Source organism: Candidatus Obscuribacterales bacterium, from assembly GCA_019744775.1.
Classification (GTDB): Bacteria; Cyanobacteriota; Vampirovibrionia; order Obscuribacterales; family Obscuribacteraceae; genus SBAT01.
The window spans coordinates 1-40,803 of record JAIETZ010000012.1 but is presented as its reverse complement, the minus strand read 5'-3'; the positions used below and the strand labels follow the sequence as shown (position 1 = coordinate 40,803).

The 40,803-nt window shown below is 46.2% G+C and carries 37 protein-coding genes; 22 read left to right on the top strand and 15 right to left on the bottom strand.

Translation table 11 applies throughout. From position 1 onward, the window contains the following. From K2Y22_16910 to K2Y22_16900, 3 genes are all read left to right on the top strand, one after another. Nucleotides 1-689, top strand: a 689-nt coding sequence (locus K2Y22_16910) for a hypothetical protein (protein ID MBX9880142.1), incomplete at its 5' end; no start/stop codon positions are given. Between the two features lie 35 nt (nt 690-724). Next, nucleotides 725-1,801, top strand: coding sequence for a glycoside hydrolase family 5 protein (locus tag K2Y22_16905; protein ID MBX9880141.1), 1,077 nt, complete (start codon nt 725-727; stop codon nt 1,799-1,801). A 21-nt stretch (nt 1,802-1,822) separates the two neighbouring features. After that, the gene (locus tag K2Y22_16900) at nt 1,823-3,415 is read left to right on the top strand and encodes a Tad domain-containing protein (protein ID MBX9880140.1); all 1,593 of its coding nucleotides are present in this window, start codon (nt 1,823-1,825) and stop codon (nt 3,413-3,415) included. 3 nt (nt 3,416-3,418) lie between these two features. On the opposite strand, the gene K2Y22_16895 is transcribed toward K2Y22_16900, so the two are convergent. Continuing rightward, nucleotides 3,419-5,890, bottom strand: a complete 2,472-nt coding sequence (locus K2Y22_16895) for a hypothetical protein (GenBank protein MBX9880139.1) — start codon at nt 5,888-5,890, stop codon at nt 3,419-3,421. A gap of 200 nt (nt 5,891-6,090) precedes the next feature. Here K2Y22_16895 and K2Y22_16890 point away from each other — a divergent pair, with 200 nt between their 5' ends. Then, complete coding sequence (locus K2Y22_16890; protein MBX9880138.1) at nt 6,091-7,176, top strand: hypothetical protein; 1,086 nt, start codon at nt 6,091-6,093, stop codon at nt 7,174-7,176. 4 nt (nt 7,177-7,180) lie between these two features. Here K2Y22_16890 and K2Y22_16885 read toward each other — a convergent pair whose 3' ends face one another. After that, entirely contained in the window at nt 7,181-8,437 is a 1,257-nt protein-coding gene (locus K2Y22_16885) for a DUF445 family protein (GenBank protein MBX9880137.1), read from the bottom strand. Nucleotides 8,438-8,537: 100 nt separating this feature from the next. Between K2Y22_16885 and K2Y22_16880 the strand changes: the two genes are divergently transcribed. The 10 genes from K2Y22_16880 to K2Y22_16835 all read left to right on the top strand — a co-directional run bounded on the left by K2Y22_16880 (nt 8,538) and on the right by K2Y22_16835 (nt 18,334). Next, complete coding sequence (locus K2Y22_16880; protein ID MBX9880136.1) at nt 8,538-9,422, top strand: tetratricopeptide repeat protein; 885 nt, start codon at nt 8,538-8,540, stop codon at nt 9,420-9,422. Nucleotides 9,423-9,514: 92 nt separating this feature from the next. Next, entirely contained in the window at nt 9,515-10,318 is an 804-nt protein-coding gene (locus K2Y22_16875) for a tetratricopeptide repeat protein (GenBank protein MBX9880135.1), read from the top strand. Nucleotides 10,319-10,645: 327 nt separating this feature from the next. Further along, the gene (ftsZ, locus tag K2Y22_16870; GenBank protein ID MBX9880134.1) at nt 10,646-11,758 is read left to right on the top strand and encodes a cell division protein FtsZ; all 1,113 of its coding nucleotides are present in this window, start codon (nt 10,646-10,648) and stop codon (nt 11,756-11,758) included. Between the two features lie 14 nt (nt 11,759-11,772). After that, nucleotides 11,773-12,873: an S-methyl-5-thioribose-1-phosphate isomerase gene (gene mtnA, locus K2Y22_16865; protein ID MBX9880133.1), complete on the top strand. Its 1,101-nt coding sequence runs from the start codon at nt 11,773-11,775 to the stop codon at nt 12,871-12,873. Nucleotides 12,874-12,973: 100 nt separating this feature from the next. After that, nucleotides 12,974-13,714 carry a hypothetical protein gene (locus tag K2Y22_16860; GenBank protein ID MBX9880132.1) on the top strand — a complete coding sequence of 247 codons (741 nt, stop codon included), beginning with the start codon at nt 12,974-12,976 and terminating at the stop codon, nt 13,712-13,714. A gap of 32 nt (nt 13,715-13,746) precedes the next feature. Beyond that, nucleotides 13,747-14,406: a hypothetical protein gene (locus K2Y22_16855; GenBank protein MBX9880131.1), complete on the top strand. Its 660-nt coding sequence runs from the start codon at nt 13,747-13,749 to the stop codon at nt 14,404-14,406. A gap of 77 nt (nt 14,407-14,483) precedes the next feature. Then, nucleotides 14,484-15,551: a hypothetical protein gene (locus K2Y22_16850; protein ID MBX9880130.1), complete on the top strand. Its 1,068-nt coding sequence runs from the start codon at nt 14,484-14,486 to the stop codon at nt 15,549-15,551. Nucleotides 15,552-15,904: 353 nt separating this feature from the next. After that, nucleotides 15,905-16,330 (top strand): adenosylmethionine decarboxylase, encoded by a 426-nt coding sequence (speD, locus tag K2Y22_16845; protein ID MBX9880129.1) that lies wholly within the window; start codon nt 15,905-15,907, stop codon nt 16,328-16,330. 15 nt (nt 16,331-16,345) lie between these two features. Next, entirely contained in the window at nt 16,346-17,269 is a 924-nt protein-coding gene (gene speB / locus K2Y22_16840; GenBank protein MBX9880128.1) for an agmatinase, read from the top strand. 42 nt (nt 17,270-17,311) lie between these two features. Then, nucleotides 17,312-18,334, top strand: a complete 1,023-nt coding sequence (locus K2Y22_16835) for a deoxyhypusine synthase family protein (GenBank protein MBX9880127.1) — start codon at nt 17,312-17,314, stop codon at nt 18,332-18,334. A gap of 85 nt (nt 18,335-18,419) precedes the next feature. On the opposite strand, the gene K2Y22_16830 is transcribed toward K2Y22_16835, so the two are convergent. From K2Y22_16830 to K2Y22_16800, 7 genes are all read right to left on the bottom strand, one after another. Then, nucleotides 18,420-18,920, bottom strand: coding sequence for a hypothetical protein (locus tag K2Y22_16830; protein ID MBX9880126.1), 501 nt, complete (start codon nt 18,918-18,920; stop codon nt 18,420-18,422). Nucleotides 18,921-19,125: 205 nt separating this feature from the next. Further along, nucleotides 19,126-19,890, bottom strand: coding sequence for a ribonuclease HII (locus K2Y22_16825; protein ID MBX9880125.1), 765 nt, complete (start codon nt 19,888-19,890; stop codon nt 19,126-19,128). Beyond that, on the bottom strand, nt 19,883-20,713 hold the full coding sequence (ylqF, locus tag K2Y22_16820; protein MBX9880124.1) for a ribosome biogenesis GTPase YlqF: 831 nt from the start codon (nt 20,711-20,713) through the stop codon (nt 19,883-19,885). The genes K2Y22_16825 and ylqF overlap by 8 nt, the downstream gene beginning before the upstream one ends. A gap of 26 nt (nt 20,714-20,739) precedes the next feature. After that, complete coding sequence (gene rplS / locus K2Y22_16815) at nt 20,740-21,126, bottom strand: 50S ribosomal protein L19 (protein MBX9880123.1); 387 nt, start codon at nt 21,124-21,126, stop codon at nt 20,740-20,742. Between the two features lie 147 nt (nt 21,127-21,273). After that, complete coding sequence (locus K2Y22_16810; protein MBX9880122.1) at nt 21,274-22,317, bottom strand: 2-oxoacid:ferredoxin oxidoreductase subunit beta; 1,044 nt, start codon at nt 22,315-22,317, stop codon at nt 21,274-21,276. A 30-nt stretch (nt 22,318-22,347) separates the two neighbouring features. Further along, nucleotides 22,348-24,168: a 2-oxoacid:acceptor oxidoreductase subunit alpha gene (locus K2Y22_16805; protein ID MBX9880121.1), complete on the bottom strand. Its 1,821-nt coding sequence runs from the start codon at nt 24,166-24,168 to the stop codon at nt 22,348-22,350. Nucleotides 24,169-24,302: 134 nt separating this feature from the next. Beyond that, nucleotides 24,303-25,331, bottom strand: a complete 1,029-nt coding sequence (locus K2Y22_16800; GenBank protein MBX9880120.1) for a GNAT family N-acetyltransferase — start codon at nt 25,329-25,331, stop codon at nt 24,303-24,305. Between the two features lie 22 nt (nt 25,332-25,353). Here K2Y22_16800 and guaD point away from each other — a divergent pair, with 22 nt between their 5' ends. The 6 genes from guaD to K2Y22_16770 all read left to right on the top strand — a co-directional run bounded on the left by guaD (nt 25,354) and on the right by K2Y22_16770 (nt 30,763). After that, complete coding sequence (gene guaD, locus K2Y22_16795; protein MBX9880119.1) at nt 25,354-26,739, top strand: guanine deaminase; 1,386 nt, start codon at nt 25,354-25,356, stop codon at nt 26,737-26,739. Between the two features lie 15 nt (nt 26,740-26,754). Further along, nucleotides 26,755-27,303: a hypoxanthine phosphoribosyltransferase gene (gene hpt, locus K2Y22_16790; GenBank protein ID MBX9880118.1), complete on the top strand. Its 549-nt coding sequence runs from the start codon at nt 26,755-26,757 to the stop codon at nt 27,301-27,303. 69 nt (nt 27,304-27,372) lie between these two features. Further along, nucleotides 27,373-28,077, top strand: coding sequence for a hypothetical protein (locus K2Y22_16785; GenBank protein MBX9880117.1), 705 nt, complete (start codon nt 27,373-27,375; stop codon nt 28,075-28,077). Between the two features lie 107 nt (nt 28,078-28,184). Continuing rightward, a complete protein-coding gene (locus K2Y22_16780) occupies nt 28,185-28,985 on the top strand; it encodes a hypothetical protein (GenBank protein MBX9880116.1) in 801 nt (266 codons plus the stop codon). Nucleotides 28,986-29,244: 259 nt separating this feature from the next. Then, a complete protein-coding gene (locus K2Y22_16775) occupies nt 29,245-30,129 on the top strand; it encodes a VWA domain-containing protein (GenBank protein ID MBX9880115.1) in 885 nt (294 codons plus the stop codon). 1 nt (nt 30,130) lies between these two features. Further along, nucleotides 30,131-30,763: a hypothetical protein gene (locus K2Y22_16770; GenBank protein ID MBX9880114.1), complete on the top strand. Its 633-nt coding sequence runs from the start codon at nt 30,131-30,133 to the stop codon at nt 30,761-30,763. A gap of 3 nt (nt 30,764-30,766) precedes the next feature. Here the strand turns inward: K2Y22_16770 and K2Y22_16765 are convergent, their stop codons facing one another. After that, nucleotides 30,767-31,462: a VIT1/CCC1 transporter family protein gene (locus K2Y22_16765; protein ID MBX9880113.1), complete on the bottom strand. Its 696-nt coding sequence runs from the start codon at nt 31,460-31,462 to the stop codon at nt 30,767-30,769. Between the two features lie 163 nt (nt 31,463-31,625). On the opposite strand from K2Y22_16765, the gene K2Y22_16760 reads away from it, so the two are divergent. After that, nucleotides 31,626-33,128: an NCS1 family nucleobase:cation symporter-1 gene (locus K2Y22_16760; GenBank protein MBX9880112.1), complete on the top strand. Its 1,503-nt coding sequence runs from the start codon at nt 31,626-31,628 to the stop codon at nt 33,126-33,128. A 36-nt stretch (nt 33,129-33,164) separates the two neighbouring features. Here K2Y22_16760 and K2Y22_16755 read toward each other — a convergent pair whose 3' ends face one another. The 5 genes from K2Y22_16755 to K2Y22_16735 form a co-directional block, all read right to left on the bottom strand. After that, on the bottom strand, nt 33,165-33,545 hold the full coding sequence (locus K2Y22_16755; protein MBX9880111.1) for a hypothetical protein: 381 nt from the start codon (nt 33,543-33,545) through the stop codon (nt 33,165-33,167). Nucleotides 33,546-33,629: 84 nt separating this feature from the next. Continuing rightward, nucleotides 33,630-36,770, bottom strand: a complete 3,141-nt coding sequence (locus K2Y22_16750; GenBank protein MBX9880110.1) for an error-prone DNA polymerase — start codon at nt 36,768-36,770, stop codon at nt 33,630-33,632. Continuing rightward, nucleotides 36,763-38,328, bottom strand: a complete 1,566-nt coding sequence (locus K2Y22_16745; protein MBX9880109.1) for a DNA polymerase Y family protein — start codon at nt 38,326-38,328, stop codon at nt 36,763-36,765. Before K2Y22_16745 ends, K2Y22_16750 begins: the two co-directional genes overlap by 8 nt. Further along, nucleotides 38,267-39,067, bottom strand: coding sequence for a hypothetical protein (locus K2Y22_16740; protein MBX9880108.1), 801 nt, complete (start codon nt 39,065-39,067; stop codon nt 38,267-38,269). Before K2Y22_16740 ends, K2Y22_16745 begins: the two co-directional genes overlap by 62 nt. A gap of 2 nt (nt 39,068-39,069) precedes the next feature. Further along, nucleotides 39,070-40,203: a PDDEXK nuclease domain-containing protein gene (locus K2Y22_16735; GenBank protein ID MBX9880107.1), complete on the bottom strand. Its 1,134-nt coding sequence runs from the start codon at nt 40,201-40,203 to the stop codon at nt 39,070-39,072. Between the two features lie 345 nt (nt 40,204-40,548). Between K2Y22_16735 and K2Y22_16730 the strand changes: the two genes are divergently transcribed. Next, on the top strand, nt 40,549-40,803 hold a 255-nt coding region (locus K2Y22_16730; protein MBX9880106.1), incomplete at its 3' end, for a winged helix-turn-helix domain-containing protein.

Sequence of the window (40,803 nt, the reverse complement as noted above, 5' to 3'; positions counted from 1 at the left end):
CACCACCCCCTTCTTCTGATGGTCCCGCCCAAGATGGACATGCCCAAGAGGGACATGCCCAAGAGGGTCATGCCCAAGAGGGACATGCCCAAGAGGGACATGCCCAAGAGGGACATGCCCAAGAAGGACATGCCCAAGAAGGACATGCTCAAGAAGGACATGCCCAAGAGGGACATGCCCAAGAGGGACATGCCCAAGAGGGACATGCTCAAGAAGGACATGCCCAGGAAGGACATGCCCAGGAAGGACATGCTCAAGACTCTTCCTCTGGTGCTGTGCCGGCATCGACTCCTTCTAGCTCTACGTCAGTTCCAAGTCCGGCTCCTGCAACATCGCCATCTGGCAACTCTGGATCATCGGGTAATTCCGGATCCGGAACTGCCAATGGAGGAGGCGGAGGTGGAGGTGGAAGATCTGGTTCCAAGCCAGGTTTAGGAGGAGGTTCAGGATCTGGATCGAGTTCTGCGGCTCCTGCTCCACGCTCAATTCCCTCACCTGCACCAAGTCCGAAACCTGCTGCGGTTCCACGACCGATAGTTGTTCCAAAACCAGTACCTCAACCGGTACCGCCGAAGCCGGCCAAAACTTATACCGAACCAACTAAAACTTCACCTCTTATTACATCTACTGCATCTGGCAAGACATCACCCCAAACATCTTCACGGACGACGGCGCCCGGTCGTAAGTAATTCCAAACTTAGTCTTATCGATGGAGGACCTGCCCATGGTTAGTCAATCGATTGCTTGGCTTCGCCAGGCGGAAATACGCCCAACCCATAACCGATTTATTGTCATAACTCTGATATCCCTTATTTTTTCTCTAGTTATTCTATTTATTTTGGTCAATCAAGCTCATGCCGCACCTATGAAATACCAAGGTGTGAATATATCAGGATCCGAATGGGCAAGTCATCGAATTCCTGGACGATTCGATTACGACTATATTTTTCCAATTCCTTCGGAGATCGATTACTTTGCAAATAAAGGAATGAATATTATTCGTGTTCCATTTTTATGGGAACGAATGCAACCTACTGCTTATGGACCTCTTGATGCTACATATGCTGGTCGATATGATGCTGTTGTCGTTAAGGCGACATCACGAAATTTAGCTGTCATTGTCGACATCCATAATTTTGGAAAATATAACGGTCTGCTTGTTGGCACTTCAGGTGGACATCCTAATGCCGTATTTGCTGATATTTGGACGAAGTTGGCAACACGTTACAAGAGCTACCCCAATGTAATTTTCGGAATTATGACGGAACCAGTAGGTAAAAAACTTACAGCAACTACCTGGTTGGCTTCAGCTCAGGCCGCCATAAATGCAATTCGTGCTACAGGCGCGACCAACATGATACTAGTCCCCGGAGCCTATTGGGGAAGTGCCAATGAATTTGTAGAACTAAATGCGTCTCAAATGATCAAGATAACTGATCCGATGAACAATGTTTGTTACGACGTTCACCAATATCTTGACTATAACGGTTCCGGTACTCACAGAGATGCTTTGCCGCCGGCAGATGCCGTAGCCACACTGAGTGGATTCACAAGTTGGTTACGTGCTAATAACAAACGAGCAATGCTTACTGAGTTTGGTGTAGTTGCGGAGTCGGGACCTTTGGCTTCGCTGGCTGCAATGATTCAGTATATGCACGCAAATAGTGCCCAGTGGGTTGGCTATACCTATTGGTCGGCCGGTCCGTGGTGGTCAGATTACATGTTTGGTGTTGAACCAAGAAAAGGTAAGGACAGACCTCAATTAACGACACTAGTGAATAACCTGACGCCATCCCCGTAAGCGTCACGAAAAGAGAGCAAGATGAATAGGACACCACAGCGTAATCAATTAGGAGGCATAGTCATAGCTGTCTTCGTTACCTGCTGCCTATTCCTTGCTCTCTTCATTTTTGTTGGACAGTTTGGCGTCTATCTCGCAGAAAAAAAACGTGCTCAAGATGTTGTTGATGCTGCCGGATTGGCTGCTGCCAATGAGTTTTCCAGGATAATTATTAATGATGCCAACTTTGGTTATGTATCGCTGAGTAATTATCCGCCTATAGGCAAGGCAACGTTTGCCCCTGATGGTGAACCGTTGCCTGTCTTAGGTATCAACACTTTAATTGGTACTATTCGACTTGGCGCAGTTGTTGCTCGCGAGCTAAATAATCCGACGATGAAATATTTAGCGGACAATGACAGGTCGGCATTACAGTTGACGATTGAACAGTTGAATGATGCTTTGGAAGAGTCGCTCACAAGTTCGCATGGTCCAAGTCAGCATGACATTAATGGGGAAGTAGTTGATCCCTGTGATGCTGTTACGAAGTATTTGAATGCTCATTTGCCGGCTGATATGGAAGTTGTTTCCGTAAAGCTATCTAATGGTTGGTTAGCCAACGGAGGCACCACAACCATTCCTGTGCCTAAGCCGGAAAAAATAGCACAGGTGTCTTTTGGCGATTCGCTTGATGGCAAATATAAGGCGTTCGTTGATGTTGCCGTTGATGAGAATTCTTTTTCTTTTGCCGGTGTGGGTCCTCATTCGACGTTAGTGAATGCATCTGAATTTAAAGAGCCAGATACCGAGCACATAAGTTCAATCGTAAAACTCGATTGTGTAATTGGGTTGAAGAAAAAACCGCTTTTAGCCTACGGAGCTGATATGTGCTCCAAATTTAATTGTGTTGTGTGCTGTCAGCCTTATACACAAGCTGATACATCGACCAACGGTGCTATGACGGTTCGTTTTTCAGGAGGGCCTGTACGGGGACTTGAAGCTTGGAGCGATTTTTTGAATAGTTCTAATTTTCAAGACCATCAAGTAACCGCCTACGAAATAGTTGGCGGTGATTATCCTATCGATTGGAATTCGCGTATGAAACCAGTCCAATCGCAAGAGCCGGAAGGCACGTCACAACAATTCGCAGCCAATCTCTATTATTGGTTGAGAAACGGACATGTGCGAGCGCAGCTCGATTCCATTTTGTCTATGATCAATGAACCATTTAAAAATGGACCAGCTCAAGTATATGTCTATCAATTTGCCGATGGTGGAGCAATTTCTAGAAACATAATTTTAGGCAAGCCTTTTCCAACAGGAATTATCTCTGACAATCAAGTGTCTTCCGTTGCTGACACAAGTGTCGAAGGTGGAGTATCACCTGTAATTATCTTTAGGAACAACGTGCGAAATCTTGGTACGCAATATGGCGGCAAACATTGTGGACAGCCATTGGCAGGTTATCCTCTAAATTGGCAAGCATTGCATGAGGTAGGCAACGAGCAAGCATTAGGAACTCGCTTTGGACTCAGAAGTTCCTATGCCAGTGGACTTGCATTGGATATAGAAATTGGCGGCACGAAAAAGGAAGATCCTTACGCTATTCGTCGCCCACCACCACGAGAGATTTAGATATTAGGCCAACAAATAAATGTCTGCATGTACTTGTAGTTCGTGATCCGACGGGAGCCAAATGATTTGTCCGGGATCTAGTTTTATGGCAACTTTCTTACCATCCTGTATTCTGGAAGCAATATTCGCCTGGTTGATGGTAAGAATCAAATTGGCAAAACGTGCATCGCCTAGCTCAGCTTCAGCGATGGAGTCAATTGTGTCGCCTTCCTGGACAATGTATTTTTTGCGCCTATGCGATAACTTGTCGTCGTCAGCAGTTTCATCCTTGCTGTCGTCGCCGATTGCACTTGCAACACCTTGTCCGATGGCGCCTGTTCCGGTGATCAGAACATCGTCGGGACTAAGAATATTTGAGCCGGTTAGCGGTGTAAGTGCTTTACCGCCAGGTTTAACATCGGCTTGATCTGCTTTGTCGATGAAGTCGAGCAGGTCATTGAATGCCTTGCTTCCTGGTTGAATCTTGCCGGTGTCAGCTGTGTTGCCTGGACCTTTACCAGTCTGGATATCTTTTTTGTCATCTGCATCTTGTTTTTTGCCAGGCTTGTCACCAGCATCTGGGCTCGTTCCGTCAGCTTTGGTTGCCGATGTGGATCCATCGGCTCTAACTTGAGTGTCTGGATGCTTGCCTGGTTGATTGCCGGACATAATCACACGTTCACCACTGGTAGGTTGTCCGAGTGGGTTAAGAGGAGAATTCGTTCCGGGAATTTCCTGACCTGGTTTAATCGATGCACCGGGATGATGTGTGGAATCGAGACTTCTTGGATCTGATAGACGACCTTCAGATATTTTGGCGTCTGCGAATTTGACATCGCCTGTTTTTGCATCAACTGTTTTTATGTCGGGAGTCTTCACATCAGGAGTCTTGCTGTCCGATTTTGAATCAATTGACTTCGACTCTGTTGATTTCGTGGCAGATGCTCCAGTAGCAGTTCCTGAGACATTCGTTTTTGCATCTGGGGATTTGGCGTCGATAACCGAGTCTTTGGTGGGGGCATCTTTGCCCGGTTGACTTAAAACTTTGCCCGAGACAAACGATTCTGATAGCGGATGTGCTTTTTCAGGCGCGCTATCACGAGCTAGAGATGACTGAGAACTCGGTGCTTTTTGCTGAGGAATTATGGGTTTTGCCGACTCTTCCACCGGAGCAGCGCCGCCAAATTTCGGATAATTTAAGGCAGCGATTTGCATATCCTTGTCTTTGGATTCTTTGGCCAATTCACGATTTGTTTCTTTAAACGGCAGAGAGTAGTCTGCGCTTGCAGCATTAGCTGTTAAATGAGTTCGTTCTACATTCTGGTTTGGGGCTAATATATTTTGCTTGAAGGCTGGAGATGTAGATTCTTGTGCAACCAGGGATGGCTTAGCCTCTGGCTGTCGAGCTTCAGTTGCTGCTTGGAGCAGTGGCGCTGATGGATTTAGCGCGATTTGTTCTTTGCTTGCAATCGGCTTCTCTGCTGTTGGCAAAACTGATTGAGCCGCATCTCGCGCAGGTGTTCGATCCGGTTGTGGTTGTCCGAGACTGGCAATAAGTGCCTTGTCCGCTGGCGCCGAATTAGTTGCCTGCATTTTCGCTGGTGCTTCAGTGTTTTGAAGTGCTGGTTGTGCAAATGGTGTTGGTGGAGTCTGAACAATCACGGGTGCATCTGATACTGGTTTGTTCGACTTGAAAGGACCCAGATTGTTATCTAATGACCTTGTCGCCACCATCGGTTCCTGTGTACTACCAGCAAATAGGCTCGATGGTGTCGCTGCGTTCTGCACGGCAATATCTTTTTGTGGCGGTGCGCTGGCGACAATAGGTTTCTGTATTTCCGTGTGCGTTTGTGGCGCTTTCTCAAAGGAGCTAACTTCTCGATTGAAGGCAACAGCAGAAGATGTACCTGCCGATTGATTCTCAGAGGGCGAGGATAGAGCTAGGTGTGTATTCAAATTGCTTGATGAACGTCCTGAAGGTTCAGGCGCCGCGTCCAGAACCATCGTTTGAAAACTCGGTTTATTCTCACTCACCCAGTTTGTAGGAGCCTGACTGACAGAAACCTCCGGTTGTTGTTCGGTGGTTTTGATCAAGTTGTCTTGCAGAGCGAGAGGTATTGTGGGCTTTATAGGCGGCAGGGTCGCGATTAGCTGCGCGTCTGCATTGGCCGTCAAAGTTGACAGTTCTGGGACGGTCGCCTGAGTGCTTGTTGTATTGTCAATTGCTGCTTTGGGAGCTAGCGAAGCGATAAGGGGTGTGTAGTCTTGGACTTGACCCGACAGTGAGTCAGTCGTTTGTACTGGTTGTCCGGTACCCTTCTTGGGAAACTTACGAACGTCAGGCTGTCCTTCTTGACGCAGTCGAATGACCTCGTCTTGTAGGGCAGTGACGGTACCTTCGGTTGTTAATGGTGCTAATTTATCGGACGCTTCGATGGGCTGTGACAGGTTGAGCTTTTCTGGCAAGTCACTTTCGTTGGCGATTCGTTCGTTCACGTAGGTTTTTTTTTACATGGTTATCTAGGAGCCTTATACCCAGAAAGGCTCATGTAGCTTGGCTTTGTGACATTTTTATCAGCTTGAGCGATTATTTGCAGGTACGTGGAAATCACCCTGTGCGGCGGGTTTCCCCAATAGATTGTTAGATGGCTAATTCGTAATATCAAACCAGGAAATCACACAAGGGGTGAAGGCAAATGGATAGATTAGTAACAGAAGCAACTGGCTCGTTAGATACAAAATTGGCTGAACTGAGCCGTGTGTTGACTGACGCGACACTTGAGCAATCGTCTAAAGTTCAAAATGACGACCATATGCGACAGGACTTGGAAGGTATTCGCAAAGCACTTCGCGGCGACTATCAGCAAGCCGCAAGAATTCTTGCTGCTGAAAGTCAGATAAATTCCAGCTCTGATGTCCGGCAATGTAATAACGGTGTTGTGGCTTTGGCCAACACAATGTACGCCGTTAGTTTGATCAAATTGGATGATCAGGTGATGCTTGCACAAGCTGAAAGTCTTTTGAAATCGGAACGCATGCGTGACATAGCCGGCAAAAACAACCAAATACACGTGCAGGATTTAAATAAGCGTGCTTTACGTGTTGCCTTGCTCAAACAAGGGAAACATGATGAGGTTAAATACATTGACGCTGTAGAGGAAGTAGCAAAAGTTGCTACGATTCACGGACTCTCTTCAAAGTGGTTAAAGGAAGTCATTGAAGACAAATCTGGTCAAATAGCTCAAGCCGGTCATGATATGGCGAAAAAGCAAGAAGAGATGTTGAAAACATCCGACGCTAATCGACGTCAGCATTTAATGCAAGAACAAACCAATCTTTGCTATTCCAGCAATGCCGACAAAATAATACTGGAACAGACTCGCGGAATTTTGGCTGCATTGAATAGAGAAAATGCTGTAGCTGAGCAGCACTTTAAAGCTGCTTTCAATGTCATTGACCAAGATGATACGTTGAGAATTCCAGGACGTCGTGACAATTCAGTTGTGCATCATGTTGATCCGGAATACACACAAATAGCAAGTACGCTGTATGCATTCAGTCTTCTGGAGCAAAAGAAATTTGCCGAAGCTGAACAGCGCTTTGCGAAAGAAATTCAACGTGACCAAAACGGATCAAATAGCAGCGATTCCACAGTGAAGCGCTTGAATCAATTGGGTCTTGAGTTTGTGCAAATGAAATTACGCGGTCAAAGAACTGCTAAATTGCCGTTCCAGACGAAAGTGATAGAAATGGCTCCGGCTCCGCGCGCAGCAATACGCTAGGGTCTTAGGGAAAAGCTACGTTTACGGCAACTTGGACAAGTCCTAGCCAGCCGCCAATGAAGCCGCCGAGAATAGCCAGCCACTTAAGCTCTTGTTTGCAAATGCGCTTTATTAGTTGCTCTAATTGTTGAGGCGTAAATAAGTCAATTTTTCTGGCAATTAGCGTATACATTCCCAAAGCCGGAATGGCCTTTTCCAAAAGTTCACCAAGTTCGCGATCTAAGTAAGCATAAGCAATTGCTGCAGTATTTTTCTTGGCACGTTCAAGCCATTCCGTTGGAATTGATTCCGGATTGAAGCCGATGATTGCCGAGCGAACGGTGCCCATAGCCTCTTCTTCAATTTGTTTGACCGCATTTAAAATGTCATCGCGATGATCAAGCAAAAAGCTTTCAACGATTCTTACGGTACTTGCCTTTAATTCCGATATCTGTTGCAATGGCAAAGAGCGCAAATCAAAGTTTGCTATTTGAATAGCTAGTTGATCTCTTATGCCGAAGCGTCTTGTTAACTCACTAATGACTCGATGAGCTTCATCCGGTTCCTTCTCTAGGAAATTCCGCCATTCATAGCAGACTCTTTTAACGCCAATGATTTTTGCTAGTATGCGATAAGGACCCGATGTATGAGCTTGAATGGATTCATCAATTGCGCTTATGTTTTGTGGGCTCAACAAGGCAATTGTAATTTTGCGCAAGCGCTCTGGTGTGGCAATAGTCTCAAGAAGCTTATTGCTAATTTCATTGGCTTGATCCAAGGATATGCGCGTTGAAAGAATTACCTGATCGAAAATCTTTTCTGTAATGACGGCAACTCGACGCTCTTTGCCTTCTTCCAGTCCTTTGATAATTGAAACAACCAAGTGTTGCAATAAAGCAGGTGAAAGTTCTGCTAAATCAGTTGCCAGTCTATGCAGTTTAGTTGTATCGCGAAACTCTTTCAAGATTGCATTGAAGAAAATGTCAACGGCTTTGTATATATTGGCTTCTGTAACCAGAGTCTCCGCTTGCTCTTTAATGTCTTCGGTCGTTAAGAGCGTGTCCGTAATGGTGCCGGCTACCGATGTGGCAAGGATGTTGCGACGTTTAGGAAAAATGCCTGGCGTACATGGAACAGGTATTTTGGTGCCTGGGAAATACCACTGTTCATACGGACGGAATAACGCCCATATGGCCATCTCTGTAGCGACCCAGCCGTGGAATGCGTAAAAGGCCGGCGGAAATACGAATTTGAAAAATATAGAGGCTGCTGCAATTTCCACTTTGCCGTCCCCCTTAAGTTGTCGGCAGCATAATCTTAACTTGTAAATTCAATTTTTTGTGTGCGTGTAACGCCAGTGTCTGTATAATGTCGCTGTGAGTATGAAACGAATTAACCTCTTACTAGTCTTAAGCAGTGTAGCCGCCTTTTTAAGTGCGCAGCTCTTATTGCCCAATCAACAAGCGTTTGCTTTGTTTAGTGGTGACAAACATCTACAAACAGGGAAGGCATATCTTGATGAGCAAGCATATTCGTTAGCGTTGCAAGAACTAACAATTGCCGTAAAAGAGGACCCGGGTAATGTTATTGCTCACTGCATGAAAGCCTCTGCCCTGGCTGGTCTTGGTCAAGATGACGCGGCAATGCAAGAATTTATTGAAGCTTTGAAGTTGGATAACAAGAACGTTGAAGTCCATCGTGAACTCGGACTCTTTTATGTGAGAAGAGGCAGTTGGGAAGAAGCTGCACAACAGTTTCGTGCAGTTCTCGATGCTAATTCCGAGGATTTGATGGCGCATGGTAATTTAGGTCTTTGCTATATGCAGGTGCAGCAATACAGAAGTGCACTAGAGCATTTTCAATTGGTAGCCAAAAGAGATCCAATAAATATAGAAGCGCATCTCAATCTGGGCACAGTCTATGAGCTTAATGAGCAGTACGACGAAGCAGCTTTGGAATACAGGCGTACGATTGAACTTAATCCTAGACACTTCATGGCATATGTCGGCTTAGGCAAGTGCTTGTTGCGTCAAGGTGATGCTAAATCTGTAATTGCTTTGCAGAAGCGTGCAATTGAGATGTTTCCAAAGAATTACTGGTCGTACTTAGTTTTAGGTGCTGCCTATGAACAATTGGGTGACACTGAAAAATCTGAAGCCGCCTACCGTAGCGCCATCAAGATAAATCCGAAAGATCCCGGCTGCCGCATGATTTTGGATCGCATGCTCAAAAAGAACGTGGCTGCCAAGACAGGCGTGGACTTTTAGTTATTCATATCTAAAATGGAACTATTCCGCATACAATGGATGTCCAAAGCGCTATTAATGGATACCTAATCTATATATATAGGAGATATGTTTTGATTCAATTGCTATTGATTGCCGCGCTGGTGATTTTCTCTTGCCAACCATCGTTAGCCAGCCAGGAGTCCGAAGACATCCAACGCATGGTTACTCGCTATAAATTAGCCGTCGAGGCTAATCCGCAAAGCCTGCAAAACAGGCTGGAGTTGGGCGATGCGTACATAATGTCCGGCAATGCCAATGGAGCAATTGAGCAATTCCGTCAGGCTATAAAGCTTAGCGGCACGAGCGGAGAAGCTTATTGCGGACTGGCACGTGCGCAATTGAGAGGAAGAGACATTGACGGCGCTATGGAGACATTGCGCAAAGGCATGAAAGCCTGCCCGACAAGTTCAGAAGTACCAAGAAGATTGGGACAGTTGCTGGCACGAAAGCAGGATTTTGCCCAAGCTGCAAAAGTCTTTCAGCAGGCAATTAAGGTAAATCCCAATGACGGAGCAGCCCATCGTGATTTAGGCGCAGCTTTAGGTCTCAATGGCGATTTGGACGGGCAAATTCGCGAAGAGCGCAAAGCATTAGAGATAAGCGCCAATGATGCAGACGCCTGTTATTACCTGGGAAGCGCCTTAGTGACTAAAGGGCAAACGGACGAAGCTAAGCGTATCCTGGAGAAGTGCGTCAAGATTGATACGAGAAATGCCGAGGCATTGAGCCTTTTAGGTGCTATTGAGGCAGCCGGCGGCAATTTCCAGGCGGCAATTTCCCGGGAGCAAATGGCTATGAAGCTTGCCCCTAATAACCCGGAAGGCAAAACCAGGCTGGAAAAATATAAGGCCGGTTTAAGCAAAAAGGCTCACTAAAAAATCCGACACTGCTTCTTTTAAGTTTCCTTACGAAAATCTCAGAGGATTTTTGGCGGGACCCAGGAAATTCCGAAAAGCGGCAGTCAAGGGCATGGCAACTGGTTTTGCCACCTTATCCGACACCCGACAACCTGTGAAAAGCTTAAGCCTATGGGGGCTTTACTGGCTTGCAAATAGGAGCTTGAGGCAATACGATTATCGAGTTCACAGGACATGGACTGGCGTACTAACGTCTTATTTACTGTGTCTTATGTGTATTAGTTCTAAGTAGTGTATTCTCGAACGAGAGATTTTTTCGCCGATACTTCAATGAGGTTCATTCCCGTGGCTGACCGTAACGATAAATCGAGAACAGATAGTAAAGCTAACATCAAAGTAGTTGGTGTTGGTGGTGCTGGTTCCAACGCCGTCAATCGTATGATTGCCGCCGGCGTAAATGGAATTGAGTTCTGGACCTGCAACACAGATGCACAGGCTCTAGAGCTGGCAGCCGCTAAGAACAGACTGCAGATTGGTGGTAAGCTGACTCGTGGTCTTGGTGCTGGTGGCAATCCAACAGTTGGACAAAAGGCTGCTGAAGAAAGCCGTGAAGAAATCGCTGCCGCTCTTGAAGGTGCCGATATGGTTTTCATCGCCGCTGGTATGGGTGGTGGAACAGGAACCGGTGCTGCTCCAGTAGTCGCTGAAATTGCTCGCGAACTGGGCGCTCTGACAGTAGGTGTGGTGACAAGACCTTTCTTGTTTGAAGGTAAGCGCCGCATGAATCAAGCCGAAGGCGGCATTCAAGAAATTAAGAATCGTGTTGACACATTGATTGTCATCCCAAACCAGCGCTTGCTGGAAGTTGTTGATCACAGAGCTTCAATGCAAGAAGCATTCATGGAAGCTGATCGTGTGTTGATGCAAGGTGTACAAGGTATCTCTGACATCATCACAGTACCTGGTTTGGTTAACGTTGACTTTGCCGACGTTAAGGCAATCATGTCACAAGCTGGTTCTGCTCTTATGGGTGTCGGTCGCGCAACAGGCGAAGGCAGAGCTGTGGAAGCTGCTCGCAATGCCATCAACAGCCCATTGCTCGAAACAACCATCGATGGTGCAGCTGGTGTTATCTTCTCCGTCACCGGCGGACCGGATCTCACATTGCATGAAGTTCAAGAAGCAGCCAATGTCATTTACGAAGCAGTATCTGATGATGCCAACATCATCTTCGGTTCTGTTATCGATGACAAATTGCATGGCGAAGTGCTCATCACTGTCATTGCCACAGGCTTTGATATGGCTATGCAACCGCAAGCAAGAGCAGCTGCTCGCACTCAAGCCAGCACTTTGAGCGCTCCGGCTCCTCAAAGACAACCTGCCGGCGGCGAGTTCAAGAAAATAGCCTCCGACATTCTGGACATTCCGGAATTCTTGAGAGCAAGACAAGGTAAGTAATAAGGACGGACTCAATGTCCTTTGATGCGACTTACAAAAAGGGATCAGGCGAAAGCCTGGTCCCTTCTGTTATGCCTATTCGCGTTGTCGATGGGCGGATAGTGCTGCTTGACCAGCGCAAAATTCCTGAGGCGGTTGAAGATTTCGATGCTACAGCGCTTCAGGACATGTGTTTTGCCATCAAGGATATGGTTGTGCGCGGAGCGCCTTCAATTGGCGTTGCCGGGGCTCTAGGGCTTGCCTGGGAGGCTAAGCGCCTGGCTGAAGCAAGCGTGGGACATGAACGATTTTTGGCAAGTGTTGCCGAAGCAAGAAATACTCTTGAAAAAACAAGGCCGACAGCTGTTAATTTGCGATGGGGACTAGAACGCATTCATCGATTTGCCGAAGAGAAAGACGCAAGTGTCGGGACTATTGCCGATAAGATGTGTGCAGATGCTGAAGGCATGATCGTTGAGCATTTCAATATCAATAAGCGCTTAAGTGATTTCGGTGCACAGCTTGTCGGCAAAAAAGCAGGAGTGCTGACTCATTGCAACGCGGGATCACTAGCTACTTGCGGTTGGGGCACCGCTTTGGGTGTTATTCTTTCTGCGCGTTTAAATGGCTCTGACTTGACTGTTTATACTGCCGAAACAAGACCCAGGCAACAGGGCTTGCGTCTTACTGCGTGGGAATTATTGCAAGATGGTTTCGAGCCAATAATAGTCACTGATTCAATGGTCGGACACTTGATGTCTGAGGGAAAAATTGATCTGGTTGTAGTAGGAGCAGACCGAATTGCCACCAATGGTGATACCGCAAATAAAATTGGTACTTATAATCTTGCGGTACTGGCAAATTATCACAAAATCCCTTTCTATGTTGCAGCGCCTTTGTCAACAATTGATCCACTTATTGCAAGTGGAGTTGAGATACCAATTGAAGAACGTGAAGCTGACGAAGTTATTCAGCTTCATGGGCAATTGATGGCACCACGAGGTGCCAAGGTTTACAACCCGGCATTTGATGTGACTCCGGCTAATCTAATTTCTGCAATCATTACCGAGGCCGGAGTACTAAGGAGTTTCTATCAGCAGTCAATTAAAGAAGCGCTGCGCGAGTTGGTTGGCTGAATAGATAAAGTCAGTAACGGAAGTTAACTTTTAATTGTTTCCCCGACTGACTTATGGCATATTCGGAGTAATCTAGGCGATGGTCGGTATTGGGAAACGTATGAAGTTCAAGGCACTCTTCAGTCTTGCATTTATATCTGCAATAATTGGCTTTCAGCTGCAATCTGTCGCTCAGGATGCTCCGCAGGTGCAGTGCGGCATTGCCGATATAAATGTGGACAGTCAGTCCACGGTCGATGGCGGGCAAATAGTCGGCAAGTTGCTTGATAAGGTTCAAGGCTTGACCGATTATCAATATGATTGTTCGCAGGTGAGTTGGCGTACAGGTAAGCCCAAAGAGGCGGCTGCAAGGTTTTACTTTAAAAAGCCGGGTATGGTGCGCATTGAAGTTGTTTCTCAGGATTTTCGCAATGGCTCAATAATTGTCAGACAAGCCGATGGCACCATTAAAGCTGCAGGCGGCGGACTGTTGCATGCCATGCAAATGACGCTCGATGAAAATTCACGTATGCTGCGTCTACCTAGCGGTACTAGTGCTGTTAAGTCTGATTTTGCATCATTGATTTCAGACTTGCAGTCAAAACTGGCAAGTGGAGCTGTCTGCAAGGTGACTAAGGCACCTGTTGCAGCAACTACCTTGCACGGAGATGATTCAGTTGTAGTAATTGATGTCTTTGAAGGTCCGGATAAGAATGTGCGTACAGAGAGACTTTTAGTCAATCCGCACTCGTTCATACCTGTTGAGTGGGCGTATTTTAACAACGGCAAAATTTTGAGTACTGTTGCTTTTAAGAATTTAGTGACTAATAAAGGTGTGAGTGACAGCACTTTCAAGCTGTGACCAAGGAGAACGATATGTTTGGTGTCGGAAAAATGAAAGCTAAAAAAGGGTCAGCGTTTGCAATTGCTGCATTAATCGCCATCATTGCTTCCAGCAATACTTCTGCCTACGCGGACAAGGTGACCGATGCTAAGGAGACAGGAGAATATGTCGTGACGATGGGCGACATAAGAGATGTGGGACTTTGTCTCAAGCAGATACAGCAACAGGCCGTATTCATTTTCTTGGAAGCCACCCGTAAAGAATTACCGATCAACTCACCTGGTCGGATTATCGAACCAAAGACGCTGACAACTGAAGGGCTGAATTTTAAGGAAGACTACTTGCCGGCAAGACGTGAATGGCTGGTATTTTTCATTGGTTCGATGGAACCTCTCATTCGTCTCATGGGTAACGATGTGAAAGATGTTGAGAATGGTTTGTATGCCGTTTCCGTACCGAATATAAGCAAAGCTCAGTTTGATAGACGTTGGAAAGAATGGTCCGACACGGTTACAAATTTAAATATGGCACTAGATAAGATCAACGACTCGTTGGCTAATGAGACAGGCAACAACCAACTTGTTGCTAGTCAGGCAGTAGCTATTTATAACGATGCTCAAAAGTTGGAGCATTTGAGAATGCTGGTGCATCACTTAATGCAAGCGCATCATCACAAGTCAGCATCGGGCACTGCCAAGCCCTCAACCTAAATAGAATTTGAATTTAAGGGAACTTTTGGGCGACGGTAGCGTCATAGCTACTGTTGCCCTTGGCGTGGGTTTGGGAAATGGCTATTAATAAGGCACTCAATTTAATTGTTACTTTGGCATGTGTGGCTATCGCTGTGCCTTCTTGGTCGGCTGATGGGACAATGGCGTCCACCTATCAATCACCGACTAGAATTCAACGGCAGCCATATCAAGGTGGCGTAAGCCGAACAGGACTTAGAGCGCCTGTCTATGACAACGAGTATGTTCCACAGACGCAACGCGGACGCATGGACTCGGGTATTCGAGATCAGGGCTCGTTGGATAGTGGCGTCAGCGACCACGGATCTCTTAATTCAGGTGTCTATGACACGGCTCCGCTTGGTGGAGGTGTCTTCAATCGTGGACCAAGCAACTTTGGTGCCACTGTCGATATCGGTGGCACGCCGATGACTACGACAAGTCAGTTGCAGCTTTTATCAACGCGCAATGTGGCAATACTGGTTGATAGATCAACTTCCATGCATGAGAAAGATTGTCCGGGACATATCAGTCGTTGGCGCTGGATTCAAGACCAGGCAGAATTATTCTCCGAACAAACAGCCGGTGTTTTGAATGAGCGATTCACTTTGGGACTCTTTTCTCACAGCTATGATATATACCCTAATGTGAGTCTTGGACAGATGCGTCAGCTCTTCGAGCGAACGCACTTGAAGATAGGCACTCACCCGGAAGGTGCGTTGCGCGAAATTTTCGATGCTTACTTCAGAGGAGCAATGGGATCGAAACCCCTGGCAATTGCTATTGTCAGCGATGGTGAACCCAATGATCCGGAAAAGGTAGCCGACGTAATTAAACAGGCAACTTGGCAGATGAGGAGCCCAGATCAAATTGCCATCACATTTTTGCAGGTCGGTCACGACGGCGGAGACAATCTGCGTGAGTTTGATCAGCAATTACGCAGGCAGGGCGCAAAGTACGATATCGTCGACTGCAAGAGTTTCTACGAGCTGCAGAGACTTGGCTTACTTGGAGCACTTGTTGCTTCCATCAAGGAACACATGCCGGCCGTTGCTAAAACAGCTCCACCAAAAGCCAAATCCAAACCAAAGATTCCGGCGGTTAGACCAGCAATGCGGCATAGGTAAGTGCAATTACAATTGAATATATATTCAATTTACTGCGGGAACATTGCCTGAGCATGCTCGTCCAAGTGGTTGTTTCGAATGTAACGATTTTGGGTAAAGGGTTGATCGTGTTCGAAAAGTCTGTACAATAACGCGCTTGTATTCATTGAGCGCAAAGGAGGATCTTCACCAACACAAAAACGCCCAACTTTCAGGAAGGCAATTGTCCAAAACTGATTAAAAAGGTAAGCGTTTCGTGTACCCCGCAAGATTGAGTGTTCATCAGTGTTTCAGCACTGTGAGCGTTTGAATCTTGATCCTTGGTAATTACAACTTTCGACTGGCTTGGCGACAAGCGAGAGGGGGAAAGAAACATGTTTGGACCACACTTGATATTGGAAGCTTACGGATGCCCAACAGAACTTTTGGCAGACGTCAGCCGCATAAGTCAAATACTTGACGATTACCCTGAGCAATTACAGATGACGAAGATAATGCCTCCGTATGTCTTTAAGTATCAGGGAACAGTTCCGGAAGATTGGGGTGTAAGTGGCGTGGTGATGATCGCCGAGTCGCACATCTCTATTCATACCTTTGCCGAGAAGGGCTTTGTAGTTCTCGATATCTTTTCCTGCAAGGAATTTGATGTCGAAGCTGCCATTGAGAAGTTTGCCGGCGTATTCAAGCCGCAAAGCTATGAAAAGCGTCTCTTGCAGCGTGGCTATCACTTCCCGAAGGACATGAACAAAGTCACAAAGATTATCGATAAAGACCGCGTTCGCTTCGCCCACGCGCAGTAACTTCTCGGAGGGGAAATGAACTATTTTGGTTTAGAGGCCGAATACGCCTCGCAAGATAACGCCGCCGTGGCTATCGTGCCCGTGCCGTATGAGCTGACAACAAGCTACGGCAAAGGTACGGAGCTGGGACCGCAAGCAATTCTTACTGCCAGCCAGCAAGTGGAGTTGTTTGACGATGAACTCTGGAATGAACCGTACAAGGTGGGCATTGAGACTTTGGCGCCTATTAAGCCGGCTGCTGTCAATGCCTCGACGGAAAAACCATTTGAGGAGCTGCGCACCGTAGTTGCACAAGTTCTTCAGAAGGGTCAGTTTCCAATAGTTCTCGGCGGCGAGCATGCCCTCAGTCTAGGGCCTGTGAAAGCCTGCATCGAGCGTTATCCAAATCTCTCTATATTGCAGATTGACGCTCATGCAGACTGTCGCAAGTCCTATGAGGGCAATCCCTACAGCCACGCCTCTGTCACCTACCAGATGCATAAGATTCTGCCGTCTGGAGCAATCACGCAGGTGGGCATTCGCAATGTAAGCGCAGAAGAAGTCCAATGGTTTAAGGAAGAAAAGCCGCAAATCGAAATCTTCTTCGCGCACAAGCAAAGTGAATGGGATTTTGCCAAAATAGTGGACACGCTGACAGATGATGTCTATCTGACGATCGATGTGGATGGGCTTGATTCTGGAATCATGCCATCAACCGGTACACCGGAGCCAGGTGGCATGAGTTGGCAGCAACTCACAGAACTCATTCGAGTTTTGTGTGCAAAGAAAAACGTGGTGGCGGCCGACATTGTAGAACTTTCGCCAATTGAAGGGCTTCATGCTCCTGATTTTCTGGTGGCGAAATTGCTTTACAAACTCGTCGGATACAGATTTGCCGACAAATTGAAATTGATGGAATCGGATTTTGTAGGGGCGCATTGCATGCGCCCGAATAAGTAACAAAAGACACTGGTGTAGCCAGAGATAAGGAGGTGCAGGAAAATGACAACAACAGCAAAGGTGGCTGAGAAAACGGCTATGCCGAAAGTAAATAGCAACTGGTCGGCAGTAAAAGGATTTATCAAAGACCATTTCCGGCACTTCAATGCTGCCGCAGTTATTGAAGCAGCCGATGGCTATGTCGCTCACTTAGACAATGGCGGCAAGATGTTTATGACTTTAGCTGGAGCCATGAGTACAGCTGAATTGGGCTTGTCTCTCGCTGAGATGATTCGCCAGGGTAAGGTGCACGGTATTTGTTGTACGGGAGCCAATTTGGAAGAAGACATCTTCAACTTGGTTGCTCACGACTATTATGCGCGCGTGCCCAATTATCGTGATCTCTCGCCTGAGGAAGAAACAGCTTTGCGCGACAAGGGAATGAATCGTGTCACTGATACCTGCATTCCGGAAGACAAAGCCATAAGAGCAATTGAAAAACAAGTTCTTTCGCTCTGGCAAAAAGCCGATAAAGAAGGAAAGAGTTATTTTCCATACGAGTACATGTATCAGTTGATTGAAGGTGGACTTATTGAGCACGCCTTTCAAATCAATCCGGAGCATTCATGGTTAATTGCTGCCTGCGAGCGTAAGCTGCCAATTTACACTCCAGGTTGGGAAGACTCCACATTAGGAAATATCTTCATAGCGCACGTTATGAAGGGTGATATCTCTTCGTATTCAGTAGTGAAATCCGGACTTGAGCAAATGGCGCATCTTGTTGATTGGTACAAGGAAAATAGCGTTGATTCGTCAATTGGCTTCTTCCAGATTGGCGGCGGTATTGCCGGAGATTTTCCAATCTGTGCCGTTCCACTTATTCGACAAGACCTGGGAATCGACTGTAAATTCTGGGGCTACTTCTGCCAGATTTCCGACAGTACAACTTCCTATGGCTCGTATAGCGGCGCTGTGCCAAATGAAAAGATCACTTGGCACAAGCTCGAGGCAGATACCCCACGTTTTGTAATTGAATCGGACGCAACAATAGTTGCGCCTCTTATCTTTGCCTACGTTCTGGGCTAGTGCCACGACTAGGCAATTTTCATGACGAAACGATAAAAAGAGGGCGATGGTGATATCGCCCTCTTTATCCTATGGAATAACTGGATTACTTGCTGGTCTTTGCAGAAGCTTTTGCAGTATTTGTTTTCTTGGTTGTCTTAGCAGACTTGCCGGTTGATTTAGTTGCTTTTGCTTTGCTGCTTTTTGCTGTCGTAGTTTTGATTCTCGGCAGATTTACATGTTGCAATTTCTTCTCCAGCTGATCAAGGCGGTCGTTAATTTGTTGACTAACGTTTTGAACGTTGAGAACACTTGCCAGAGCCTTCATAGAATCAGCCACCACTTCCATCGGCTCGATGCCTGCACCTTTGCCGCCTGTTTCTTTTTCCAGACGCTCAATCACCCACATGCGGGCGAGTACGCCTGCGCCGGTGCGTTTTTGTGCGGCGACACGATTAAGCAGTTCCAGCTTGTCGGCATCGAGGCGAAATTGAACGCTGCCATCTTTGCCTTGAATGGAAATATCTTCCGATGCATTTTTCTTGTCCACTGAGATTTCCTCTTCTTGTCCGAGAAATTTTACGATGGTTCCTGATATTGCTGACATATTGTACTCCTCATTGGTGGATGTAGATATTTTGGAGACTTATTTGATTTTGTAGGGCGCATTGCATGCGCCCGTTTGCCTTGTGTCACCATGTAAGACAGTGTAATACTCTGGCATACAAGTGTCAAGAAAAGGGATGCCTTTTATCGCTTGGCGTCCCCGGAAAGAGGGCGCCAGATTGGCTTAGCGGAATGTATCTAAATGATCACTCAAGTCCCATGCTGAAGCTTTTGCGGTGCCACGGGGTCAGTCCGAATTCCTTAATGGCTTGCCGATGTTTGGGCGCGCCATATCCTTTATTGCTTTCCCATCCGTAGTGCGGAAATTCTTTGGCAAGTTCGTCCATGAGATTGTCTCTGTGAACTTTGGCAAGAATTGAAGCCGCGGCAATTGATGCTGATTGGCTGTCGCCTTTTACGACAGTCACCTGACTGTCTTTTAGTTGGGGAACGTATTTGTTGCCGTCAATGAGAAGAAGCGCAGGAGTAGGAATTGAAAGAGCCAGGCGCGCTCTTTTCATAGCCAGCAAGCTGGCTTGCAGTATGTTTATAGTGTCTATCTCTTCAACGGTTGCTTCAGCAATTGCGTAGACAGCGATGGATTTGATTATCTCTGCAAGTCGAACACGCTCGTTGTGCGGTACTGCTTTTGAATCATTGAGAGTCGACAATTCTTTTGCCAGGTCACTTTCCGGATCAATTGGCGGCAGACTGACGGCAGCCGCCACAACGGGTCCTGCCAGCGGACCCCGACCTACCTCGTCTAATCCGATTACTTGCAAGGTGGCTGTGCCACCAGCCGATAGCAACGGCATTGGGTTTTCCTGTCTTCTTGCCCACAGAGGAGTTTGTTTCATCGGCCAAATAAATTTGCTTGGATGCGGTGCTCCATAGAAAAATTTGTATACCTGTGCATCAAATTCCAGCAATTTGCCAATATTCTCAAGACTTGCTGCTTTGATTTTACCCATGGTGCTTGTCTCCGGCTGGAGGTATATCGAGTATTATTCTGCCGAGGCGTCCTGCACGTAGGTCATTGAGCAAAATGCCTGCTGCTCGATAAGTGTCTGGTCTCGAGCCTGATGTAAGACATGATCTTATAGTGGCAAGTGCTGTTAAATTGCCTGCACCATTAGCGAATGCTTCGCCATAGGCCTTTTCCAGAATGTTTGGATAATTGGAATGAAGAGTTTGAATGCTTTCTTCGGCAGTTTCTTCAATGTCATAGTGACTGTCCGGCACAAGATTGAGCATTGCCAATTTGCTTGCCACATCTTTGCTCAAGGCAGTGATAGGCAAAATTCCAGGTGTGTCCAGTAGCTCTAGTTGCGGATGTACGCGCACCCACTGCGGACCTTTGGTTATTCCAGGCTTGTTGCCCGTATGAGCTTTTTTCTTGCCGATTATCCAATTGATGAGACTTGATTTGCCGACGTTGGGCATGCCGACGACGCAGGCGCGAATTGGTCTCGGCAAGAGTCCCTTTTTGATGCGAGCGTCTTGCTTATCCTTGGTGAGTTTGACTGCCTGGTCGATGAGTTTATTGCGACCGCCCATTGTTTTTAGATCGACTGGGACAACGAGACTAAAAGTTTTGCCGAGCTCATTTGCCCAGTTCTTCAATCGGACAGGATCAGCCAAGTCTTCTTTTGCCATTACGAGAATGCGTGGTTTGTTGCCGAAGATTTTGGTTGTTTGTGGGTGCGCGCTGGAAATAGGAACGCGAGCGTCCCGCACCTCAAAAATAAGATCAACCCATTTGAGTTGATCTTGTAATTTTTTGAACGAAGGCATGCGCCGCCGCCTCTATAGAGTCAAATTTAGGCTTCTGCAGCTTGTGGAGCTTCGACTTCACGAGCAACGCCGAGGCGCTCTTTGATACGTGTTGCTTTACCAGTGCGCTTACGCAAGTAGTAGAGCTTAGCGCGGCGAACATGACCACGGCGTTGAACCGTAATCTTTTCTACGCGGGGTGAGTGGACTGGGAATACACGCTCAATGCCAATTCCTTGGAACACACGGCGAACGGTGATTGTCTCACCAGTGCCGGCTCCGCGGTGCTTGATGATGACACCTTCGTAGCCCTGAGTACGTTCTTTGCCGCCCTCTTTGATTTTGACGAATACTTTGACCGTGTCGCCCACGTCGAACTTGGGCAAGTTGGTCTTCAGTACTGGGGCTTCAATTTCTTTTAGTATCTGATTCATATTTCTAGGTCCTACGGGTCCTGGTGCCTTTGTGTATATAAAGCGAATGGGTATTTTAACATGCCAAGGCTAGCGAAGTTATTACCAAAGCGCTACGTAACGGGTTTCCTTAAGGAGCTTATTATAAAATCTTGCTCAGAAAGCGCTCTACATCAAGGAAGCCATAATCTCGATGAGGGCATCTTTGCCCGGACGAAGCTCTGCTTGAGTGAGACTTGCCAAAGGCTTATCCACTGTATGGAGCATCTCGGTCAAAGAGGTCTTCTTCTCGTCAATATATAGAAGGCCGGTCAGGAATTGTTTGTCCTGATTGGCTTTATATATTGTCGTCATGGCTTGGAAACGATCTGTTGGATCGTAGTCCTGATGAAGTTTTTTCAGCACAATGTGCGAACCATCGTGCATTTTTACATCAATTGTTGAGCCCGGCTCATAGTCGGCAGCGATTTGCTCGTAGAAAGGAATATAGCCAATTTCATGCAAAGGCATCTCCGTTTCTTTTGCGCGCTTGTAGCTCTTTGTTGATGATTCGTGGTTATTGAATGTGACGCATGGGCTAATCACATCAAGAATGGCTGTGCCGTTGTGCGACAAGGCAGCTTTGAGGAGCGTGACTAGTTGTTTGGGATCGCCTGCAAAGGAACGGGCAACAAAGCTGCAACCAAGTTCCAGTGCTAAACCGCAAAGATCAATTGGTGGGAATTCGTTTACGTCGCCACCCTTGGACTTCGTGCCGATATCGGCTGTGGCGGAGAATTGTCCTTTGGTTAAACCATATACGCCGTTGTTCTCCACTATGTAGACCAATGGTACGTTGCGACGGACGATATGGCAGAACTGTCCTAGTCCGATTGAGGCTGTGTCTCCATCTCCACTTACTGCCATTAATGTAAGTTCTTTGTTGGCAGCTGAGGCACCCGTTGCAATTGAGGGCATGCGTCCATGTACTGCGTTGAAGCCGTGTGAGCGGCTCAAGAAGTAGGCAGGAGTCTTGCTGGAACAACCAATACCGGAAAGCTTAGCTACTTTATGCGGTTCGAGCGCCAATTCGTAAGCTGCTTTGATTATCTGGCTTGTGATAGCGTCGTGACCGCAACCATCGCAGAGTGTCGAGGGCGAGCCTTTGTAGTCGGCTTGTGTCAGTCCGAGTCTATTTGTTGCTGGGGCTTTTGCTGCTGTTGATTCAACCATTTCGAATTACCTCTAAATCTGTGAAGTGCCTTATCTTTCTTCGGCCATTATGGCGTCAGTGATGAATCTGGCATCAATAGGCAGTCCATCGTAGTGCAACACTGACTTGAGTTTGGTTGCGTATTCAGGCAATTCCATTGTGATCAGTTCACGAAGTTGCGCGTCTCTGTTTTGCTCAACCACATAGATGCGATCGTAGCTTTCCACAAACTTTCGCAAGTCCTCGGTAAACGGAATTGCTTTCAGCCTGAAATAGCTTGTGCTGATGTTTGCTACTTTCAGCTGATCACGACTTTCCATAATTGCCGGGTTGGATGAACCAAAGGCGATTAAGCCTATTTTGGCGTCCTTCTCCGTAATTATTTCCGGCTTCGGAACATATTTACGAGCAGTGTCGTATTTCTTGTTCAACCTGTTCATCAGATTTTCGTAGTCATCCGGACGCTCGGTGTATTGAGCCTTCTCGTTGTGACCACTGCCTCTGGTGAAATAGGCAGCAATAGGGCTATTGGTTCCCGGCAATGTGCGGTATGGAATTCCGTCGCCATCGACGTCCTTGTAGCGGGCAAATTCACCAAGTTTGTTCAATTGTTCAGCGGTAAGCACTTTGCCGCGGTCTAGATCTTTAGTTGGATAAGGGAATGGGTTAGCCATCCAGTTGTTCATGCCGATATCGAGATCGCTTAAGACAAATACCGGCGTTTGGAAGCGCTCGGACAAATCAAAAGCGTCCATAGCCATTTGATAGCATTCTTCCACTGAACCGGGCAGAAGAACGATGTGCTTGGTGTCGCCATGCGAGAGTTGGTAGGCGCTAAACAAATCAGCTTGCGCTGTACGTGTTGGCATACCGGTAGACGGACCGACGCGTTGTACATCGAATATTACTGCTGGGATTTCAGCGAAATAACCGAGTCCGACAAATTCAGACATCAAGGAAATTCCAGGACCTGATGTGGTGGTCATTGAGCGAGTACCTGCCCAACCGGCTCCCAGAGCCATGCCTATTGCTGCGAGTTCATCCTCAGCTTGAATAACGGCAAAAGTTGCTTTGCCGTCTTTATCTTTTCTGTATTGCTCCAAGTACTCTTCCAATGATTCAGCCAAGCTGGAAGATGGCGTAATCGGGTACCAGGTAACAACCGAAACTCCGGCAAACACACAACCGATAGCGGCGGCGGCATTGCCGTCGATGATAATCTTGCCCTTGGTCAAATTCAAGCGCTCAACTACATAAGGGTCAGCTTTCTTGATGTTTTCTTTTGCCCATTCTCTGCCCTTATTAACGGCAGTTACGTTGAGATCAATGGCTTTTTGTTTGCCTTCAAATTGGCGGGCGATTGCTATTTCTACTTCCTTGAAATCGAGATTGATGAGCTCGCCGACAACACCAACGTAAATCATGTTGGTTAAAAGCTTTCTGAGTTTTATTTGGTCAGTGGCTTGAGCAGCCAATTCCGTGAATGGAACTTGGTAGTGGTGAACGTCGGAACGGATGGCGTCTAGCTTTAGTTCAACAGGGCTTACGCAAACGGCACCTGTCGGCAGACTCTTCACGTCTTCAAAAGCTGTCTGCGGGTTCATCGCAACGAGAATATCTACTTCTTTCTTTCTTGCAATATAGCCGTTCTTATTGACGCGAATGGTAAACCAGGTTGGCAGACCGGCGATGTTCGATGGAAACAGGTTCTTGCCGGATACGGGGATGCCCATCTGGAAGATGGAGCGCATCAACACGTTGTTTGAGGATTGGCTGCCTGAGCCGTTAATTGTGGCGACGTGGATAGAAAAGTCGTTTACGATGCGGCTCTTGTCCAATGTTTTTTCACTCTCGGGAGCTAAACTTGTCACGTTTAAATACCTTGGGACGGATTTATAGATTCCATAGTTTAGCAACTGACTTAAGCTAATAAGTCTAAATACAAGATTCAATAAGAATTAAGCACCCACAGAAGTGGGTTATCAAGCCGTGTTGCCAATAGCCTCTAGAAGTGATCCAGCTCCAGAAGCGGGCAAGGTTGCGCATCGAGCCAGTTTTCAACGGCGGGGTTAAGCGGCAAAAGCATCGGTGCTGCCCAATCCCTGTCAACCAGTTGAGCGCACTTTTGTTGACCGGCTGAACCTTCAAAACCGCGAATCTTTATGAGTCCGTTTTTACTGGCGTAGGCAACAACTTGAGACCAAATTTGAGCTTCGTCCCCCACTATTTCCAAAACGCGCAGAGCCTTAGAAGAATTTTCGATGAGCGCATAAGATGTGAATCCATTGGTCGCATTGTCGAGGGTCAAAAGCTGCACGCCAGGCCATTCGCTGGCGGCAAATGTGTGAAAAAACTGTTCTCTGGCAATTTTGTATCGCCAGAAAAGCTCACTTCGCTGACAGCCGAATTGTCGACGAGAAAGGAATCGATTATAGCTACGGGATAGTGAAGGAATATGTTCTTCTTGCAGGGGCGTGACTTGCGCGCCAAAAGTAGAATCAGTTTCAGGAGTGGATTCAAAGTTATAGGATCCAAGTTCGATGAAACCAAGATGTGTATAGAAAACCGGTCCAATATCGCTGTAAAGCAACAGCCCATCCATGTTTTCTTGGCGAGCCAATTCAATAACACGTTGTATAAGTGTGCCGGCAAAACCCTGTTGACGATGTTCTGCCATCGTATATACAGCGCCGATCCCACCTAATTGGAAGTCTTTGCCTTTGTGGGATATACAAATGGAATAAAGCTTTAGGCTGGCAACGATTGTCGAACCTGACCTCAAGAGAAAATAACGTACATGCTTTTTGCCCCAGGGGTGTGTCAATTGGTGCTGCACCAGTTGTATGAACTTGTCGCGACGAAGACCGCCGGACCAGATTGTGCGCGTTTGTCTAACTATTTTCAGAATGTCCTGGTTGTTTGCTTGCTCTAGTTGCAATGTGGTCATGATGAGTGTTTTCAAATCTTCGTGATGGCGATAAAACGAGACTACACTAATTTGCTTGGTTCGTGATGCCCTTGTTACAATGTCCATCTCAATTCTTTTTGGACGACCTGTGACCAAGACCAGTGCCAGGGGTAAAAATGCTTTTCGTGGTAAGAAATTTACCGCGTACTTAGCTCATATCATTAGTCCGAAGAATGCTTCTGCATTGACGAACATTCCACATGGTGCGTTGGTCGTTGATGAAGAAGGAAAAATTGTTGAAGTCGGTGAATGGACCAAACTCAAACGCAACTACGATGGAATGGTGCGCGTGGTTGACTATGGGCAAAAGATAATTACTCCAGGTTTTGTTGATTTGCATTTGCACTTGCCGCAAATTACGCAGACTGCAAGAACTGGTAAGACTTTACTTGGATGGCTCGATAGCTATGTGTTTCCAGCTGAGGCGCGTTTTGCCGACAAGCGTCACGCACGCAAAATTGCTAACTGGTTTTTTGATGAACTAGCTCGTAACGGCACGACCTTAGCCAATGTTTTCACGACAGTCCATAAAGATGCAACTGATATTGCATTTGAGATTGCAGCCGCTAAGGGTCATCGTGTAATCATGGGCAAGGTGCTGATGGACAAGAATTCACCAAAAGCACTTACTGAAGATACTGAGACTTCACTCAAAGAAGCTGAAGAATTATGCAAGCGTTGGCACGGCTACGACAACAATCGCCTCATCTATGCTTTCATTCCGCGTTTTGCCATTACTGCCAGCAAGGAATTACTTTCAGGTTGTGGCAAACTGTGGAAAAAATACAAGGGTACTTATTTACACACTCACCTTGCCGAAACCAAAGACGAATGCGCCTTTGTCAAAAAACAATATCCATCGTCTCGTAGCTATGTAGATGTCTATGCCAACCATAATCTCACCGGCAAAAACAGTATATTTGCTCACTCAATATATTTGGACGATAAAGATCTTAGAGCCTTGAAGGAAAGTCAATCATCACTTGCGCATTGTGCCAGTGCCAATTTCTTTTTGAAGAGCGGATTTTTCCCTTTCAGTCGTATCAAGAAAGCCGGAATTAGATTCGGACTTGGCTCTGATGTTGCCGGCGGTCCGCAAATGTCTTTGTTCTCTGTTATGAAAGATACCGCGTACATGCAGATGGATCTCTGGATATCACCTAGAGAATTATTCTATTTGGGTACATTGGGCGGCGCCAAGGCAGCTAATTTAGACAAAGTTGTCGGCAGCCTCGAAGAAGGCAAAGAAGCGGATTTTGTTGTTATTGATCCGACACGTAGAACAGGTGTACCTAACGATATGTTGGGTCACAACGTAGACGAAATTTTGTCCACGCTTATATACTTAGGCGACGATCGCATGATTGTCTCAACCTTCGTGCGTGGTCGCAAAATTTTCGATGCAGATAAGACAACTTCGACAGACAAGACTTTGCGTAGTACTAAATCAGCCGGCAAATTGAAGCTGGCATAAACAAGGGGGCATATCGTGGGACAAGCCAAAATAGACACACTTTATTCGCAAGAGCAAATTCAAGCTCGAATAAAGGAGCTTGCCGCTGAGATAAGCAAAGACTATCAAGACAAGGAAAAGCCCGTTGTTATAGGCGTTATGAAAGGAGCCATAGTTTTTTTGGCTGATCTCATTCGCCATATCAAGACTCCCGAGCCACTGCAAATTGAGTTCGTCCGTCTATCCAGTTATGGTGCTGCAACTGAAAGCTCCGGCGTTGTGCAGACCCCTTATCTTGAGTTGCCCAATATTTCGCACCGTCATATTCTCGTTGTGGAAGATATCGTTGACTCAGGTCGCACGGCGAAGTTTTTCATGGAGTATCTGCAGGGACAATTTGCGCCTAAGAGTTTAAGACTGGCTGCATTTTTGGATAAGCCATCTCGTCGTGTTGTGCCGGTTGATGTCGATTATGTCGGCTTCAGTATTGATGACTTGTTTGTTGTAGGCTACGGTCTCGATTACGCTGAAAACTACCGTGAGCTGCCTTTCTTGGGCATCATGAAGAACGGCGCAGAGAGCTAGGCTTCAAACTTTTCCATTTGTTTGATTTGATGAAGTGTCCTATAAACCCTTAGGATTCTGAACCAGTGCGTGGCACAATTGAATAGAGATTCTACTTTGCCTGGAGGCAAGCTAATGGTTATTTGGCAATTCCGGTTTTTTCTTTCGGCGGCTGCTTTAGTTGCAGTCTTGGGTTGTGCCCAATTTGCTCTAGCTGACGAAGCTGCTCCTCCAGCAACTGCCGAGTCGACAACTGACAGCAACAAAATGCTGAAAGGCGGAGTGCGGGGAGCCGTGCTCATCATGGAAGACGGCTTGCAGAAAATGGGCGAGTCTACTTCAGAAATTCAAAAATCAACTCAGATGATGATGACGGAAGTGACACGCAAGCAGACACAAACAATTCGTTCACCCAATGTACTGCCGGGTGGCGTCGTCATTCAACCTTTTCCTGGTCCATCAGGCACGATTCAATTTGGTGATCTGCCGCCACGTAAAAAGAAAATGGATTATTTAATGAGTCAATTAGAGTATCACTTTAAACTTCTATCTAATGAAGTTGATGCTTTAATGATCCCTGAAGAGAAGTTTCCTTCAATTGCTAATGAATGGAATCAGATAGTTGCACTTAAAAAAGAAATTGGCGACAACTTCGACCAATTGCGCGGATTAACCGCAGGCAAATCCTACGATAACGGCAAAATAGGCAAGCAGGCGCTGTTAATCTACGACAAGACCAACGCCATGGACAGGCTGCGCCGGCAGGTCATCAGGACCGTGGCGACCAACAATTAATCTAAAACGGGGCGGGATTTACGTAGCCTTGCGGTTTTCCCCACTGTTGCGGTGGGGCGTGGCAACCTATGATGAGCCAGAAGGCACCCCAAGGAAACCCCCTGACCATGGACATTAAACTAAAACTCGCTGAAGAGCTCATTGAACATAACCCTGCATTAGCAAAAGCAGGAGCCAAAATGCTTGAAGAATCCGGCATTCTGGGTGGCGCCTTGAAGTTGGTTACGAAAGAAGCTGAGAAGCTTGCCGGTAACGTCGAGGTTAGAAAGGTTCTTTCGACAATTACTCATATCTTTGAAAATGAGATTCCTTTTGAGTCTCACTTTGTAAAAGGGAATTTTGCTAAGTCTATAACTGTTTGTCCGCGAAAGTTTTACACGATTGAGAATCCGAGCGGTATAACTCAACTCAAGAATCTAAGTTCCGGCGGTAGTGGTATGGGAATGGAAGTCTTAAAGCATAAAGCTGCGCCACATGCCCTTGTGGAACAGTATCCGCATTTGGCTGAAAAAGGTGTTCCCAATTGGTTTGAAGGCAGTGATGATTGGCTGTATTACCAAGCCAACAAGAATTTCCCAACAAAGGTAGTGTTGAATGATGCAGGCAAGTTGCATGCAATTGAGTACCAGGATGAAGTGATGGCAATTGCTGGTCCGTTCAAGGGACTCACTGGAAAACGATTTGAAATTAGTGAGTTGACTGACGGCACTAAGATGTCGAAAATGCATTTTCTCGGTGGACGCCATCTCAATGGGCATCATGATGAATATGAATATCTATCCGGCACGTCGAAAATTCAGTGTCGTGATTTTGCCGGTGCGGGCAAGAGACTAGATGTCAATGAGAAAATCCCTGAAGACATTCAAGGATTTGAGCACTGGGTCGCTCGCGATTATTGGAAGTTCTAGATATACATAAAAGCTGGGGCTATGCCGCGCCGGCTTGGACGGCGCAGCAATGACTCCCAGCAGGACCCGAGACTTGAAAGCTTGGCATGCCTCTCCCCGACGTTTGGCAAGTTGTGCTTTAGTTGTCTGAGTTCTACTTACTAATACGTTTTAAAAGCCAAAAAGTTCAATTTGCGAGATTAAATCGTAGGTCCACCATAGGCCAGCCTTGACTTCGCCAACATAATGTTCAAATCAAATTCCTCTGTGGAATCGGGCTATGACCGAATTCAAATTTGGCGACAAAACAACAGTAGTACGTATTAACATGCCGGAGAATGAGGCTTTTGCTCGCGCTGTTCTTGAGGAAACCTATCGCAATTACACTGGACAATCAGGACGGGTAGTAACTGGCGAGCAGTTAACTAGAGATCCAAAAGCAGTCGGTACGCCTAAGTTAATTGAAGTTATTGCCGACACATCAGGTTCAATGAATTCAGACTTGAATGGCGAAAATAAAATAGACATCGCCAAATTGTTGCTATTGAATGCTGCTAATCGCATTCTTGATTTGCCGGTTGCGGCAAGAACAGCAATCATGTTTCGTATTTTAGGTAACACGAGTCATCTGACGCCGCATTGTCGTGAAACAGAATTGATTCTTGGGCCCGGACGACTGAAGGATATTGAGCAGTACAAAGCCTATGTAGACAAAGTCCTTTCATTGAAGGCCGGTGGTCCAACGCCGCTGACATGGACTCTAATGGAAGCTGACCATGATTTATTCATGCGTTATGGCGCCTACAAATGCACTCGCGACATTATTTTAGTTAGCGATGGAGCAGAGACCTCATGCATGAATCATCCTGAGCAACCAGCTCAAGTAATGCGTCAGAAGGGGGTAGATATTCACGTTACTGCAATCGGTCTTCGAAACGATCAGGAAGGGACTACTCAATTAAGTGGTGTCGCGAGTCCCGGCAAATTCAACGATACAGAGATGCTAGCCGAAGCGACTAAAGGAGCTCCATATGTCGGACCCAATCCAGCAAGCGAGTTTGTCAAAGGAAAATATGTATTCCCATCTCCGGGACAGAAGTATGGTGAGTTGAAAGCGACGACGAGTCTTGACGGCAAAGTGCTGTTGCCGAAAAGGGGGAACTAGCATGTCTGATGAAACTGACAAGTTCATGTTCAAGGTCGAGTCTTCAGGTATTGAGAATGCGGAATTAGTTGCCCAAGCATATCAACCTAGTTCGAAGAGGCTTAACGGTACCATCACTAAGACTGATCATGTGGGCATGCAAGGTCAAGCGCAATTGGATACTTCAAAGTCAGGCAAATATTTCGAAGGACAAAAGGCCTATGTATTTCTTTTGGATGCTGACGGAAACGGTTTCCCCGATCAAATGACTGGACCATATTCCCTCATATACACATTGCCGGAGTCAACTCAAGCTGGACCTGTTCATTCCAGAGTTGGATTTATGAATCCTGCTGCTACTCTTGCAGAAGGTAAGAGTGAGACTGCGCCTAAAGATGAGCATCGCGTCAAGAAATTTCACTTCGAGGGCACCATTACAATTCCAAATGTGAAAGTAACTCAAGGCTCCTTGGCTGGAGAGACATTTACAGTGCAGTTCGATGAACCCAATTTTGAATTTCCATTTATTGAAGAAGGTCCGTCAGACACCAGACTTCATAAGGTTACGGAGCAATGGGTGCCCGCCAGAATTGTTCCGAAGGAAAAGTCTCCCATCGATCCAATGAGCGATGGTTATCTATTTGTCGACGAGTAAGTCTTAGGAGATTGCTCGCGCAATTCCAAATGCTGCTGCTGCCGCAATGCCGCCAGTGAAGACAGTTTGCAGGGCGCTGCGCAATGGCTTTGTGCCGGTGAAGCGTCCTTTGACGAAGCCGAAAATGAACAATGCTACAAGGGTAAAACAAGCAGAGATAATCAAGGCTGTTTGCGAGTTGGAAATTAGCATATAAGGCAATAGCGGAATGAGTCCGCCGGCAATATAGGCTCCGGCAATTGTTGCAGCGCTATTTCTTGCTCTAGCTGGCTCTGGTTTTTCAATACCTAACTCGAAGCGCATCATGAAGTTGACCCAGTCTTTAGGGCGTGTTTGAAAAGCGGCAATAATGGGGGCTATTTGTTCTTCTGTAAGCCCGTATTCGCGGAAAATCTCTCTGACTTCGTGTCTTTCAGCCTCAGGCTTTTCTACGACTTCGCGTTGTTCGCGTTTGAGTTCGCTCTCGTAGTGCTCGGCATCGCTTTTGGCTGCTAGATAACCACCTAGACCCATCGCTATCGAGCCAGCGGCAATTTCAGCCATACCGGCAGTCACAATAATCCCTGTTGTGGCAATGGCACCTGTTAGACCTGCCGCCAGAGCAAAAGGGACTGTTAGACCGTCTGCCATGCCGATGACGATATCTCGGACAGTCTGACTGGCTGTAAAGTGACGCTCTATGTGGTGGGTTTGTGGCACGATTTACCCCTTATTCAGCTGAGGTTATAGCACGGCGAAAGCCCCAATAAAATGCCCATGGCAACGCAATATAAGAGGCATATCAAGAAGAACATCTTGGAAATCGGCTAGAATCGCCAAATTGAACAAATTGGAGGGCGGGCTAATTATGCAAGGGGGTTCTGTGATAAGTAAGGCAGCCGATACAAGTGCTGATGTGAAGTCTCATTCAGATGGCCGCATTGAGCTTCTCAATCCAGAGACTTTGCACGCGAGCGCTCTCTACAATGAAGACTTAGCACCAGTTCCGGTAGCGAAGCGCAACTGGACGACATACAACTATGCCGCTCTCTGGATTGGCATGTGTGCAAGTATTCCAGCTTATATGTTGGCCTCAGGTCTTATTGCTTCGGGCATGAATTGGTGGCAAGCAATTCTCACTATTTCATTAGGCAACGTTATTGTTCTTATCCCCATTCTTCTTAACTCGCATCCAGGTACCAAGTACGGCATTCCATTTCCAGTCTTTGCACGTGCAAGTTATGGAACCATAGGTTCAAACTTACCGGCCTTGATGCGTGCTGTTGTTGCTTGCGGTTGGTTCGGCATTCAAGCCTGGATCGGCGGACAAGCCCTCGACACATTTTTTGCAGCAGTAATTCCCGGCTGGCATACAATGCTTGGTGGACCAGTCGGTGGTCACACGCCAACAGAATGGATCTCTTTTGGACTTTTTTGGGCAGCCAATATCTACATCATTTTCTGCGGCATGGATTTGTTGAAGAAAGTGGAAGGTGTTGCAGCTCCGTTTGTATTGGTTATGACTCTAGCTTTGCTGGGTTGGGCGATAACGGAAGCTCACGGCTTTGGTTATTTGATGACGGAGAAAAGCAAGTTCAATTCATTGGCTGAATTTTTGCCGGTGTTTATTCCATCAGTCACAGCAATGATCGGTTATTGGGCGACATTGTCTTTAAACATGCCTGATTTCACTCGCTTTGGTCGCAGTCAGAAAGAGCAAATTATCGGTCAGGTTGTAGCATTGCCTACGACAATGACTTTATTTGCTGCTATGGGTGTAATTATCACCTCAGCGGCTGTGGTCATTTATCCACACATGAAGATGTCTGAGCTTTGGGATCCGGTCAAATTGATTGGTCAATTCGATCAACCGTTCGTTATTGCCATTGCAATGTTCACAGTATTCGTGGCTACACTTTCCGTGAACATCGCAGCTAATGTTGTATCTCCGGCAAATGACTTTGCCAACGCATTTCCAAAGTACATATCTTTCCGCATAGGTGGACTGATTACAGGTATTGCCGGCATCTTGATGCAACCGTGGCGACTAGTGGCTGATCCGTCAGGCTATATCTTCACCTGGTTGCTTGGCTATTCAGGTGGTTTGGGTTCGATTGCCGGTGTAATGATTTCAGACTATTGGCTGGTTCACAAAAAACAATTGATACTCAAAGATCTCTATCAAACGAAAGGCGTCTACAGATTTGCCAATGGTTGGAATTGGCGCGCAGTTGTTGCAACCCTTGCTGGTTGTGCGTTAGCTTGGGTTGGACTTATTGTCCCTGCTTTGAAGCCGCTTTATGACTATGCCTGGTTTGTCGGCTTCTTTGTTTCATCGGCAGTCTATGTTGTGTTAGTAAAAATTGTGCCAGCAAAGAAGGCGTAGAGTTACTACGTCAGTAATTATGTGAGCGAGCGGCTGCTATTGGCGCATGGAACTTGATGGCAGACCTAGGAAGTCGCGGCCGACACGTGAGTCTACATGCAAGCCGGTCTCATCTATCGTAACGTCAGTTTGGGAAAGACAACCGGATGTTCTGCAATTGGCCGGATCATAACACTCCCAGGCTCCGTGGAAGTTCGAGTAAATCGAACCGTTGGGTGCGCGGAATTCAGTTACGTGGTGATCGTGGTCTTGTTGCAGGATCTTGAATGATCCTGGTTGCCCGCAATACTTAAATTCGATGATTTGACCAGCTATGTCATAGGCCATTTGGTCGCCGGATGCATTTGTATTAGTGCGGGAAAGTGTCAGCTGCTCTCTTGGCTGACCCTCTCCTTCACCTTCTTCGTAATTCGACATAGGAGAGCTCCTTATTTTGGCTCCTATTTTTGTTATATCGGATCTCGTATGGCTTGGGTGGTTTTTGTTCAACAGTTAATATTCTTACTGGAAATCCCTAGAAGGTATTAGCGGATTGCCCTGAAGTTGTGGGAGTTCTTCTATATGATCGGCAATGACATTGGCTACTCCTTCATGTAATTGCAGTTTGCCGGTTATAGCAAGAAAACTGTAGTTCAAAATGACTTTGCGGTACTTATCGAAGATAAAGGGTCGAATGACGACATTAGCCGTGCCTGTTTCGTCTTCCAGAGTAATGAAGACAAAGCCTTTGGCCGTGCCTGGGCGCTGGCGGCAAATGACACCTCCGGCAACTGTGATGACATCACCGTCTTGACCTTTTACAACATCCAGGCAAGAGTAGATTTGTCTCTCCTTTGCCCATGAACGATAGAAGGTCATAGGATGTTTGCTTGTGGAAAGACCCAGAGTGGCATAATCGGCAGACATTGTTTCCAGCTCGGTCATCTCCGGAATTAAGAGTTGGATATGATCAGGATCTTTAGGTGGCAGAAGTTTTTTTAGAGGCTCGTTTCTTTGTTGTTTCTTCGATAATGCAAGTACAGACCAAAGTGCCTGACGGCGTCCGTTGTGCAAAGTCTCAAACGCGCCTGCTTTAGCTAAAAGTGTCAGTGCCTTGGGTCCAAGACCACTTCTTCGGCAAACGTCTTCTGTAGATGTAAAAGGACCACCCGTTTGCCAGGCATCTTTCAAAAACTTTTCGGCTTTGGAACCTAGTCCTTTGACATATCGAAGGCCGACGCGTAGGGACAATTGTTCCAGCGTGCAGTCCCATTGGCTGTGGGCTAGATCAGGAGGAAGTACTGTGATTCCATGGCGTTGAGCATCGCGAATGAGAGTGGCTGGACTGTAGAAACCCATTGGTTGAGCGTTAAGTATGGCGCAATAGAATTCTGGCGCATAATATTTTTTGAGATAGGCAGATGCGTAGACCAAAAGCGAAAAAGAAGCGGCATGGCTTTCCGGAAAACCGTAATTGGCAAATGCTTTTAGCTGGTGAGTAATTGTTTCAATAGCTTCTTCAGAAAAGCCGTTTGCCTGCATGCCGGCCGACAAGTCCGCACAAATCTTGGCCATTTTTTCGTGCGATCTTTTATGACTCATAACAATGCGTAGTTGATCTGCCTGCATTGGCGTAAAGCCGGCTGCAACTACAGCTAAGCGCATGCCTTGTTCTTGAAATAAGGGTACGCCTAGGGTGCGTTTTAAAATTGGTTCAAGCGATGGATGGAGATAACTTACTTCCTCTTCGCCGCGCCGGCGCCTTACATAAGGGTGAACGATATTGCCTTGAATAGGTCCGGGACGCACTAGAGCAATGGAGACAATGATGTCGTAGAAATGTGTTGGGTGAAGCCTCGGCAGAATATTCATTTGCGCGCGGGATTCAAGTTGAAAGACACCTATCGTATCGGCTTGCTGAAGCATCTTGTAAATATTTGGATCGCTCATATTTAAGTGCGCTAAATCAAGATCATAATTGCGATGTTGTTTGACAAGCTTTACGGCTTCTTGAATCATCGTCAGCATGCCCAGACCAAGCAAATCAATTTTGATCATGCCTGTTAGTTCTAAGTCGTCCTTGTCCCATTGAATGACGGTTCTGCCTTCCATGGAAGCCGGCTCAATTGGCACAAGTGAGCCAAGTGGCTCGGCAGCAAGGACAAAACCGCCGACGTGGATAGATCTATGACGAGGCAAATGGTCTAATCCGGCGACGACTTTGAGAAGCAATTTCACTCGTCTGTCATCAGGATCAAGTCCGGCTTCGCGTGCGCCGCCTGCAGCCAGTCCTTGAGCTGCGTCAAGCGCTTCTCGATAATGGGACTGTTTGGCTAATTTGTCGGCTTGTTCAGGAGCAAAGCCTAATACGCGCGCGGCGTCCCGCACAGCAGATTTTCCTCGATAGGTGGCAATTTCGCAGACCATAGCTGCATGTTCGCGTCCGTATCTTTCGTAGACATATTGAATTACCTTTTCTCTTTCTTGATGGGCAATGTCTAGATCAATATCAGGTGGTCCTTCGCGCCCTTCTGAAAGAAAGCGTTCAAAGAGAAGTTCCATACCAATTGGGTCAACTGCAGTAATTGAAAGGCAATAGCAAACGGCTGAATTAGCTGCCGAGCCACGCCCCTGCACGGCAATTCCTTTAGATTGAGCAAAGCGAACTATATCCCACATGATCAAAAAATAGGGAGCCAATTGCAAACGTTTGATAACAGCCAATTCGTGATTGATTTGATCTATGTGCTTGTCTTTGAGGTGCGGATAACGATGTGTGGCTCCTTCCCAGACTAATTTGCTGAGGAATTGATCGTGGGTTGTGCCGTGAGCCACTGGAAATGGTGGCAATGCAGGTTTTAAGGCGCCCAGGCGAAAAGCGCAGCGCTCGGCAATGCGTACGCTATTTTTGATGCCGGTTAGATCATGCCGCCAGAGACGAGCCATGGCTTCCGGTGATTTCAAATACCAATTGCCGTTTGGGCGCAGGCGCCTGCCGGCTGTTTCAAGAGTCACTTCATGTCTTAAACAAGTAAGCACATCATGAATGATTCTTCCGCCGGGACTTGCGTAGTGTGCATTGTTGGTTGTTACCCAGGGGATTTTTAGACTTTTGGATAGTTCTAAAAGTTGCCTGTTTAAAAGTGCTTCTTGTCTTAGTTCGTGATCCCAAAGTTCCAAGTAAAAGCTATCTGGGAAAATATCGCGCAATTTATTGGCTTGCTCATAAGCAATATTGGAATCTCCTTTAGCAAAAGCCGAAGGAATGCATCCTTTTGGACAACCGGACAGGGCTATTAGTCCCTTCGAATTATTTGCCAATGCCTCGTAACTAATTTTGGGACTGCCTCTGGGTCCTTTTAAACGTGCATTGCTCAATAATTGGCAGAGATGTTTGTAGCCGTCTATGTTTTCGGCTAATACAGTCAGATGCGAGTCATCTTCTAAAGTGAGTTCTGATCCAATAATTGCTTCAAGAGAGAGTTCTTTAGCTGCGTGAGCAAAACGAGGAATGCCGCCTAATTCATCATGGTCAGTAAGTGCCAGAGCTTTTAAGCCGATGTTTTTAGCGCGGGATACAAGATCTTCCGGGTTGGAGGCACCATCAAGCAAAGAAAATGCTGAATGACAATGTAATTCGGCATATTCTATTTTGTTAGTCATAATAGCCTTCCATGTACCAACTACTTTTGCCTTGATTTATGTGCTCGGTTAATAACATCAAGGAAACACCGGCTTCTTTGTATTGTTGCGGCTCAGCTTCAGCCATGTAATAGGATTTATAGACGGCCTTTTCCCACCAGAGTCCTGATAAACGATCAGGGATGGTTATCTGATTGATGCGATACCATTGCCCCTGATAGGCAATAGCGCCTGGCAATAAGCCATTGAGTTTTACCAACACAGGAATTGGTTCTTTGTGTTGTTTTAAAACTAGATTTGCCGCATTGCCTTTGCTGTTGTTGTAGACCTTCAGGTAATTATTGCTCAGTGGCAAAACAGGATGTTGTTCATCAAGAACCGGTACCCAGACTCCTGCGTGCTCAGGTATGTATTGATCGTTTGCCAAAGGCTTTACGACGGCATTTTCGCCCAGACGGGTATTGAAGCGTTGCAGCATAAGAAGCAGTGCGGGTGAGATATCATCCTTGTTGTTGTCATCTGCTATTTCGTCAAATTCTTGCTGTTCCCAAAGAGCGTTAGTAAAGCGGCTTACGGCAAGTGTAATTCCTGTGTATTCGCGCATGAGAGGTTTTGCTTCCAGGGATAGTTTTAAAACTTCCAGAAGGAATTTGTTATTACCCGAGGGACGCAGTAGCTTAACAGGGCGCTCATCGAATTTGTCATTGTCGTTATAGAAGGCGATAGTCAACTCTTCGACCGCAAGATCTTCTTTCTTTAATTGAATAAGCAGCCTGTCGATCATGGATTTGAGGATAAATAGAGTCTCGTTAAGAGCTTCCATTGGGGCGCCAAGTTCAACTGAACATTCGAAATGTTTTTCTTGCGGGGGAAGATGTGGTTTGCGCTTGTCTATGCCTTGAGAAAGATTTATGGCAAATAAAGCTTCTAAGCCAAAGCGTTCGATAAGTTCAGGCACAGGAATTGCCAATAATTGGGACATTGTCTTAATGCCAAGATCCGAAAGAGCCTCTTTCATATCGAAACTAATTGGTAAATGCCAGATGGAAAGTGGGGCTAAAACATTTCTGTCTTGCCCTTTTTGCACCACGTGCCAGCGTTTGTTTTTCAAACGAGAAGCAACCTCAGCTGCAAAAGCACTGTCGGCGACTCCTACGTGGGCATTTACAAAACCAGCTTTGCCGGCAGCTTTAAGAAGATTGCGGCAGAAAGTAGTTTCGCCGCCCAAATGGCTTAGTCCGGAGGCATCCAGTAAAAATGTGCCTAATTGGTCTGCTGAGACTTTAGGTGAGCACAAGACAAATTCTTGAATGAGTTTCTTTTGCGCTTCTTGATAAAGTTGAGATTCGTATTTGCGAAAGACTAATGTGGAACATACTGCCTTGGCTTCCGATAAACGCATGCCGGCAATAATGTTTTTCTGACTGGCTTTGTCAGAGCACATGAAAATCTTTGATCGACCATTGCCTTCCGCGTTGTTGTCGAGGATGACAAAGGCAGTATTTTTCAAATCCGGTTCATGCTTTTGGTGTACGGCGATCTGGAATTGAGGGATGCGTAAACAAGCAATTCTGGACATATTGACCGCCCTCCTCGTACGGGGTAATTGCCAAACTCTTGGACATGCCGTCTTTAGAAACCAATAAATCTGCTGCCGGCAAAATTGCTGTTATGCCGGACAGACCTTTTTGATTTAGGGTTTTGTTTTGAGAAGTAACTTTCTGCCAGGCAAAAGAAAAGCGAGCATGGCAACCCCAACTATTGCTTTGGGCAAAGCTATTTATGTCTTTGAGGATTAACAGGGCTGTTCGTGATTTATCGAGTGCTCTTTGTAAGCGAGCATGATGGCGGCTTTGATTGTGTGCCGTAGTTTTATCTGTTGCTAAATCAAGTATCACTACATCAAAGGCATGTGAACGAATAAGTTGTTCGGCTGCCCATACGGCATCTTGTGTTTTGTTGTTTAGACGAACAGCCCAAAAGCGACCTTTATAAGGATCTTGATTGAGATAAGCCCAATCACTGGCAAGTAATCTGCTTTCAATATCAATGTAGGCAACATTGAATCCGGCAGAACACCAATTGCTTATAAGATTGCGTAGAAAAGTTGTTTTTCCTGAAGACGTTGTGCCGAGCCATTCTGTAATACGCTGGCGGCTGAGTCCATTTATAAGTCCATGATCTATTTCCGGAAGTCCAGTTGAGATAAGCTTTTGTTTTCCGTGCCGTTCATCTAAGTTATTGCCGGAAATCCACTTACCTGGAAAAAGATGTTCAAGGTGTTGTTTTAGTACAGTGACTTCATTGCGAATATTCATGGTTATTGTCTTTCTAGATTGTTTGATGTACGTTCCAATTCAAGAGCAAGTTCCTTTTCTGTAGGTAGATAAAGCATGTATTTTGAGGCAAACAATTGCTTGCTTTCTTTTAGTACTGAATATTTGGCAATGGTCTCATTTTTCTTAGCACAGAGAATCAAGCCAATGGTTGGATTATCGCTTTTGAGTTGGTACAAATCCTTGTACATGCGAATATAACTGTCCATTTGCCCAATATCTTGGTGTGTAAGTTTGCCCATTTTGAGATCGACCAAAATAAAGCATTTAAGGAGATAGTTGTAAAAAACAAGGTCAACATAAAAGTCCTCATCTTCAAAACGTAATCGTTGTTGTCTAGCAACAAAGGCAAATCCTTTGCCAAGTTCCAGCAAAAACGATTGCAAATTATCAATTATTGCTTGCTCAAATTCTGATTCATGTAGTGGAGTAACGTCAGGTAAATTGAGAAATTCAAGGACAGTGGGTGATTTTAGTATGTCCTCAGGTAATAATACTTGTCTCTTAGTATCGCGTTGAGCTTGTAACATGCTCTTCTTGTCTTTAGTGACAAGCAAGCGCTCGTAGTAAAACGAATGGATTTGCCTCTCTAACTCTCGGACGCTCCAACTACAAGTTGCTGATTCTTCTTCATAAAACTGTCTTGCCTTATCCTTTTCGATACGCATTAATGCTCGATAATGAGACCATGTAAGATTGGGGCGAAAACCCATGAAAAAGCTACCCGTTGGGTAGCTTTTTTGTTTTTGGTTTAATTGGCTACACGGTGTGTAGCTAATCTCAGGAGTCCTATTACTATAAACAAGGTAAAATTGCCGAAAATTTTTCAGGTTTGGTATGGAATATCCTTGCCCGTAGCGATTAGTTAGCTGTTTAGCTAAATCTTCAATAGTTGCTTCCCCATATTTCGCTTTGGTTTTGCCGGCTTGCAATTCCTGCACAATTTCACGACCAATTAACCAGTAGGCAACAACCATATTGTTGTTTACTGCATGTACTACATTGGTTTTTGCCTGTTCAAGAATAGAGACAACTCGCTCAAACAAGTGCCCTTTCCTGGGTTGTATAAGCTCAGAAGATTTGTTTTTTTTACGTATTGCAGGCGGTTTTCTTTTCATTTTCCTCTATAACACCTGCTTTTTATCTTGAGTGTGCTTTAAAGATTGTCCACACACCGAGTGGACAATCTCACCAAATTCATACACAGCTGCCGCTGCGTAACCTGGAATCCAGGTTACGACAAGTTGGGGATCTTGGTGGCAGCAGTGTCAGATTGAGCCTGGAAGTGTCCAGGGCGGATTGGAATATAGGGTGGGGCTATGTCAATCTGATGAAATCAGAATACCATACGCAGGTATGTGTGTCAACGACAAAAATGGTTGCAGGCGTACCCTTTTGGGGTATAATAGTCCCTTAGAAGGGTACGTAAGTACCTGAATGGGGTACGAAAAGAGCTGGAAATCATGTACAAAGCACTATTTGGCAGCGATGTTGCCGAACAATGCCTTCTCTACATAGGTAATTATGGTGAAGGCTACATCAATGGAATAGCTAACACATTTGACCTATCCAAAGGGCAAGTACAACGTCAACTGGAAAAATTGGAAAGTGGTGGCATTCTTGTCAGTCAGTTTTCCGGCAATACCAAACTCTTTCGTATCAATCCAAGACTGGCAATAAAAAATGAATTGACTGCACTCATTGAAAAAATGCTTGCT

Coding starts and splice junctions, on each gene's coding strand:
- K2Y22_16905 (MBX9880141.1), top strand. CDS start 725: ATGGTTAGTCAATCGATTGCTTGGCTTCGCCAGGCGGAAATACGCCCA.
- K2Y22_16900 (MBX9880140.1), top strand. CDS start 1,823: ATGAATAGGACACCACAGCGTAATCAATTAGGAGGCATAGTCATAGCT.
- K2Y22_16890 (MBX9880138.1), top strand. CDS start 6,091: ATGGATAGATTAGTAACAGAAGCAACTGGCTCGTTAGATACAAAATTG.
- K2Y22_16880 (MBX9880136.1), top strand. CDS start 8,538: ATGAAACGAATTAACCTCTTACTAGTCTTAAGCAGTGTAGCCGCCTTT.
- mtnA (MBX9880133.1), top strand. CDS start 11,773: ATGTCCTTTGATGCGACTTACAAAAAGGGATCAGGCGAAAGCCTGGTC.
- K2Y22_16860 (MBX9880132.1), top strand. CDS start 12,974: ATGAAGTTCAAGGCACTCTTCAGTCTTGCATTTATATCTGCAATAATT.
- K2Y22_16855 (MBX9880131.1), top strand. CDS start 13,747: ATGAAAGCTAAAAAAGGGTCAGCGTTTGCAATTGCTGCATTAATCGCC.
- K2Y22_16850 (MBX9880130.1), top strand. CDS start 14,484: ATGGCTATTAATAAGGCACTCAATTTAATTGTTACTTTGGCATGTGTG.
- speD (MBX9880129.1), top strand. CDS start 15,905: ATGTTTGGACCACACTTGATATTGGAAGCTTACGGATGCCCAACAGAA.
- speB (MBX9880128.1), top strand. CDS start 16,346: ATGAACTATTTTGGTTTAGAGGCCGAATACGCCTCGCAAGATAACGCC.
- K2Y22_16835 (MBX9880127.1), top strand. CDS start 17,312: ATGACAACAACAGCAAAGGTGGCTGAGAAAACGGCTATGCCGAAAGTA.
- K2Y22_16830 (MBX9880126.1), bottom strand. CDS start 18,920: ATGTCAGCAATATCAGGAACCATCGTAAAATTTCTCGGACAAGAAGAG.
- K2Y22_16825 (MBX9880125.1), bottom strand. CDS start 19,890: ATGGGTAAAATCAAAGCAGCAAGTCTTGAGAATATTGGCAAATTGCTG.
- ylqF (MBX9880124.1), bottom strand. CDS start 20,713: ATGCCTTCGTTCAAAAAATTACAAGATCAACTCAAATGGGTTGATCTT.
- rplS (MBX9880123.1), bottom strand. CDS start 21,126: ATGAATCAGATACTAAAAGAAATTGAAGCCCCAGTACTGAAGACCAAC.
- K2Y22_16810 (MBX9880122.1), bottom strand. CDS start 22,317: ATGGTTGAATCAACAGCAGCAAAAGCCCCAGCAACAAATAGACTCGGA.
- K2Y22_16800 (MBX9880120.1), bottom strand. CDS start 25,331: ATGGACATTGTAACAAGGGCATCACGAACCAAGCAAATTAGTGTAGTC.
- K2Y22_16780 (MBX9880116.1), top strand. CDS start 28,185: ATGGACATTAAACTAAAACTCGCTGAAGAGCTCATTGAACATAACCCT.
- K2Y22_16775 (MBX9880115.1), top strand. CDS start 29,245: ATGACCGAATTCAAATTTGGCGACAAAACAACAGTAGTACGTATTAAC.
- K2Y22_16770 (MBX9880114.1), top strand. CDS start 30,131: ATGTCTGATGAAACTGACAAGTTCATGTTCAAGGTCGAGTCTTCAGGT.
- K2Y22_16755 (MBX9880111.1), bottom strand. CDS start 33,545: ATGTCGAATTACGAAGAAGGTGAAGGAGAGGGTCAGCCAAGAGAGCAG.
- K2Y22_16750 (MBX9880110.1), bottom strand. CDS start 36,770: ATGACTAACAAAATAGAATATGCCGAATTACATTGTCATTCAGCATTT.
- K2Y22_16745 (MBX9880109.1), bottom strand. CDS start 38,328: ATGTCCAGAATTGCTTGTTTACGCATCCCTCAATTCCAGATCGCCGTA.
- K2Y22_16740 (MBX9880108.1), bottom strand. CDS start 39,067: ATGAATATTCGCAATGAAGTCACTGTACTAAAACAACACCTTGAACAT.
- K2Y22_16735 (MBX9880107.1), bottom strand. CDS start 40,203: ATGAAAAGAAAACCGCCTGCAATACGTAAAAAAAACAAATCTTCTGAG.